At 69.5% G+C, this 55,381-nt stretch carries 58 protein-coding genes and 1 pseudogene (2 of these 59 running past the window's edge); 37 read left to right on the top strand and 22 right to left on the bottom strand.

The window, feature by feature from the left end; genetic code table 11:
• The 10 genes and pseudogenes from ABT061_RS12075 to ABT061_RS12030 all read left to right on the top strand — a co-directional run.
• Positions 1–615, top strand: the 3' end of a protein-coding gene (locus ABT061_RS12075; RefSeq protein ID WP_350915545.1) for an ABC transporter substrate-binding protein. It extends 699 nt beyond the left edge of the window; the window shows 615 of its 1,314 coding nt (coding positions 700–1,314); its start codon lies beyond the left edge, outside the window; the stop codon is at positions 613–615.
• A 41-nt stretch (positions 616–656) separates the two neighbouring features.
• Complete coding sequence (locus ABT061_RS12070; protein WP_350915543.1) at positions 657–1,604, top strand: carbohydrate ABC transporter permease; 948 nt, start codon at positions 657–659, stop codon at positions 1,602–1,604.
• Entirely contained in the window at positions 1,601–2,494 is an 894-nt protein-coding gene (locus ABT061_RS12065) for a carbohydrate ABC transporter permease (RefSeq protein WP_350915541.1), read from the top strand. Before ABT061_RS12070 ends, ABT061_RS12065 begins: the two co-directional genes overlap by 4 nt.
• A complete protein-coding gene (locus tag ABT061_RS12060) occupies positions 2,491–3,984 on the top strand; it encodes a DUF4127 family protein (protein ID WP_350915539.1) in 1,494 nt (497 codons plus the stop codon). The genes ABT061_RS12065 and ABT061_RS12060 overlap by 4 nt, the downstream gene beginning before the upstream one ends.
• A complete protein-coding gene (locus tag ABT061_RS12055) occupies positions 3,981–5,036 on the top strand; it encodes a LacI family DNA-binding transcriptional regulator (RefSeq protein WP_350915537.1) in 1,056 nt (351 codons plus the stop codon). Before ABT061_RS12060 ends, ABT061_RS12055 begins: the two co-directional genes overlap by 4 nt.
• A complete protein-coding gene (locus ABT061_RS12050; RefSeq protein WP_350915535.1) occupies positions 5,037–6,647 on the top strand; it encodes an FAD-dependent oxidoreductase in 1,611 nt (536 codons plus the stop codon).
• A 14-nt stretch (positions 6,648–6,661) separates the two neighbouring features.
• Complete coding sequence (locus ABT061_RS12045; protein ID WP_350915533.1) at positions 6,662–7,327, top strand: hypothetical protein; 666 nt, start codon at positions 6,662–6,664, stop codon at positions 7,325–7,327.
• 65 nt (positions 7,328–7,392) lie between these two features.
• A pseudogene (locus ABT061_RS12040) lies at positions 7,393–7,602 on the top strand (transposase); the annotation flags it as partial.
• Between the two features lie 250 nt (positions 7,603–7,852).
• A complete protein-coding gene (locus ABT061_RS12035; RefSeq protein WP_350915531.1) occupies positions 7,853–8,734 on the top strand; it encodes a transposase in 882 nt (293 codons plus the stop codon).
• Between the two features lie 172 nt (positions 8,735–8,906).
• A complete protein-coding gene (locus tag ABT061_RS12030; protein ID WP_350915529.1) occupies positions 8,907–9,323 on the top strand; it encodes a cellulose binding domain-containing protein in 417 nt (138 codons plus the stop codon).
• A 267-nt stretch (positions 9,324–9,590) separates the two neighbouring features.
• Here the strand turns inward: ABT061_RS12030 and ABT061_RS12025 are convergent, their stop codons facing one another.
• From ABT061_RS12025 to ABT061_RS12015, 3 genes are all read right to left on the bottom strand, one after another.
• Positions 9,591–10,340 carry a hypothetical protein gene (locus ABT061_RS12025; protein ID WP_350915528.1) on the bottom strand — a complete coding sequence of 250 codons (750 nt, stop codon included), beginning with the start codon at positions 10,338–10,340 and terminating at the stop codon, positions 9,591–9,593.
• Between the two features lie 139 nt (positions 10,341–10,479).
• On the bottom strand, positions 10,480–10,866 hold the full coding sequence (locus ABT061_RS12020; RefSeq protein ID WP_350915526.1) for a DUF5710 domain-containing protein: 387 nt from the start codon (positions 10,864–10,866) through the stop codon (positions 10,480–10,482).
• A gap of 267 nt (positions 10,867–11,133) precedes the next feature.
• Positions 11,134–11,283, bottom strand: a complete 150-nt coding sequence (locus ABT061_RS12015) for a hypothetical protein (RefSeq protein ID WP_350915524.1) — start codon at positions 11,281–11,283, stop codon at positions 11,134–11,136.
• Between the two features lie 112 nt (positions 11,284–11,395).
• On the opposite strand from ABT061_RS12015, the gene ABT061_RS12010 reads away from it, so the two are divergent.
• Together ABT061_RS12010 and ABT061_RS12005 are read left to right on the top strand one after the other, a co-directional pair.
• Positions 11,396–11,857 (top strand): hypothetical protein, encoded by a 462-nt coding sequence (locus ABT061_RS12010; RefSeq protein WP_350915522.1) that lies wholly within the window; start codon positions 11,396–11,398, stop codon positions 11,855–11,857.
• A complete protein-coding gene (locus ABT061_RS12005; RefSeq protein WP_350915520.1) occupies positions 11,854–12,210 on the top strand; it encodes a hypothetical protein in 357 nt (118 codons plus the stop codon). The genes ABT061_RS12010 and ABT061_RS12005 overlap by 4 nt, the downstream gene beginning before the upstream one ends.
• Positions 12,211–12,485: 275 nt before the next feature.
• Here ABT061_RS12005 and ABT061_RS12000 read toward each other — a convergent pair whose 3' ends face one another.
• The 3 genes from ABT061_RS12000 to ABT061_RS11990 all read right to left on the bottom strand — a co-directional run bounded on the left by ABT061_RS12000 (position 12,486) and on the right by ABT061_RS11990 (position 13,765).
• Positions 12,486–12,686, bottom strand: coding sequence for a DUF397 domain-containing protein (locus ABT061_RS12000; protein WP_350915518.1), 201 nt, complete (start codon positions 12,684–12,686; stop codon positions 12,486–12,488).
• 63 nt (positions 12,687–12,749) lie between these two features.
• Positions 12,750–12,947 (bottom strand): DUF397 domain-containing protein, encoded by a 198-nt coding sequence (locus ABT061_RS11995; RefSeq protein ID WP_350915516.1) that lies wholly within the window; start codon positions 12,945–12,947, stop codon positions 12,750–12,752.
• On the bottom strand, positions 12,938–13,765 hold the full coding sequence (locus ABT061_RS11990; protein ID WP_350915514.1) for a helix-turn-helix domain-containing protein: 828 nt from the start codon (positions 13,763–13,765) through the stop codon (positions 12,938–12,940). Before ABT061_RS11990 ends, ABT061_RS11995 begins: the two co-directional genes overlap by 10 nt.
• A 500-nt stretch (positions 13,766–14,265) precedes the next feature.
• Here ABT061_RS11990 and ABT061_RS11985 point away from each other — a divergent pair, with 500 nt between their 5' ends.
• Positions 14,266–14,742 (top strand): hypothetical protein, encoded by a 477-nt coding sequence (locus ABT061_RS11985; RefSeq protein ID WP_350915512.1) that lies wholly within the window; start codon positions 14,266–14,268, stop codon positions 14,740–14,742.
• Positions 14,743–14,752: 10 nt separating this feature from the next.
• On the opposite strand, the gene ABT061_RS11980 is transcribed toward ABT061_RS11985, so the two are convergent.
• The gene (locus ABT061_RS11980) at positions 14,753–16,744 is read right to left on the bottom strand and encodes a hypothetical protein (RefSeq protein ID WP_350915510.1); all 1,992 of its coding nucleotides are present in this window, start codon (positions 16,742–16,744) and stop codon (positions 14,753–14,755) included.
• 28 nt (positions 16,745–16,772) lie between these two features.
• Complete coding sequence (locus tag ABT061_RS11975) at positions 16,773–17,081, bottom strand: hypothetical protein (RefSeq protein WP_350915508.1); 309 nt, start codon at positions 17,079–17,081, stop codon at positions 16,773–16,775.
• 211 nt (positions 17,082–17,292) lie between these two features.
• On the opposite strand from ABT061_RS11975, the gene ABT061_RS11970 reads away from it, so the two are divergent.
• Complete coding sequence (locus ABT061_RS11970; RefSeq protein ID WP_350915506.1) at positions 17,293–17,604, top strand: hypothetical protein; 312 nt, start codon at positions 17,293–17,295, stop codon at positions 17,602–17,604.
• Between the two features lie 192 nt (positions 17,605–17,796).
• Here the strand turns inward: ABT061_RS11970 and ybiA are convergent, their stop codons facing one another.
• From ybiA to ABT061_RS11950, 4 genes are all read right to left on the bottom strand, one after another.
• Entirely contained in the window at positions 17,797–18,369 is a 573-nt protein-coding gene (gene ybiA, locus ABT061_RS11965; protein WP_350915504.1) for a riboflavin biosynthesis intermediates N-glycosidase, read from the bottom strand.
• Between the two features lie 22 nt (positions 18,370–18,391).
• The gene (locus ABT061_RS11960) at positions 18,392–19,210 is read right to left on the bottom strand and encodes a hypothetical protein (RefSeq protein WP_350915502.1); all 819 of its coding nucleotides are present in this window, start codon (positions 19,208–19,210) and stop codon (positions 18,392–18,394) included.
• Positions 19,211–19,345: 135 nt separating this feature from the next.
• The gene (locus ABT061_RS11955; protein ID WP_350915500.1) at positions 19,346–20,317 is read right to left on the bottom strand and encodes a hypothetical protein; all 972 of its coding nucleotides are present in this window, start codon (positions 20,315–20,317) and stop codon (positions 19,346–19,348) included.
• Positions 20,314–20,862, bottom strand: a complete 549-nt coding sequence (locus ABT061_RS11950) for an RNA polymerase sigma factor (RefSeq protein ID WP_350915498.1) — start codon at positions 20,860–20,862, stop codon at positions 20,314–20,316. Before ABT061_RS11950 ends, ABT061_RS11955 begins: the two co-directional genes overlap by 4 nt.
• Positions 20,863–21,012: 150 nt before the next feature.
• Here ABT061_RS11950 and ABT061_RS11945 point away from each other — a divergent pair, with 150 nt between their 5' ends.
• On the top strand, positions 21,013–21,762 hold the full coding sequence (locus tag ABT061_RS11945) for a DUF4184 family protein (RefSeq protein ID WP_350915496.1): 750 nt from the start codon (positions 21,013–21,015) through the stop codon (positions 21,760–21,762).
• On the opposite strand, the gene ABT061_RS11940 is transcribed toward ABT061_RS11945, so the two are convergent.
• Together ABT061_RS11940 and ABT061_RS11935 are read right to left on the bottom strand one after the other, a co-directional pair.
• Positions 21,753–22,106: a glutaredoxin domain-containing protein gene (locus ABT061_RS11940; RefSeq protein WP_350915494.1), complete on the bottom strand. Its 354-nt coding sequence runs from the start codon at positions 22,104–22,106 to the stop codon at positions 21,753–21,755. The two genes, ABT061_RS11945 and ABT061_RS11940, sit on opposite strands and share 10 nt — an antisense overlap.
• A gap of 60 nt (positions 22,107–22,166) precedes the next feature.
• On the bottom strand, positions 22,167–23,090 hold the full coding sequence (locus ABT061_RS11935) for a TIGR03620 family F420-dependent LLM class oxidoreductase (RefSeq protein ID WP_350915493.1): 924 nt from the start codon (positions 23,088–23,090) through the stop codon (positions 22,167–22,169).
• A gap of 465 nt (positions 23,091–23,555) precedes the next feature.
• Between ABT061_RS11935 and ABT061_RS11930 the strand changes: the two genes are divergently transcribed.
• From ABT061_RS11930 to ABT061_RS11900, 7 genes are all read left to right on the top strand, one after another.
• Positions 23,556–24,482, top strand: coding sequence for an ABC transporter ATP-binding protein (locus ABT061_RS11930; RefSeq protein WP_350915491.1), 927 nt, complete (start codon positions 23,556–23,558; stop codon positions 24,480–24,482).
• Between the two features lies 1 nt (position 24,483).
• Positions 24,484–25,224, top strand: coding sequence for an ABC transporter permease (locus tag ABT061_RS11925; protein WP_350915489.1), 741 nt, complete (start codon positions 24,484–24,486; stop codon positions 25,222–25,224).
• Positions 25,225–25,247: 23 nt separating this feature from the next.
• Positions 25,248–26,495 (top strand): sensor histidine kinase, encoded by a 1,248-nt coding sequence (locus ABT061_RS11920; RefSeq protein WP_350915487.1) that lies wholly within the window; start codon positions 25,248–25,250, stop codon positions 26,493–26,495.
• Positions 26,488–27,120, top strand: a complete 633-nt coding sequence (locus ABT061_RS11915) for a response regulator (RefSeq protein ID WP_350915485.1) — start codon at positions 26,488–26,490, stop codon at positions 27,118–27,120. Before ABT061_RS11920 ends, ABT061_RS11915 begins: the two co-directional genes overlap by 8 nt.
• A gap of 203 nt (positions 27,121–27,323) precedes the next feature.
• Complete coding sequence (locus ABT061_RS11910; protein WP_350915483.1) at positions 27,324–27,512, top strand: hypothetical protein; 189 nt, start codon at positions 27,324–27,326, stop codon at positions 27,510–27,512.
• Positions 27,513–27,742: 230 nt separating this feature from the next.
• Positions 27,743–28,114: a hypothetical protein gene (locus ABT061_RS11905; RefSeq protein ID WP_350915481.1), complete on the top strand. Its 372-nt coding sequence runs from the start codon at positions 27,743–27,745 to the stop codon at positions 28,112–28,114.
• Between the two features lie 176 nt (positions 28,115–28,290).
• Positions 28,291–28,833 (top strand): EF-hand domain-containing protein, encoded by a 543-nt coding sequence (locus ABT061_RS11900; RefSeq protein ID WP_350915479.1) that lies wholly within the window; start codon positions 28,291–28,293, stop codon positions 28,831–28,833.
• 85 nt (positions 28,834–28,918) lie between these two features.
• On the opposite strand, the gene ABT061_RS11895 is transcribed toward ABT061_RS11900, so the two are convergent.
• Positions 28,919–30,139, bottom strand: a complete 1,221-nt coding sequence (locus ABT061_RS11895) for a cytochrome P450 (RefSeq protein ID WP_350915477.1) — start codon at positions 30,137–30,139, stop codon at positions 28,919–28,921.
• Between the two features lie 472 nt (positions 30,140–30,611).
• Here ABT061_RS11895 and ABT061_RS11890 point away from each other — a divergent pair, with 472 nt between their 5' ends.
• The 7 genes from ABT061_RS11890 to ABT061_RS11860 are packed head-to-tail and all read left to right on the top strand — an operon-like array spanning position 30,612 to position 41,640.
• The gene (locus ABT061_RS11890) at positions 30,612–31,430 is read left to right on the top strand and encodes an SAM-dependent methyltransferase (protein WP_350915475.1); all 819 of its coding nucleotides are present in this window, start codon (positions 30,612–30,614) and stop codon (positions 31,428–31,430) included.
• Between the two features lies 1 nt (position 31,431).
• A complete protein-coding gene (locus tag ABT061_RS11885; protein WP_350915473.1) occupies positions 31,432–32,316 on the top strand; it encodes an NAD(P)-dependent oxidoreductase in 885 nt (294 codons plus the stop codon).
• An 8-nt stretch (positions 32,317–32,324) separates the two neighbouring features.
• On the top strand, positions 32,325–34,199 hold the full coding sequence (locus ABT061_RS11880) for a non-ribosomal peptide synthetase (protein ID WP_350915471.1): 1,875 nt from the start codon (positions 32,325–32,327) through the stop codon (positions 34,197–34,199).
• A complete protein-coding gene (locus tag ABT061_RS11875; protein WP_350915469.1) occupies positions 34,196–38,746 on the top strand; it encodes a type I polyketide synthase in 4,551 nt (1,516 codons plus the stop codon). Before ABT061_RS11880 ends, ABT061_RS11875 begins: the two co-directional genes overlap by 4 nt.
• Complete coding sequence (locus ABT061_RS11870) at positions 38,743–39,540, top strand: thioesterase II family protein (protein WP_350915467.1); 798 nt, start codon at positions 38,743–38,745, stop codon at positions 39,538–39,540. Before ABT061_RS11875 ends, ABT061_RS11870 begins: the two co-directional genes overlap by 4 nt.
• A 5-nt stretch (positions 39,541–39,545) precedes the next feature.
• On the top strand, positions 39,546–40,760 hold the full coding sequence (locus ABT061_RS11865; RefSeq protein ID WP_350915465.1) for a cytochrome P450: 1,215 nt from the start codon (positions 39,546–39,548) through the stop codon (positions 40,758–40,760).
• A 31-nt stretch (positions 40,761–40,791) separates the two neighbouring features.
• The gene (locus ABT061_RS11860) at positions 40,792–41,640 is read left to right on the top strand and encodes a methyltransferase domain-containing protein (protein WP_350915463.1); all 849 of its coding nucleotides are present in this window, start codon (positions 40,792–40,794) and stop codon (positions 41,638–41,640) included.
• Here the strand turns inward: ABT061_RS11860 and ABT061_RS11855 are convergent.
• From ABT061_RS11855 to ABT061_RS11845, 3 genes are all read right to left on the bottom strand, one after another.
• Complete coding sequence (locus ABT061_RS11855; protein ID WP_350915461.1) at positions 41,614–42,864, bottom strand: NAD(P)/FAD-dependent oxidoreductase; 1,251 nt, start codon at positions 42,862–42,864, stop codon at positions 41,614–41,616. The genes ABT061_RS11860 and ABT061_RS11855 overlap by 27 nt on opposite strands.
• A gap of 203 nt (positions 42,865–43,067) precedes the next feature.
• Positions 43,068–44,597 carry a PucR family transcriptional regulator gene (locus ABT061_RS11850; protein ID WP_350915459.1) on the bottom strand — a complete coding sequence of 510 codons (1,530 nt, stop codon included), beginning with the start codon at positions 44,595–44,597 and terminating at the stop codon, positions 43,068–43,070.
• A 220-nt stretch (positions 44,598–44,817) separates the two neighbouring features.
• Positions 44,818–45,342 carry a hypothetical protein gene (locus tag ABT061_RS11845; protein WP_350915458.1) on the bottom strand — a complete coding sequence of 175 codons (525 nt, stop codon included), beginning with the start codon at positions 45,340–45,342 and terminating at the stop codon, positions 44,818–44,820.
• A 228-nt stretch (positions 45,343–45,570) separates the two neighbouring features.
• Here ABT061_RS11845 and ABT061_RS11840 point away from each other — a divergent pair, with 228 nt between their 5' ends.
• Both ABT061_RS11840 and ABT061_RS11835 read left to right on the top strand, forming a co-directional pair.
• Positions 45,571–45,699: a hypothetical protein gene (locus ABT061_RS11840; protein ID WP_350915456.1), complete on the top strand. Its 129-nt coding sequence runs from the start codon at positions 45,571–45,573 to the stop codon at positions 45,697–45,699.
• Between the two features lie 2 nt (positions 45,700–45,701).
• Complete coding sequence (locus ABT061_RS11835; protein WP_350915455.1) at positions 45,702–46,655, top strand: tetratricopeptide repeat protein; 954 nt, start codon at positions 45,702–45,704, stop codon at positions 46,653–46,655.
• Between the two features lie 26 nt (positions 46,656–46,681).
• On the opposite strand, the gene ABT061_RS11830 is transcribed toward ABT061_RS11835, so the two are convergent.
• On the bottom strand, positions 46,682–47,182 hold the full coding sequence (locus ABT061_RS11830) for an ATP-binding protein (protein WP_350915453.1): 501 nt from the start codon (positions 47,180–47,182) through the stop codon (positions 46,682–46,684).
• Between the two features lie 238 nt (positions 47,183–47,420).
• Here ABT061_RS11830 and ABT061_RS11825 point away from each other — a divergent pair, with 238 nt between their 5' ends.
• The 5 genes from ABT061_RS11825 (at position 47,421) to ABT061_RS11805 (ending at position 53,218) form a co-directional block, all read left to right on the top strand.
• Positions 47,421–48,791 carry a helix-turn-helix domain-containing protein gene (locus tag ABT061_RS11825; protein ID WP_350915451.1) on the top strand — a complete coding sequence of 457 codons (1,371 nt, stop codon included), beginning with the start codon at positions 47,421–47,423 and terminating at the stop codon, positions 48,789–48,791.
• Positions 48,788–49,720, top strand: a complete 933-nt coding sequence (locus ABT061_RS11820) for a phosphotransferase enzyme family protein (protein ID WP_350915449.1) — start codon at positions 48,788–48,790, stop codon at positions 49,718–49,720. Before ABT061_RS11825 ends, ABT061_RS11820 begins: the two co-directional genes overlap by 4 nt.
• 112 nt (positions 49,721–49,832) lie before the next feature.
• The gene (gad, locus tag ABT061_RS11815; protein ID WP_350915447.1) at positions 49,833–51,257 is read left to right on the top strand and encodes a glutamate decarboxylase; all 1,425 of its coding nucleotides are present in this window, start codon (positions 49,833–49,835) and stop codon (positions 51,255–51,257) included.
• A 64-nt stretch (positions 51,258–51,321) separates the two neighbouring features.
• Positions 51,322–52,191: a class II glutamine amidotransferase gene (locus ABT061_RS11810; protein ID WP_350915445.1), complete on the top strand. Its 870-nt coding sequence runs from the start codon at positions 51,322–51,324 to the stop codon at positions 52,189–52,191.
• A gap of 373 nt (positions 52,192–52,564) precedes the next feature.
• Positions 52,565–53,218 (top strand): HD domain-containing protein, encoded by a 654-nt coding sequence (locus ABT061_RS11805; RefSeq protein ID WP_350915443.1) that lies wholly within the window; start codon positions 52,565–52,567, stop codon positions 53,216–53,218.
• Between the two features lie 4 nt (positions 53,219–53,222).
• On the opposite strand, the gene ABT061_RS11800 is transcribed toward ABT061_RS11805, so the two are convergent.
• Positions 53,223–54,233, bottom strand: coding sequence for a GlxA family transcriptional regulator (locus ABT061_RS11800; protein WP_350915441.1), 1,011 nt, complete (start codon positions 54,231–54,233; stop codon positions 53,223–53,225).
• Between the two features lie 3 nt (positions 54,234–54,236).
• On the opposite strand from ABT061_RS11800, the gene ABT061_RS11795 reads away from it, so the two are divergent.
• Entirely contained in the window at positions 54,237–54,419 is a 183-nt protein-coding gene (locus tag ABT061_RS11795; protein ID WP_350915439.1) for a catalase-related domain-containing protein, read from the top strand.
• Between the two features lie 50 nt (positions 54,420–54,469).
• On the opposite strand, the gene ABT061_RS11790 is transcribed toward ABT061_RS11795, so the two are convergent.
• Both ABT061_RS11790 and ABT061_RS11785 read right to left on the bottom strand, forming a co-directional pair.
• Positions 54,470–54,844 carry a hypothetical protein gene (locus ABT061_RS11790; RefSeq protein ID WP_350915437.1) on the bottom strand — a complete coding sequence of 125 codons (375 nt, stop codon included), beginning with the start codon at positions 54,842–54,844 and terminating at the stop codon, positions 54,470–54,472.
• Positions 54,845–54,932: 88 nt separating this feature from the next.
• Positions 54,933–55,381, bottom strand: the end of a protein-coding gene (locus ABT061_RS11785; protein WP_350915435.1) for a TIGR03621 family F420-dependent LLM class oxidoreductase. Its footprint extends 484 nt past the window's final position; the window shows 449 of its 933 coding nt (coding positions 485–933); the start codon falls outside the window, past its right edge — the gene reads right to left on this strand; the stop codon is at positions 54,933–54,935.

Below are 55,381 nucleotides of genomic sequence, written 5' to 3'. Positions count from 1 at the left end.
AAGATCACCTGGAACTCCGAGGCGGGCAAGCGCGCGCTCGGGTTCCTCGCCGACTTCTACAACGGCCCGAAGGCGGTGGCCACCGGCCTGGGCGAGGCGACGAGCGGGGCGGGGGCACAGCACCCGCTGGTCACCGGACGTGCGGCCATGGCCGTGATCGACGAGGCGACGCTCAAGAGCATCCACGAGCAGTCTCCCGACATCGCCGCGAAGATCAAGCTGGCCCCGCCGCTGAAGGACACCACCGCGGCGTCGTTCGGCGGAGCCGGCAACGGGCTGTTCATCAGCGCCGACTCCGGCCACAAGGACCAGGCGTGGGAGTTCATCGAGTTCCTGCTCAAGCCGGCGAACGCCAAGGCGTACGTCCAGGCCGTCGGCGGCATCCCGGCGCGCGCCTCCCTGGCCGCCGACCCCGAGCTCTCCGCCCAGCCGTACATCAAGCCCTACATGGACGCCGCCGCCCAGTTCCGCGGGAACCCCAACGTCGAGACGTGGACGCAACAGCGCGAGGTGCTGGCCAAGGAGATCGAGGCCGCGCTGCGCGGCAAGGCGTCCGCCGGTGAGGCGCTCGACCGCGCGGCGTCGAAGGCCGCGGGCCTGGCGAAGCAGAACTGATCGGCCGACTCGAACGGATCTCGAACGGATGAAGCTACATCATGGTGACTGAGACCCGGCCGCCGGGAACGTCCCCCAGGCCCGATCCCGTGGCGGTACGCCGGCCGAGGCGGAGCCCGCTCCACTCGGCCCAGCGCAGAGCGGGCTGGATCCTGGTCCTGCCCGCCGCCTTCGCGCTGTCGCTGGTCACGATCATCCCGATCGGGTACGGCTTCTACCTGAGCCTGACCTCGTACAACCCCGTCGAACGCGGCGGGCCCAGGTTCCACGGCCTGGACGGCTACCTCGCCGTGCTCCAGTCCGGCGAGTTCTGGCACGCCATCTGGATCACCGTCCAGTACTCCTTCGGCACGCTGATCCTGGCCGTGCCGGCGGCCCTCGCCCTGGCGCTCCTGGTCAACGGCCGGTTTCCGGGTGTGGCTCTGTTCCGTGCGGTGCTCTACCTGCCGCGGGTGGTGCCGCTGGTGGCGGTGAGCATGATCTGGCTGTGGCTGTACTCCCACGACGGGCTGTTCAACTACCTGCTGGATCTGGTCGGGCTGCCACCGGTGAAGTTCCTCACCGACGAGGACACCGCCCTGGTGTCGCTGATCGGGATGCGGGCCTGGAAGGCGCTCGGAGGCAGCATGATCATTTTCCTGGCGGGGCTCCAGGCGGTCCCGGTCTCGCTGCTGGAGGCCGCGTCCGTGGACGGCTGCGGGCGCTGGCGGACGCTGCGGCACGTGATCCTGCCGCTGCTCGTGCCGATCACGACGTACGTGGTCGTGGTCGACCTCATCTACCTCGCCCAGTCCTTCTCCGAGATCTACGTCCTGACCTCCGGAGGTCCGCTGTCCTCCACGACCGTCCTGAACATGCTGATCTACAACGAGGCCTTCGAGCACTACCGGCTCGGCAATGCGAGCGCCATGGCGTTCCTGCTGTTCTGCCTGATCTTCGGCCTCGCCTACCTCAGCATCCGCACGATGGCGAGAGGAGGCCGGCGGTGAACGTGCGAACGGCCCGGACGGCACGACCGGGTACCGGCGGGACCGGCCGGCGCAGGACGCTCCTCGCCGGGGTGGTCACCCTGCTGGTGGCGATGCCATTCGTCTGGATGGTGTCGCTGGCCTTCAAGCCGAAGACCGAGGTGTTCAGCTACCCGCCGAAGCTGCTGCCCGACCAGCCGACGCTGGACAACTTCGCGTACGTCTGGAACTCCACGAACATCCCCGGGGCGATGGCCAACAGCCTGATCGTGGCGACGCTCACGGTCGCGGGGAACTGCGTCGCGGCGACGGCGGCGGGCTACGCCCTGGCGCGGATCGACTTCCGCGGGTCGCGCCTGCTGTTCACCACGGTGCTGGGCAGCGCCATGGTGCCGTCCATCGTGCAGCTGATCCCGCTGTTCCTCATCGTCAAGGGCTTCCCGCTGGCCGGCGGCAACGACCTGTTCGGCCAGGGCGGCACCGGGCTGCTGGACTCGCACATCGGGCTCGTGCTGCCGATGCTGGTGCAGCCGCTGAACATCTACCTCGCCCGGCAGTACTTCCTCGACATGCCGGGCGAGCTGGCGGAGGCCGGTCGGCTGGACGGCGCCGGAGAACTGCGCATCTTCTGGCAGATCTACATGCCGCTGGCCCGGCCGATCGTCGCCACCATCGCCATCCTCTCCTTCACCGGCGCCTGGGAGGACTTCCTGTGGCCGCTGGTGGCGGTGTCGTCGCCGCAGATGCAGACGCTGCCGCTGGCGCTCAGCTCGTTCGCGGGCAGCGGCGTGACCCAGTACGGCCCGCTGATGGCCGGGACGTTCCTCGCGATCGTGCCCGTCCTGGTGATCTTCGTCGCGGGTCAGCGGCACTTCGTGCAGGGGCTGGGAGCGGGAGGGGTGAAGGGGTGAGTCACAGCAGACCGGTCGTGACGCTGCTCCCGCTCGACGACCGGCCGGTGAACACCGGCCACGTCGCCGGGCTGGCCGGCACCGCCGGAACCCGGCTGCGGCTCCCGCCGGCCGGGCTCCTGCCGGCACGTGGCGTACCCGCGGACATGGACGGCACGGCCCGGTGGCTGGAGGATGCCGCCGGCGACAGCGACGCCGTCGTGGTCAGCGTCAACCAGCTCGCCCATGGCGGATTCGTCGCCTCGCGGCGCACCACCGAGCCGCTGGCCCGGACGCTGGCCCGCCTGGACGTGCTGCGCCGGATCCGGGCGGGCCGGCCGGAACTTCCCGTCCATGCCTTCGTGACACTGATGCGGACCAGGAAGTCCGACGGCGCCGGGGCCGAGCCGGAGTACTGGGACCGGCACGGCCGGCGGTTCTTCGCCCTGTCCGAGGAGCTCTACCGGGCCGAACACGGACGCCCGGACGCGGCGGCGCACGCCAGGGCGGAGATCCCCGAGCCGTTCGTCGCGGACTTCTTCACCCGGCGGATGCGCCTGCACGCCATGCAACTGGCCTGCGTCGAGCTGGTGGCGGAGGGAGTCGTCGACACGCTGTCGATCCTGGTGGAGGACAGCACGGTCGAGAGCGTGTCCACGAGCGAGCGGGAGTGGCTGGAGGCCTGGATCGGCCGCCTCGGCCTGGGCGACCGGATCAGCTGCCTCCCGGGCGCCGACGAGGCCGGCGCCGTGCTGACCACGCGGGCCGCGCTGGAGCACGCCGGCCTGCGCCCGAGGGTGGCCGTCGCCTGCCTCGACCCGGACGCCCTCGGACGGATCGCGGCGTACGAGGACGTGGCCGTCCGCGACACGATCACCGACCAGGTCGCCGCCATCGGCGCGGTCCTGGTCGAGGACGCCGCCCAGGCCGACCTGGTGCTCGCGGTGCACCCTCCGGGCCTACCCCCGCGCGACTGGTGCTCCGGGCCGGACCAGCCAGAGCGGCCGGGCGACGATGCGGTGTGCCTCGCCGGCCGGGCGCGCGACCTGCTGGACGCAGGGCGCCCGGTCGCGGTGGCGGACGTCGCCGACGCGAACGGCGCCGACCCCGCGCTGGTCATGGCGTTGCGCGACGCCGGCTTGCTCCGGCGCCTCGCCGGGTACGCGGCGTGGAACACCGCGGGCAACACGATCGGCAGCGCGCTGGCCCAGGGGTGCAGCCGCCTGCTGGCCGCCGACGACCGGCAACTGGCCGAGCACGCCCGCACCCTCACCCATCGTCTGCTCGACGACTGGGGGTACCAGACCTCCGCGCGGCGCGGGGTTCTCGCCGCCGGGACGGCCGTCCGACCGGACCTGGTGGAGCGGGAACTGGGCGATCTGCTCGCGGATCTCGGCCCGCCGGCCGACAAGTTTCGCATTGTGCCCGGCAGCGTGTGCTTCCCGTGGGATCGTCCGTTCGAGATTTCCTTTGAGTTGGAGCATCTCGAGGAAGGGAACGATCGCCGGTGAAGGATGCACCCCGCCGCAGGCCGCGCCAGTCCGACATCGCCAAGCTGGCCGGTGTCTCGCAGACCACGGTCTCCATAGTGATCAACGGTAGGGAGTCGGACACCATACGGATCCCCCCGGAGACCAGGCAGCACGTCTTCGAAGTGGCCCGATCCCTGGGCTACGTCGTCGATCCGGTGGCGCGCAGCCTGGCCGGCGGGATGAACCGCCTGATCGGTGTCTACACGTTCGAGTCGCTGTTCCCGATGGACCATCACGACTTCTACTACCCGTTCCTGGTGGGGGTCGAGGCCGCGGCTGAGGCGCTCGGCTACGACATGCTGATGTTCACCAGCGCCACCGGCTCGGACGGCAGCAGGTCGATCTACCGCGACGGCGTCAACCGGCTGGGGCTCGCCGACGGGTGCGTGCTGCTCGGCAAGGAGACCAACCGGGACGACATCGTCCGGCTGCGGGACGAGGGGTTCAGGTTCGCGCTGATCGGCCGTCGTGACGTGCCCGGCCCCATCACCTACGTCACCGCGGACTACGCGACCGCGACCGGGGAGGTCGTCGACCACCTGGTGGGCCTCGGGCACGAGCGCATCGCCTACCTGACGGCGGCGGATCCGGGCGAACCGTCCGCCGACCGTGACACCGGGTTCTGGGCCGCCCAGAGCCGGCACGGGCTCGACACCGGCGGGCTCGTGCTGCCGGTCCGCAAGGAGGAGGGGCCGTCGGCCGAGGAGGTACGGCGGCTGCTGGAGGCCGGAGCCACCGCGTTCATCGCCCACGAGTCGGTGGTCGCGCTCCGGCTGCTCGACCTCCTCGGCGGGATGGGCGTCGACGTGCCCGGCGCGTGCTCGGTGGCCGCGCTCAGCGACCCGCCGGACGACGTACCAGGTCCGGAACTCACCTGCTTCCGGATACCGGGGCGGGAGATGGGGATACGCGCGGTCGAGCTGCTGGTCCAGCAGCTCGAGTCGGATGAAGAGGTCGAGCCGCAGGCCGTCGCGCTGTCATGCACCTTCGTCGCTGGACAGACCAGCGGCCCAAATCGAAAGGAATCATGAGTGACCGAGTTCCGCGCAGACGTACTGGTGGTCGGTGGGGGGTTGGGCGGCGTCGCGGCCGCGCTGGCCGCGGCCGGGAACGGCGCGCAGGTGGTGCTCACCGAGGAGACATCCTGGCTGGGCGGGCAGCTCACGACGCAGCTCGTCCCGCCCGACGAACATCCCTGGATCGAGGCCTTCGGAAGCACCGCGAGCTACCGGCGGCTACGCGACGGCATCCGTGAGTACTACCGGCGCGGGTACCCGCTGCGGTCCGCGTCGAGGTCGCTGGCGCACCTGAACCCCGGCGCGGGCCGGGTCGGCCCGCTGTGCCACGAGCCGCGGGTGGCCCTGGCGGTGATCGAGGCCATGCTCGCTCCGTGGCAGGCGGCCGGGCAGATCACCGTGCTGCGCCGGCACGTCCCGGCGACCGCCCAGGTCGACGGCGACCACGTGACGGCGATGGGGTTCCACGACCTGGAGACGGGCGGCGACGTCACCGTCACGGCCAGGTTCGTCCTGGACGCCACGGAGGCCGGGGACGTGCTGCCGATCACCGGCACCGAGTTCGCGACCGGCGCCGAGTCGCAGGCCGACACGGGCGAGCCGCACGCCGCAGCGACCGCGCGGCCGGACAACATGCAGGCGGTGTCGGTGTGCTTCGCGCTCTCGCACCACGCAGGGGAGAACCACACGATCGACAAGCCGGACGACTACGCCGCATGGCGGGCGCTGGCTCCCGAGTGGTGGCACGGCCCCCAGTTCGGCTGGGTCGCCCCGCACCCGCACACGCTGGAACCCCGGCGCTACGTCTTCACCCCGAACCCGGACGACGACCCGACGAGCATCATCGCCGACCAGAGCAAGGACCCGGGGTCGGACGAGCTGTGGACGTTCCGGCGGATCCTGGCCCGCAACCACTTCCGGCCGGGTGCGTTCAACAGCGACATCACCATCGTGAACTGGCCGATGATCGACTACCTGGGCGGGCCGGTCATCGGCGGCACCGCCGAGCAGAACGCGGCCCACACCGCCGCGGCGCGGGCGCAGAGCATGAGCTTCCTCTACTGGCTGCAGGCCGAGGCGCCCCGGCCCGACGGCGGCTCCGGCTGGCCCGGCCTGCGGCTGCGTCCCGACGTCACCGGCACCGCCGACGGCCTGGCGATGCGCCCGTACATCAGGGAGTCGCGGCGGATCCGCGGGCAGTACCGGATCGTGGAGCAGGACCTCGCGGTGGCCGTACGCCCCGAGGGGGCCGTCTCCTACCACGACAGCGTCGGGATCGGCTCGTACCGGATCGACCTGCACCCCTCGACCGGTGGGGACAACTACATCGACGTACCGGCCTGGCCGTTCCAGGTCCCGATGCGCGCGCTGGTTCCCGAGCGCGTGCGGAACGTGATCGCCGCGGGCAAGAACATCAGCACCACGCACATCACCAACGGGTGCTACCGGGTCCACACGGTCGAGTGGACCGTGGGCGAGGCGGCCGGTCACCTGGCGTCGTTCTGCGTGGCTCGAGACACCGAGCCGCACCAGGTCACCGCGACGCCGGGCTTGCTGGCCGAGGTCCAGGAATCGATGGCCGGTCAAGGCATGGAGCTGGGCTGGCCGAATGTCACCTACTACTGAGACGGGGTTCTCGAATGCGTTTGCCCGAATCGCGGCTGGCCGTCCTGGTCAGTCTGCCGCGCAATGAGACCGCTCTCGCGGAAGCGGCGTCGCGTGCGGGAGCCGACGGCCTGAAGGTGCACACGAACGTGCGGCACCGGGCCTCGGGGACGGCCTTCGGGCCGCTGGACACCGAGCGTGAGCGGCTGCGCGGCATTCTCGCGCTCGGCGTCCCAACGGGCCTCGTCGTCGGCGCGGCCGGATCAGTGTCGATCGCGGAGATGGTCGCGGCGCGGGAGATGGGGTTCGACTACTTCGACGTCTACGCCGCCGACGCGCCCGCGGGCTACGTCGAGGCGTGCGGGCCGGTGACGCCCATGGTGGCCCTGGGGCCGGGCGACGGCCCATCCCAGGCGCGGGCCCTGGCACGGCGGGGGAGCCGGGCGCTCGAACTCTCCACGCTCGAACCCGAGAGGTACGGCACGCCGCTGACGCTGGCGACCCTGGCGAGGCTGGAGGCGGTGGCGTCGGCGGTCGACATCCCCGTCATCGTGCCGAGCCAGCACGCGCTGCTCCCGGACGACCTCGCGCTCCTCCGGGAGGCGGGCGCGGCCGCGGTGCTGCTGGGGGCCGTGGTGACGGGCGCCGACACGGCGGAGTTCGGTGCGCGGATCGCGCCGTACGTCGCCGCCGCCCTCTAGTAGTGCTTTGTTAGATCAGCCTGTTGTGGCTGGTCGGGTTGGTCGTGTGGTGGTTCGATGCGGGCGTGACCCCCGAACAGCTCGCTCATATCCTTCGGCGGTTGGAGACGTTCGCCGCTGAGGTGTTCACCCCCTTGGCCCGCTCGGATCAGCGGGCCAAGGGGATCACCTACTTGCGGGGACTGCTCTTGGACGGTCGCCGTAAGTCGATGCAGCCGATGGCCGAGCGCCTAGGGGTGGATCACCAGGGGTTGCAGCAGTTCGTCACCTCAGCGGCGGATTCGGTGGTCTGGATGATCGTTGGATGGGTGGGTGGCGAGGGGTTTCCGATGGATTGATGCGAGAGTGGCTTCCCGATGATCACGTGGTGTGGGTGCTGCTCGAGGTAGCCGAGCAGTTGGACGTCACGGCGTTGGAGGCTCGGTATGCGCAGGCCGGGCCCGGTCGCCGCGCTTATGATCCTCGGATGCCGCTGTCGCTGCTGATCTACGCGTACTCGGCTGGGAGCAGGCCGATCTTTCACCGGTGCCGGGTGGCGGCAGGCACGGGCCACGTGGCATCACGACCAAGGATGAGCGTCCGGTTGCACGGCGCAACGTCACCGATCCCGACAGCCGTCTGATGCACGACCGCAACGGCGGCGCCATTCAGGGCTATAACGCCCAGCTTGCGGTGAGCGATGACGGACTGATTCTTAGCCCCGAGGTGGTTCAGGACGCCAACGACCGGCGGCAACTGCGACCGATGAGTCAAGTGGCGGTCACTGCGGCACTTCTGGTTCACCAGGAACGATGTCGTCGTCAATGCCCGGAAATGGGCGGATGCTGCATCGCGGTCTCAGCAGTGCGTGGCAGCCGCGATCACCCTCGAGGTTGCGGGGGTATGGACTGTCCTTGCCTGGCTGACTGGATCGGCACCCTGCTGTTCGATGCCGGCTACTGGACCCGGGGTAACCTCGCCGCTCCGGGCGCTGATCGGCTCATCGCCCCCGGCAAGAGTGGAGCTTTGCCTCAGCCTGGCCAGCACTATGATTCGCTACCCGAGGACGCCGACCCGGCCACCGTCATGGTCCACCGCCTGGCGACCGAAGAAGGCGCAGCTCTCTACAAACGCCGGGGCGCCACTGTCGAGCCCGTCAACGGTCACCTCAAGGACCGCACCGCTCTGCGGCGCTTCGCTCGCCGGGGCCTGGCCGCCTGCCAAGCCGAACTCACCTTCGCCGCCATGGTGCTCAACCGCCCGTGGACGTGGCGTACGAGCATCCAGAACCCGCACGCGGGGCGCCACGACGGAGGGTGGGCCGCTGTTGAAGGTGCGGTGCCGCGCATGGTGAGAAGCGCGGCGAGGGCGGGTGGAAGGTTCGAGGCCATGCTCATCGGGACCCGGCGGGTGCCAGGCGGAAGGTGATGGCCGGTGTCGAGGAGTGGGGTGCGGGTGATCCCACGCGATCAGGTGGCTCCAGAGTCAAGTGTCAGTAAAGAAGTCAAGAGTTGATATGGCCAGGTCAGCGCACTCCTTGACCGAAAGCATAAGGATTTAGTAGAAAATCCTAGTAAACCTGGATTGGAGGAGATCGGACATGCGAAGTCGACTGGCCGGCGCCCTGGGCGTGGTGGTTCTGGCGCCGGTGATCGTTGCGATCCTCGGGGTCGAGGCGGCCGGGGCCTCCACGTGTACGGCGACGTACCAGGAGGTCAACTCCTGGTCCTACCAGGAGAACGGGTCCTGGGTGACCGACAACATGGTCGAGATATCGATCAAGAACACCAGCACCTCGATCATCGACGAGTGGCAGCTGAACTGGACGTGGCCGGGCAAACAGAAGGTCGCAGTCTCTCTGGCCGGCCGGATGGACCAGTCGGGGGCCGACGTCACCGTCCACAGCAACGGGTCGTGGAATCCCATGAAGCCGAACGCCGCGGTCCAGCTGGCCTTCATCCAGCGGGGGGCTTCCGCCGCCCCCGCCCCGACCGTGACCTGCACTCCCGTCCAGTAGCACCGGGGACCCGATGCCTTGACCCTCCTCACCCGACCTCCATCCGCAGAGACGGACGGCATCACCCGTCGGGCCGCTCGCTCGCGTCGCCAAGCAGGAGGGCGGCATCCGCGTCTGGGTGCGCATGTGGGTCGAGATCGTCGCTGCCCACACCCCCTTCCCGGGCGTGAACCCGCGTACGCACAGGTCGACGGCAACCGCTGAACCTCGCCCGCCGGGTGGAACCACCCTGGCCATGGCTCGTCCCCCGAGACGAGCCGGCAGGGGTCAGGCGACCTTCGAGGCGGGAGCCTTCCAGGTGTTGCAGGCGCCCGGCTTCTTCGACGCGTAGCCCTGCTCGAACCAGTGGAGACGGTTGGCGGGCTTGCCGTACCAGTTGAACCTGGCGTACTCCTTCGGCGTCTCGGCGGTGAGGAGGGGCTTCCAGTTCTTCGCCGAGCGTCCCAGGCTCCTCATGGAGATCCCGCCCAGGCAGTCGGCCTGCAGGTAGTAGCGGTGCATCTGCTCGTCGCCGTCGTCCTGGTTCTCCCCGCCGGCCGGCAGTGCCCACCACGCCGCGCCGATGCCGGTCTGCCCCTGGATGAACACGGCGTAGGCCCGGGTGACCTCGACGAGGATGGCCTGATCGGACTTGGCTTTGATCCAGTCGGAACCCAGCTGTATCTGGATGGAGCGGTGGCAGTGGGCGGCGAAGGAGCCGGACACCTGCAGACCGGTGAGGCAGAGACCGTCCTCGACCTTGGCCTCGATGCTCACTCCGGCCGGGACGAAGTCCTTGATGGTCTTGCGCCAGGCGGAGTTCAGGCAGCCGACGACCTTGTTGAGGTACTTCGTGGTGGAGGCCTTGGTGGTGCCCTTGGTCGCCTTACAGGAGACCGAGGGGAGGCTGCCCTGCTTGTAGAGCGGGTTGTGGGTCAGCTCGGGGGCTCCGACGATGGGACCGGCGGATGCGGTGGCCGTACCGGTGAACAACAGGGCGAACACCCCGGCAGTGGCCGCCAATGTGCGAATCATCATGAAGCATGATCGTAGGGGCGGACAGCGCCTGAGAAGCGCCTAATTGTCTGACCTCCAGTAGATTCGCCTGAGGGTGAGTGAGGGAGCATCGGGGGCCTGAATAACTACACCAGCGAGCTGCTCAAGTGCTCCGGCACTGTCAGTTCCGGGTCGGAGGAAGCCAACACTGAACCAGGTGCCGTGGGACGGTGGCATCGACATGCCACAGCTTCCTCGCCCCGTGCCACTGGGGGCGTATCCCGGCGGCCTGTAGCGCGTGTTTGAATTCATCCTTCTTGTCGAAGGGGACCTGTATGTAAAGGCGTCCGTCCAGCACATCACCCGCTCTAATGTCGGGAGCCGAATTCGGCTCCGGCGACGTCTGCTTCCAGGTACGGGCAGGACGTTCCATCTGTGCGCGGTCGACGATGTGACGGACTTGTCTGCAGGAGGACGGGTCGGTGATCCGCATCATCAGGTCGGTGGCGCCGGTGTTGGCGAGGAGATTGAGCGAGCCGTGCAACGGTACGGTGTCGTCGACGATCATGACCTTCTCATGCATGCGCTCGCGTACCGCTACCAGGCAGCCGGCGGCCTCAAGGTCTCGGACGAGAGCGCGCCTGCGTGGATCGTCGGCCTGGTCCCGGGTGTGGGGAGATCGGCGTGCCGGTACAGATCAGAAACCTACCCTTGTGGAGCAGGGGCGGAAGCGTGTCGGCGTTACTCCGGTGGTGGATGGAAGAGATCTGTCGTGTCCTCGCTCTGCCTCCAAGAAACATGTTCGGGACCACCGTGGCGAACATCGCGACACCACTCATTCGAGATCGTCGGTGTACGGTTCCTCGCTGGGCTGGTCGGAGGGAGAAACCGCATCGTCGGGTATGAAGGCGCTGGGCGTGTCGAACCGACGTACCAGGTCGTCGGCCGCATCTTGCCTGCCGTGCTTGACGAGACAGTCGGCCACCTGCCGGGTCCCAGGGTGTCCTCGACCAGGAGGCGGAGCCCGGTGGACTTGCTGATCTGCTTGGAGGAACTGCGGCGTTTACTTCGGAACGTGTTCCGAAGTATGGTTGGGTATGGCTATGCCGACCGTGCCGTTCTCCGAGCTGTCGAAGCACTCCAAACGGGTCGCGGAGATCATCGACCGCTTCCATCGCGTGCGCGTCACACGCCGCGACGGAGAGGATCTGTTCATCTCAATAGCCCGGCATGACCACCAGCGAGAAGAGACCGCGGACGTCGCGGCCCGGATGATCGCCGCGCTGCTGGCCAACGATGAAGGCACCCGTGCCGTCCTGCACGCGCTGCCCCAGGTCTTCCCATGGGTCCGGCATCTCTCCGTGGCGGAGACGCAGGAGTTCGTCCGGGAACTCGTGGACGCCACCCGGGACTCGGTTGATCTAGACGTCCACTCCACGCTGCACCGGGTCATCGTCGAGTGGCGCGCCACCGCCCGCATCCTGGCCGATCCCGAACTGACCGCGCGGCTTACCCGCGCGCTGCCGGATGAGGATCACGGTGAGGTGGCCGCTCCGTGAGCCCCAAACGCGGTGACGCCGTGGCCCCACCACCGATCGGCGACGAGTGGCACCTACGGTTCGCCACTGGCGAGGCGGCCAAGGGATGGATCGATCTGTGCGCGGAGGCGGCTGGTAACACCCGGCGCTGCTTCGAGGCGTTGCGCGGTGATCCGCTGTCGCAGCGGGACCCGGACCGTCAGCACCGTCTGCGTGGCCGCCTCACCACCGGGACGCTGGGAGGCCGCGAGTACCCGCAGTGGGAGTACGAGGTCACCGCAGGTGGCCGGGTGCGCTACCTCGTCGACGAGCCCCGAAGAACCGTCCATCTCATCTACGCCTCATCCCGCCACCCCAAGGACACCGACACCTGACCCCATCCGCCGGGCGCCTATCGCCTCGATCCGGGCTGAGGATCCTCACCGGCGTGGTCGGCCCGGCTGCGTGGCCTCGGGGTAAGGGCGGATCCCAGCGCGTCGGCCACAAGCCGTACGCAAGGCTCAGATCGGGTGCCGCAGGAAGCCGACTCCTCCGGGGACGGCCTGTTCCCGCCGGACGGGGCTCTCTTCTGATCGGCCGATATCGGTGAAGAGGGCGGTTCTGTCCTGGTCTCGGTCCGGACCGGCCTTCCGGTCTGGACCGAGACCGGTCAACGGTCGAACTCGCCGGTTTTGATACCGCTGAGGAACGCTCCCCACTCGGCGGGGGTGAAGAGCAGTTTGGGGCCGTCTGGGTTCTTGCTGTCGCGGATCGCGACGACTCCGGGCAGGTTGGCAGCGACCTCGACACACTGGCCGCCGTTTCCGCCGGAGCGTGATGATTTTCGCCATACGGCGGCGCTCAGGTCCATTCCCGCTTCACTTCCTCGATCATCTTGAGAGATGTGTGCTGATGATCCCCGACCGAGACAGGATCAGCGGAAGTATCCAGTCTTGATGCCGTGGATGAAGGTGTCCCATTCGGCGGGGGTGAGGAGCAGTTTGGGGCCGTTGGGGTCCTTGCTGTCGCGGATCGCGACGACTCCGGGCAGGTTGGCGGCCACCTCGACACACTGGCCGCCGTTGTCCGAGGAACGTGATGATTTTCGCCAGATGGCAGCGCTCAGGTCCATTCCCGCTTCACTTCCTCGATTTTTTTGAGGGATATGTGCTCAGGATAAGCCCATAGCCGTATTGCCTCATAGCGCTTCCAAATGGAAGCCACAAGATCTTGATTGGTCGTGATGTGTCCCTGAGCGGGTGAGTCTGAATGGACAGCGTCTGGTTCCCCGTTCGGAAGCTCGGCGATCATGAAGGCTCCTGCCAGGCCCGCCACGCACTCCGAATCGACGACCTGGATGGAGATGGCGGACCGCTGTGCGGCCTTCAGCAGATGACCAAATTGCTCCCGCATCAACTCGGGGTTACCGATCCGACGACGCAGTACACCCTCATCGATAAGGGCGAGGAGCGTGGGTGCATCTTCCTGATCAAGGATCCGTTGCCGCTGCATGCGGGCTTCGACACGTTGCTCCAACTCCTCGGACGTGATTTGTGGTCCTCGGCTGAAGAGATACCTGGCATATGCCTCCGTCTGAAGCAGGCCGGGTACCAGGAGAGGATCCCAGGAGCGGATGACGGTGGCTCTGGGTTCGATCTCCTCGGCCCAGTTCCAGAACCAGGCCGGGCCGCCGGGCTGGGCGACGATGTGCTCACGTATCCCGGTGAAGGAGATGCCGTTGGCGGTCCCGTAGAGCAGATCCAGTCTTTCGGCGTCGGATTTGGACGGTGTCCGGCTCGCGCTCTCCAGGCGGCTGATCTGGGTCTGGGTGCAGCCGAGGCGTCTGGCCACGGCGGTCTGCGAGAGCTGTGCGGCCTCTCGCAGGCGGCGCATCTCGGCACCGAACCGCACGCGGGGGGATCCAGGGTCGAGAGATGGCGCACTGTCCATCGTATTTCCTCTCGAATTGGAAAAAAACGGACTTAATATCCAGCCGGTGATATCGAATCCAGTCCGGGTAGACCAACGGCTGTCATCATCCGCTCTAGCCTGGACTGCCGATCCGGTAGCAGGCTAACTACCGGTAAGGCAGTCTAGGCACAGAAATCCTCTTCGTGAAAGCACAAGAAAGAAATTGGTTAATCGCTTTCTTGATCAGAGAAAGGTTGGGCCGTACATGAATAAGGCGGCGCTATTTCAGGCCCCGGCCACGAACATTGGAAATCGCCCGAAAAGGAGGACCGCGACGGCAGGCGACCTTTCGGTTGGCCAGATCGCAGCTTTGGTCGGCGAGAACATCCCTCCGCCGGGGCCGGCGCCGGTGGCCGGAACCTGCGGATCGCCTCGAAGTCACCCTTTTCTGCCGGACGGGCATGTGAAGGGTGTGGCGAAGGCGGGCCGGGTGAGTGAAGATTGGTACGTCTCGACGTCAACCGCCTCGGAGGTACCGTATGCGCGTCGCCTGGTTGTTGACCGTCAGCCTGGCGCTGGTGATGCTTACCTCGGGATGCACTTCCGAGCCTTCCCTGGGAGAGGCGGTGGCGGAGCTACAAAAGGACACCCAACGCCTGGAGGGCAATAGTATCTTTAAGAATCCGCTCAAGAAACTGCGTATTGTGCAGCGCCCGGACAAGGACATCCGCTGTGGCAAGGATAAGTTCAAACGATCGCTGCGAGCCACGGCCGATTATGAGCGCGTCGATGAACCATTGGATGTTCACCTGGATCGAGCCCAAACGCTGATGGAGAACACCCTTGCCCAGGTTCTTGGCTATGAGTTGGAGTTCGACTTCAGTCAAATGGAGACGGAGGAAGGGCGGTTCATCTATGGCGTAAAAAAGGATCCTGATATAGCGGTGACCGTATATGTGGCCCCCGAGGCTCCCACCTGGCGACTGCATGCGGTGACCGCCTGTCTGTCCAGGTAAGGAAGTCGGCTCAGTCCCAGATGCTTATCTCCTCCTTGGATCGCTCGCTGGCCTGGTAGGTTGAGGCGTCCTCGGCCTTGTCGTCGAGTTTTCTGTTGCTGTCCATCCAGCGTTCATAAGGTTCCAGCTTCTCCTGTAACACCTGCTCCCATTTCTTGTCATCACTGGCTTCTTGTTTTGCCTCTGCCGTGAGTTCGTCGTAGGACTTGAGGTTTCCGGTGTTTTTGTTGATGAGTTCGGTAGGTGGGGTACTGGCTGGATAATCGGCATTATGAAGGAGGCTGGCCATGTTGTATTTCAGACGCAGGACGAAGTCTGCCCGAGCTCCGGTGGCTTGCTCTACTCGTGTCTCGATTCTGTCAGTCACGCCATCGAGGGCAGCGCCGGCGCCATATGCTTTGGCTAGTTCCCATCCCGCTGTGACGATCTCTCCCGCAATGGGAATCCCGTCGATTCCGAAGGAGACGGTGTTCTTGACGATGTCACGGATCAGGTCGTCAGTGGCGTCCATCTCGCCACGTACCTCTAGCGTTGCCTTGAACTGCACGCCGGCCAGATCGCCGAACATCTTCGCTGTGTCCTCAAAATATCGGGTCGCGCCTTGCGCATCCAGACGAGCTGCTGCCGTCAGTGTGTCATGACGGAACTGTGCTGCGGTCGCGTCGAAGTCGTCGGTAACCCCCTTGTCGCCAACAAAGGTCTTCAGGAAGCGATACGTGTCGCCCGGACTGAGGTAGAACGCGGGGGTCACAGGAGGAAGGTGAACCCAGTTCTCCGGGACCCCTATTCCGGAATCGCGGTAGACGGCCTTGTCGAATCGGGCTCCCGACGCCAGTTCGTGGATGTACGACTTCGCGATCACGCCCATGGAATCACTGGCGACCGTCGGCAGGTCGGCGCCGAAGGAGCCCGTGACCTTTATCGCGTCCAGGGCGAAGGCGGCGGCTTCAGGGCTGTGCTGTCCGGGTTTCTCGGTCGTGGCCTCGGAACCCGCCTCCAGCACCCGGCCAAAGGCGTCGGCCACCTGGTCCCCGGTGCCCGCCTCCTTGGCGTAGTCGAGGAACAGCTTCATCTTGTCGGTTCGGCTCAGCGTGACCTCGGCCCCGCCCATCTTGGCGAACGCGTCCCGTACGGCCGCGCCGTCCTCGGCGAGCACCTCCAGTCCCATGGCGACCAGGTCGGAAGGCAGGCCGTGTGCCTTCGTCTCGGCAGGCCCACCGGCACGCCAGTCCTGGCGGGGCTTCTTCGCGAAGTCGTCCAGGGCCAGCGCGCGGGCAGCGGCGCTGCGTACGTCCGAGGGGGCATTGGCGCCCTTGAGCAGCGCGAGCCGGTTCCACGCGGCGGCCTTGTTGTCGGCTGGCTTCACCAGGTCGGCTCTGACCTGGGCGAAGGCCGGGATGAGGGCAGGGGCGTTCAGGGCCGCGCCGAGAGCCTTGCTGAAGGCGGCCAGGTCCTGCTTGGCGGTCTTGCTGCCGGTGTTCGCGATGAGATTGGGCAGGCTGTCGCGGACCTTGGGGGACAGCAGGGCGAAGAAGGCGGCGGCGGCCTGGGGGTTCTCCGCGAGTTTGGCGACCTTGTCGATGTGCTCGTGGATGAGCTTGGCCTGCGACTCGCCGTGGAAGCTCACCAGGATGTCCTCGCCGTACATCCTGGCCAGGCCTTGGGCGATATCAAAGTCCTTCAGCTCGTCGGGGAGCCGGATGAGCCCTTGTCCGCCCGCCGACATCGAGGCCGCGCCCCCCGCCCCGCCCAGCTCCGGGGCGCCGTTACCCAGGGTTTTGATCAGGTCGATCCGGTCGTGGAGCATGGAGACCTGCCTCCCACCCCAGTCGGCGATGTCGGTGATCTCCCGGAGTGCGGGGGCCTCGACCCCGTTCTGGCGGAGCTTTCCCTCGAACTCCCTGCTGAACGCGGTCAGCCGGTCGGCGGAGCCGCGCAGGGAGGTGGCGAGCTGACCCAGCTGTTCGGGGTCGATTCCGCAGAACTCGGCGGTCGGTGCCATGGAACGTTCCCCCTCATCGTTATGACGGTCACGTGCGTCCGGCCATCTCCCGGCGCATGGCGTCCGCCTCTGCCTCGGTCACCAGCGGGGGAGAGCGGCGCAACTCCTCCTCGATCGCGTCCACCACGTTCTGGGCGAGCCGTCCGAGTCGTTGACGCCGGTCTTCCAGCTCGGCGGTCCAGGTGGTGGCCGTCGGCCCCGTCCACACCCGCCTCGACCGCATCGCCGAGGAGGCGTGCTGGTATGCCTGCCGCACCTCATGAGCCCTGTATTCGGCTTCGACGAGCAATTGCCTCAGCCGTTCGTGCCGGGGACTGGGCACCATCCGCTCGGCCACGCCACCCCCGTCCTTTTCATGACCCCGTGATGAAGGAAAAAAGTCGCATACCAGAGTAGGTATTGATCGTCTAAATCGGCAAGTCCGGTACCCGGTCGGCATCGCGCTTCCGCCGGTGGAGCCATGACCACCCGAACGGGCGAAATCGATATTTCGGTCATTCCCTCTCAGTCTGGAGCGACTACTCCCCCCAACACCATCGGAGTAAGGGATGACGCTGTTCGAAAAGCACATCGACGCGATAGAAATCGCTGTCAAGACCGCGTACTGGATGTGTTTCGTCGCCGGTTTCGCGCTGCTCTTAGCCGGTCACATGACCGTGCTCATGGCCATTGCGATCGGCATCATGTGGCTGTCCCGCGTCACCCTGCATCACATCCAGGCGACCCGGACGCGCTGGGACGACGCGACCGCCGAAGAACTGGAACTACGGCGTGAGCAGCAGCACGCGCACCGTGAACGAGAGCTGCGCCTCCAGATCCGGCGGCTACAGCGGCCGGAGGGCCGTAGCGGCGGCCCGTGAGTCATGCCGCTCGTCTTCCGGTGAGCGCCTGTGGAATGTCGTGATCTGCCCCTGCGGTGACCGGCATGGGCGGTGACACGGTGCTCGAACGTCCCGACGAGGCCCGGATCCGGCGCGAGCCGGAGGAGCCGGGTGAGGCGGCCGGATTTTACCGAACCACCAGCGACAGCGCCGCGAGTGTCAGGCACTGTTTCACGGCGTGCTCTCCAGGGCGTCGCGGGTGTCCATCAGGGCGAAGCCGAGCAGGTTCTGGCCTCGCCAGGTGGTGGCGGAGGTGGCGCGTTCGTCGTCGGCGGCCAGGCCGATGCCCCAGATCCGGTCGACGGGGCTGGCCTCGACCAGCACGCGGGCCCGGGTGCCGAGCAGGAAGTCCTTCAGTTCGGGATGCTCGCCGAACTTGGCGATGTTGCCGCGTACCACGATCCCGTAGCGGTGCTCGTTCCAGATCGCCTCGTCGAAGCCGCGGACCTCGCGGCCGAGTTTCTTCGCCTCACCGGGGTGCTCGGCGGCGAGGACCTGCATGGCGGTCTCGTCGTCGCCGAACAGCCACGCCTTGTGCGCCATCATGTAGTGCTCGGCGGACCGGAAGAGGTGCCCTTCCGAGGTGAAGCCGATCTCCCACCACTGGCTGAGGCATCCGGCGCCGACCTCGCCGCCGCGCGCCGGCCGGTGGCCCCAGAAGAACAGGTAACGCAATCGCTCACCGCCTCGTTCGGCGGCGATGGCCTCGGCGACCGAGCGGGGAAGTCTGTTGAGATCGGACATCGGTACACCGTGTCATGGTCGATCATTGTCCGGCCAGTCCGTTTTCCGCACCTGAGTGATTTTCAGAGGAGTTGGCGGATGGTGACTGGCCGGGCGCGACCGACAGGAGCCTTCGGACGGCGTCGGCGATCACGGTGTCGACGGCGAACCGCTCCTCCAGCCAGGCCAGGGTGACACCGGCGGCTTGCCTGTTGTGCTCGTATCCGGGAACCATCTCGGCCAGCGGCAACACGTCCGGCGAGTACGCCTGCTCCACGCGCCGGCTCGGTTCGAACGGGTCGCGGCGGTGGTGCGCCCGAGCGGAGGTGAGGTGCAGCAGGGCGATCACCCGATCGACGGCGAACGACTGGATGAAGCGGGCCGCGGCCAGCCGCTCGCCGCGCAGCTCGCGGTGCAGGCCGACGTAGAGGTTGGTCAGGGCCTCGTTCAGGTGGAACTCGACCGTGTCGTACCACGGGCCGGCGGGTGGCGTTCCGTAACCCGCCAGGTCGGTGGGTGCGTCGTCGCGCTGCCAGACGACCCGCGCGCCGCGGAAGGGGAGCAGGGCCAGCTCATCGAGCGTGAAGATCGCGTACTCGACGAAGATCCCGTCGGCGAACAGCGCCTTGCGCCCGTTGCGGTCGTTGCTGAAGCTGTACGCCACCGGGCAGGGCGCCTGCAACCAGTCGATGGACTCCAGGTAGCGGGGCTTGGCGGCGTCCTCGACGACGACGAAGAAGTCCAGGTCGGAGTGTTCGTCGAGCCGGTCGTGCTCGGCGCCGGCAGAGCCGAGGCCGAGCAGTGCGAGAGCGTCTTCGCGCGTGGCCAGGTGGGCGGCGAGGTCGTCCAGCCGTCGCAGCATGGGGTGCATCCACGTCGTCCCTTCGTGAGAGTCGACGTTTCAGCCCGTACGGCCCCTGTGGCCGCCGAGGTCGCGACACCTGCTCCTGTGAGCGTCGGCGAGGCGGCACATGGATGTCAAGTGACGGCGCACGACTCAGGAGGCGGGCGGTGGTGCGCTTCCGTTGTGGAACGGATTCTCGGGCAGACGCTCTGGCGTGACGAGCAGCCGGATCACGCCGGCCTTCACCTGCCACGCGTGCCAGACGACCCAGCCGCGCCCGACCCGGTCCGCGGGTAGCGGCTCGAAGGACAGGCCGCCGGTCTCCTCGTCCGTCCGAATGAGGCTGAACACCGCGCTCAGCTCGCGCTTGCGCGCCTCGGCCAGCATGTCGTGCACGGAGCGGCCGTCTCTCAGCCGGACCCCGGCGAACATCTCACCCGGATCCAGGGCCGCGTCGAAATTCGCATACTCCTCTCCCGGCTTCGCCTGGCGCCCCAGCCTGACATTCACTCCGCCGGCGAAACCGGCGGGGATCCGCATCACCATGACGCAGTGGCTGCTCCGTCCCGGATGGCATCCCCTGGGCGCCGTCTCCACCGAGAGGGCGACACCCCCGAATCGGGGGCCGGAGGGGTCTGGTGTGCCCTGCGGGTCGGGGGCGAGAGAGTCCTTGCCGGTGATGACCATCCCCAGGGTCTTTCCCACCGCGCCTGGCGAGACGGGCACCGGGCGCAGATCGACGTTCAGGCCGACCGCGTGGAACGCCTCGGTGTACCTGCCGTAGTCGGCGAACGGATCCTTGATGCGGGCGACGTACTGGTCACCTTCCCGGTGGATCTCCACCGCGGAGTTGGCGTAGGAGGTAGCCGCGCCACCTCCGTCCTCCAGCAGGCTCGGCCCCACGACGATGCCTGTCGCGAGCACGACCGCGGCGGCCAGGATCGGTACGAGACGGCGGGGGCCGCGCGGAAGGAGACCGGGTCGACGGGCACGTCCCGGCTCCCGGGCCGTGATCGAGGTCAGCAGCGCCCGTGCCCCCGCACCGGACGCGTGGCCGTCCGGCTGCCCGGGTTCGATCCGGGACAGCGGCCTCAGCAGCTCACTGATCTCATCGGCGTTCCTCACAGCGACCTCCCCGCCGGAACCATCCGGCTTTCCGTGGTGGACCGGACACCGGCTTCGTCGAGCGCGCGGGAGAAACGCCTGCGGGCACGGTGCAGCCTGATGCGTACGGCGTTGCGTGACAGACCCAGCATCGTGGCGATCTCCTCGCGTCCCAGCCCCTCCCAGGCGACCAGCGAGAGGAGCTCACGGTCGTCATCGGACAGGCTCCCGAACACCTGGGCGATCACGCTCAGTTCGACGCCGCTGTCGGGTGAACTCCCGTAGAGGTCGGCCATCTCGGTGTCGAGCTCGACGCTGCGCTGCCGGCGCCGGGCCGCGCTCCTGCGATGGCCGGCCAGCACCTTGCGCGCCACGCCGTACAGCCAGAGCCTGGCCTCCGGTCCCGGTGGCAGCTCGCTCATCCGGCGCCAGGCGATGGTGAAGGTCTCCGCCACGACGTCGGCCGCGTCCTGCGGCGAGTCACAGCGGCGTACGGCGTAGGCCGTGATCTGGTGGTATGTCTCCCGGTAGACGGCCTCGAACCTGGCCAGCCAGTCGTCATCCATGGGCGCTTCCCAAGGCAGGTCTCCTTCGCGGGTACGAAAAGTGGACACTCCCTACATGGCGCGGGTGCCCCCATCATTTCGCGCGGATTCCGGAAATCTTCGGCGTGTCTTCCTGCCGTGGCTCACCGTCGCCGACGTCGACAATGGGGCATGCCTTTCACACTGAGCCATACCGTTGCGATCCTGCCGCTGCGGCGCCGGCTGCCCCCCTCGGCATTGGCGGTAGGTGCGATGGTGCCCGATCTGCCGTACTACCTGCCGTTGCCCTTCTCCTCGAACACCACCCACGGCTGGCCGGGCGGGTTGCTGGTGGCCCTGCCGGTGGGAGTCGCGGTGCTCGTCGTGTTCCACCTGCTGCTCCGCGCGCCGTTGACGGCGCTGGCCCCGCGAGGGTTACGTGACCGGCTACCTGATCGGGCGCCCTCCGGGATCGGGATCGCGGTGCCGGCCGCGCTGCTGACCGGTATCGCCACGCACCTGGTGTGGGACGGGTTCACCCAGGTGGGCGGCTTCGCCGTGGTGCACTGGCCGGCGATGCGCGTCTCGGTCGTCGGAGCGCACCGGGTGTTCAACGTGGTGATGTACGTCAGCTCGCTGGGCGGCCTGGTGGTCCTGGCCGGTTGGTTCGCGCTGTGGTACCGGCGCGCCGCCGTACGGCCGGGACGATGGCCCGGCGTGACGGGGCGGGTGCGCGGGTGGGTCCTGGCTGTCGGCGTGGGCGCCGCCGTCCTCGGTGCGGCCGTGCTGGGGAGCGGCGACCGTGCCGCGGTGAGCCTGTACGACCTGGTGCGCTGTGTGATTCTGGGCGGGATCGGTGGGTTCGGCGCGGTGATGGCCGGTTACACGGCCGCGTGGCACGTGTGGTCGGTAGTGCGCTCCAAACAGTGGGGTCAGGCCTGAGGGTCCAGGTGCGTCCTGACCGCTTCGAGCACCTGGCTCTTCGACGGGTTCACCATCGCCCTTCCGGCCACGGTCACGGTTGGTACCGTCTCGTTCCCGTCCGCGACCGAGCGGACGAACGCCGCCGCCTCGGGATCTCCCCAGATGTTGACCTCGCTGTAGCGCAGCCGCGTGAAACGCAGGCGGGTGCGCAGCCTCATGCAGTACGTGCAGCCGGGCCGCCAGTAGACGACCACGCCCTGGTGGTCGGCGTCCTGGTACGACGTGGCCCGGCCTCGGCGAGGCAGGTTCGTGATGACCAGCACCACGAACGCGATGATGAGGATGAAGGTTGTGGGGGACATGGGACAAGTATCTCAAGTCCGCCCATCCGGGCACCCTCACCTCCCGCGGACGGGTAGTGCTCAGCCGATGAGGAGAGGGGCCAGCAGTCGCAACTGTTCCAGTTGCTGATCGAGTGTCCGGGCAAGGGGTTGCACGGCGACGTGGTCGGCGCCGGCCGTGTGGTGGGCGCGGACACGTTCGGCGATGGTCTCCGCGTCCCCCGTGGGCACGATCGCGTCGACGAGCGCGTCGCTGCCGCCTTCCTCGAAGTCCGCGTCGGAGAAGCCCAGGTCACGCAGGTTGTTCAGATAGTTGGGCAGGGCCAGGTACAGGGCCATGTAGTGGCGTGCGGTGGCACGGGCGCGCTCGGGGTCGGTGTCGACCACCACCGCCTGCTCGGGAGCGAGGACGGGGTCGGGGCCGAGGATCCTTCTGGCCTGGGCGGTGTGTTCGGGGGTGACGAAGTAGGGATGCGCTCCCTGGGCGTGGGTCGCGGCCAGTTCCAGCATCTTCGGGCGCAGCGCGGCCAGCAACCTCGGTGCCTCCTCCATCAGGGGCGCGCTGAAGACGGTGGTGTCCATGGCGTCCAGGTAGGCGCGCATGGCGGACACCGGTCTGCTGTAGTCGTGCCCGCGACTCGTGACCAGCGGGGCGTGGCTCACGCCCAGGCCCAGGACGAAGCGCTCCGGCCACGCGTCGGCCAGGGTTCTGGCCCCGTTGGCGGCGGCGGTCGCGTCTCGTCCGTAGATGTTGGCGATGCCGGTGGCCAGGATCAGGCGCTCGGTGGCGCACAGCAGGACCGCGGCGTTGGCCAGGGCCTCCTTGCTGTTCGGGGTCTCACCGAACCACAGCGTGGAGTAGCCGAGCCGCTCGATCGTGCTGGCCGCGCGCCGCGCCTCGGCCGCGGGCACCGCTGAGATCGACCCCAGCCACACACCTGTGCTGCCGAGGCGCCGCTTGAGCGCGGGCAGATCCACCGGGGGCGGCACCGTACGTTCGGCCATCTTCGCGCACCTTCTTTCCGGGCCCCTGCCAAGATCGGCGGAGGATCCCCACGTTCGCCGGGCGCCGCGGAGCGGAGAGCTCCAGGCCACCTGGCTCGGCGGCCCGGCCTCCGTCACCGGGCGCAGCAGGTTCTGTACCCGGTCGCGGGTCGGGGAATCGGCCGCCGACCTGCCATGAGCAGGGAAAACCGTCCTCTCGGCGATCTCCATGCCGGAGTGGTGCGTGGTCTCGCACGATCTCTCCGCTCACGTCGCGAGGGCCAGGAGACGCCGGCGGAACCCCCGTACGTCGCTCATGTCGGTGAGAACGCGGTCGAGTCATGCGACACGGGCACGGAGTGGACACCTCTGGCCATCGACCTTCGGCGCATGAGAGGTCGTACCCGAGTGTCAACCGATCGGTTGAGGTGATTTCGAGCGTGATGGGCGATGTGCCGGACCGCTGCCCACCGGGATTCTCAAGGTATGACGATCATCGAAGTCAGCGGGCTGCGCAAGGCGTACGGGGGCAGACCCGTCGTGGACGGGGTGTCCTTCGCCGTGCAGGAGGGGGAGATCTTCGGAATCCTCGGCCCGAACGGCGCGGGCAAGACGACGACCGTGGAATGCGTCGAGGGACTGCGGGTGCCCGACGCCGGCACGGTCCGGGTCGCCGGTCTCGACCCGGTCTCCGACCACGCACAGGTGACCCGGTTTCTCGGCGCGCAGTTGCAGGAGAGTGAGCTGCAGGCGAAGCTCACCGTGCGAGAGGCGCTGGAGCTCTACAGCGCCTTCTACCCGAGACCGGCCGACTGGCGCTCGCTCGCCGACCGGCTCGGTCTCGCCGACCGGCTGGCCACCCGCTTCGGCAAGCTCTCGGGCGGTCAGAAGCAGCGGCTGTTCATCGCCCTGGCCCTCATCGGCAACCCCAGGGTCGTCGTGCTCGACGAGCTCACCACGGGCCTGGACCCGCGCGCTCGCCGCGACACCTGGAAGCTCATCCAGGAGGTCCGGGACGGAGGGGTGACCGTCCTGCTGGTCACCCACTTCATGGAGGAGGCCCAGCAGTTGTGCGACCGCGTCGCCGTGATCAACGCGGGCAGGGTCGCCGCCCTGGACACCCCGGCGGGACTCATCGGCCGCACCGCGAACTCGACGGTCATCTCGTTCACGCCCTCGCGGCCGCTGGACGACGGCGAACTGGCCATGCTGCCCGCGGTCACCTCGGTGGAGCGGAAGGGCGACCGGCTGGTCATCAACGGGACCGACGAGACGGTCAACGCGGTGATCTCACTGCTCGCCCGGCAGCAGATCACCGCCCGGCAACTGCGCGTCGCCGACGCCACGCTGGACGACGCGTTCCTCGACCTCACGACAGACCTCACGACAGACCTCACGGAACAGGAGGACTGACATGTCCGCATCCACGGCCGTGCTGAAGTCCGAGATCAGGCTCTTCGGCCGCGAGCTCGGCAGCCTGTTCTGGATAATCGGCTTCCCGACCCTGCTGCTGACGATCCTCGGCCTGATCCCGTCCTTCCGGGAGGCCGACCCGGCGCTCGGTGGCCTGCGGGTCATCGATCTGTACGTCCCCGTGGTCGTGCTCCTTGCCATGATCATGGCCGGGCTGCAGGCCATGCCGCCCGTCCTCACCGGCTACCGGGAGCGTGGCATCCTGCGTCGCATGTCGACCACCCCGGTGCGGCCCGTCTCGCTGCTGGGGGTGCAGATCGTGCTGCACGGCGCGGCCGCCCTGTGCGCGGCGGTCGTCGCGATGGCCGTGGGCCGCCTCGCCTTCGACGTGGCGCTCCCCGGGCAGCTCTTCGGTTACGCGCTGGCACTGGTCCTCACCACGCTCGGCGCGCTCGCGATGGGCGCGACGATCGCCGCGTTCTCCCGCACCACGAAGATCTCCGCCGCCCTCGGCTCGGCGGTCTTCTTCCCGGCCATGTTCACCGCGGGCGTCTGGTTTCCGGTCCAGGCGATGCCGGATATCCTGCGGCGCATCGTCGAGTTCACCCCGTTCGGGGCGGCCTCGCAGGCGCTGAACCAGGCGGCGGCGGGTGACTGGCCCGGTTGGTCGCACCTCGGTGTCACGGCACTGTGGACTGTGATCCTGCTCGGTGTCGCGTCACGCTGGTTCCGTTGGGAGTAGCGCAGATAAGGAGGGCCGCGCGGATGGCGGGCGACACGACTGCCGAGAAGTGGGGGAACCAGTTCTTCCGCTGGGGGCCGTACGCTCTGCTCGGTCTCGCCGGCCTGGTCTCGATCGCCTCGGGCGACATGCTGATGACCCGTGACGAGAGGCACGCGGCCTCGGTGCTCGCCGTGGCCGCGCTGGCCCTGCAGCTGTGGTGGAGCGGCATCGGTTCCGGCCTGCCCGAGTACGACATGGTGGGCCGGGTCTACTACGTCGCACGCCTCGCGCTCGGCTCCGTGCTCACCTGGCTGAACCCGTTCTTCGCCATCTATGTGGTGATCGGCTACTTCGACGCCGACCGGCTGCTGCCACGCCGCCAGATGTATGCCGGACTGCTCGCCACCGCCGTGACCATGGCCGGTTCGCAGTCCGGCGGTATGCCGCCCGCCGATGGAACGCAGTGGGTCGCCTTCGGCGTGCTCTTCGCGCTCAACGCCTCGCTCACCCTCGTCTTCGGCAGCATCGGGGTCAAGGAGGCCGAGCACGCCAGGGCGAGGGCCGCCACCATCGCGGAGCTGGAGAGTGCCAACATCCGTCTTGAGCAGGCAATGCGGGAGAACGCGGGGCTGCAGGCCCAACTCCTCGTGCAAGCCCGCGAGGCAGGTGTCAACGACGAACGCAGGCGCCTGGCCGCCGAGATCCACGACACCATCGCCCAGGGCCTGGCCGGTATCGTCACCCAGCTCCAGGCGGCCGCCGACAGCGCCGACCCCGTGGTCGCCGGCGACCACGTCGAGCGCGCCGCGGCCCTCGCCCGCCACAGCCTGGGAGAGGCCCGCCGCTCGGTCCAGAACCTCGGTCCCGGAGCGCTGGAGCACGACACGCTGCCCGAGGCGCTGAAGAGCATCGTCGAGACGTGGTCCGTCTCGACGGGCGTGCGGGCCGAGTTCACCGTCACCGGTACCGTCGAGGCGCTGCACGGTGAGATCGAGGCCACCGTGCTCCGCATCGCCCAGGAGACACTTGCCAACGCCGGTCGGCACGCCCGTGCCACGCGGGTCGGCGTCACCCTTTCGTACATGGAGGACGAGGTGAGGCTGGATGTCCGCGACAACGGCTGCGGCTTCGACCCGCACACGCTGCCCCGGCGCGAAACCACACGCGGCTTCGGCCTCGGCGGCATGCGCGCCCGTGCCGAACGCATCGCGGGGACGGTCGAGATCGAGTCCGAGCCGGGATACGGCACAGCCGTCTCGGCGCGCGTACCGTTGCTGAGCCATGGCTGAGCGGATCATCACCCTGCTGATCGTCGACGACCATCCCGTGGTACGCGACGGGCTGCACGGCATGTTCGCCGCGTCCGCTGACTTCGAGGTTCTCGGCGAGGCCTCCGACGGAGCCGAAGCGGTCGCGCTCACCGCCCGCCTCGACCCCGACGTGGTCCTGATGGACCTGCGGATGCCCGGCGGCGGCGGAGTCGAGGCGATCGCCGAGCTGACCCGCCGCGGGCTGCGTAGCAGGGTGCTCGTCCTCACCACCTATGACACCGACTCCGACACCCTGCCGGCGATCGAGGCCGGCGCCACCGGCTACCTGCTCAAGGACGCGCCGCGCGACGAGCTCTTCACCGCCGTACGAGCGGCGGCCGAGGGCCGGACGGTGCTGTCACCCGCGGTGGCCTCGCGCCTGGTCTCGCGGATGAGGGCGCCGGGCAACGAAACGCTCAGCGCCAGGGAGCGTGAGGTGCTCGTACTCGTCGCCAAGGGCACCTCGAACCGCGAGATCGCCGCCGTGCTGTTCATCAGCGAGGCGACCGCCAAGACCCATCTCACCCATATCTACGGCAAGCTGGGGGTCAAGGACCGGGCCGCGGCCGTCGCGGTCGCGTACGAACGCGGCATCCTCGGCTGACCGATCGCTCCTTTCCGGGCCGTCGTGCACGCGCACCTGGTGTTCTCCAGGGCGGGGCCGGGTGATCCGGGTACCGCCCTCCCCGGAGTCACAGTGGCATGACAGGCTGAACGCATGGATGAGTCGACGCTCCGGCTGAGCGCTCTCGCAGTGGGCCGGGTCAAGGACGGGCACGGGATCTCGTGGGCAGCGGTGTGCCGCGGATGAGCGAGCCGACGATCTGCTCGGCGAAGGGTTGCCAGGAGGCGGCGGTGTACGCCGTGATCTGGAACAACCCGAAGATTCACCCGCCCGGGCGAGAGAAGGTCTGGACGGCCTGTGAGGAGCACCGCCGGTCGCTCGCCGACTTCCTGGACGTGCGCGGATTCCTGCGCAGGGTGGACAGGCTGTAGGCATCGGCTCCGGACGGAGGGTGGAGAAGCTCGAAACAGCCGTTGCGGAGTCGCTGAGGAACCACCCGCGGCATCCCTCGAATCGCCGGGCCCGCCCCTGCCGGACAAGTCGTTCGACGTCGGAGCGGCGATCCTCACGGTTCATCACCGGACCGATCCGCGTGCCGGGCCATCCGGCCGGGTCCCGCGTGGGTGCTCACGGGTGACCGGGGCCGGTTACGGTGGGAGGGGTGGATGAGAATCGGGCCAGGCGGGTGGTCGACGCGTTGCGTGACCGTGGCATCAACGCTCAACTGGCGAGAGGCGGCTACCAGTTCGGGGTCCGGGTCCTGCTGCCCGGTGGGCGTGAGGCGGACTGGGACACCGACGGTACGGCGGGGCTCGAAGCACTGGTGATGCGGAACGGGATGCTGGTCGGTTTCGTGCCGGTGATCGAGGGGTCCGAGGACTTCGACGAGGCCCAGATCGTCGACGCCATCGCGCGGACCGACTACGATCAGCCCATCGCCAGGCAGCGCGCGGTGGCACCGCCGCCGGCCGAGCCCCTGCCCCGGGTGGGCGGTGTCTTCCGCCGGTTCCTCGACGGCTTCCGCTACCGGTGACGCCGGTTCCTCCCCCAACGGCTCTCGTTCGAGTGTGAATATCTCTGATTTTTCGTGAATAGTCCGGATGGGCTTTTCCTGAAAGCTGTCAGAATTTCTCGTTCTTTGGTTTTTTTGTTGCTCCGCTACGGGTATTTCGGTCACAGAAGTAGGCCGTCATATGAATGGAGCAAATAATGGCTATAGACGCTATTGCCCGCAAATCGGACCACTGGTTCAAGCTGGTCGACGTCAACGGCGACGGCAGGATCCAGCACAGCGACCTGCAGGCTCTGGCGGACAGGACCCTCAAGCACTTCGGCTACGAGAAGGGATCCGCCAAGGGGCGCCGCCTCACGGAGGCGTACGACCGGGCCTGGATGGCCATGGCCGAGGCCATGGACGCCGACAGGAACGAGGAGATCTCCAAGGAGGAGTTCCGCTCCTACATGGAGAACAACGCCAAGAAGGAGAACGCCGAGAAGCTCCTTCGCCCGGTGACCGATGCCGAGTTCGCGGCGGCCGACATCGACGACGACGGACTCCTGTCCCCATCCGAGTACGCGAAGCTGCTGCAGGCCTGGGGGCTGTCCAGCAGCGAGGCGGAGAAGGGGGCGGGCAATATCGACACCAACCGCGACGGCCAGATCAGCAGCGAGGAATACTTCAGGGCCTGCCGCGACTTCTTCGTCGGCGAGCTCACCTCACGTACCGGCCAGGTCTTCGGTCAGGTGAAATAGCCAGGATGATGAGGGTGGCGGTCGTGCGGTCGGCGACCGCCACCTTTTTCACGCGGTCCTTCTCCGGCGAGTGCCGGGCGCGGCGTCACCGGGTGACGGGCAGTGTCTCCACGCGGCGGATCAGCAGATCCGAGCGCCACGGCAGTTCGTCATCCGAGACGGCGAGGCGCATCGGCGGGCACTCCGACAGCGAGGAGATCGCGACCCCAATCAGCATGCGCACCAGGGGCGCCCCCATGCAGTGGTGCGTTCCGTACCCGAAGGACAGGTGCGGGTTGGAACCGCGGTGGAAGTCGAGCTCGCCGGGGTTGGCGAACACCGACGGATCGTGGTTGCCCGAGGGGAGGGCGGGTAGCACCTGCTCTCCCGCGCGCACCAGCGTTCCACCCACCTCCACGTCCTCGGTGGCGTAACGGGCGAAGGTGACGTGCGAGGGGAACGGCGCGTAGCGTATGAGTTCGTCGACGGCCGCCGGGATGAGCCCGGGATCCGCGCGCAGCTCCGCCAGCTTCCCGGGTGAGGTGAGCAGGAGATAGAAGGCGTTCGTCAGCTGTGTCGAGACGTTGTCGATCGCCAGCAGGATGTCGTTGACCAGTTCCTTGATCTCCGCCTCGGCGAGCCCCCCGTCCTCGGCGGGAGCGCCGTCGGGACCCTCCTCGTCCAGGGCGTGGGCGAGGACGCTGACGAGGTCGTCCCTCGGCTCCGCGCGCCGGGCGGCGATGAGCCGGTCGGTGTAGCGGGAGATCTCCTCGACCCTGGCCTCCACGACGTCGGCGGCCAGTGTGGTGCTGGCGAACCCCTCGAACCAGTTAAGGAAGATCGCGAGGTCCTGCTTGGGGATCCCGATCAGGGGACACAGCACCTCCACGACCAGTGGCTTGATGTAGTCGCCGACCAGATCGTACGGGGGAGGCGTGTCGGCGAACCCGGCCATGAGCGTAAGGGAACGCTGCTCGGCGATCGATCGGAGCAGGTGGATCCGCTCGGTGTTGAATCTGAGCCCGCTCGCCAGCACCCGGCGCAGCCGGGTCTGCTGCGGCGGGTCGGTGTTGAGGATGCTGTCCTGGAGCGGCAGGACGGTGAGGCGCGCCTCGTCGCCGCCGGTGGGGGGCGTCCGGACGAAACGGCGGTCGCGCAGCACCGAACGCATGTCGTGGTAGCGGGTCACCAGCCAGGCGTCGTCACCGTAGGGCGGGCGGACCCTGGTCAGCCCCGGCCGCTCGCGGCACCGCGTGTATTCGGAGTCGACGTCGAGACGGATGGGCTTACCGAAAGGGTAGTCGACGGGCTCGGGAATGATGTCCACGGTCTCTCCGGTGAATGACTCGGTTCGCTGGCCTGGGTTCAAGTCCGGAATCGGCCACCGCGCCGGACCTCGGCGTCGCCGTTGACGCCCATCAGCCTGAGTCGGTTATCCGTTTTGTGGGCAATGGTGCCGACAGTCGTTTGGTTCACCATCCGCGGAGGCGGTCCGGCTTCCGTAGCGGGATTACCCGTGAAGTGGGAAAGACAAAACCAAGAAAGACAGATCCGATTTTCGGTGCCCTTTGTCGATAAATGGTTTTATGGCGAAAGGGTGGTGTACCGGTACCGACGTTCGTGGAAGTGTTGACCCGAATGGGTGGGAAACCGATATTCGAGGTCGTCGACTGTGTCGGCCCCCGCTGCTACTGTTTCGCTCGGCCGGGGAATTAATTCGATCGGCAATTTAAGATTATTGGTGCCGGTTCGGGAGGTTTCTCATTTCTGGTCTGGATGGTGAGGACTCCGAACTCCGGGTGGACGCGGGAAACGTCAGAACGGCTCCCTCGGAGATCGAGTCAACCTACAACGAGCTCGCCGCACTGGTGGGCGAGACGGCGGGACCCGACCGGCACTACGGCTTCTGGGCGGGGCCCGACGACGACACCACGATCTCCGAGGCCACGGAGCGGATGACCGACTTCGTGCTGGCCCGGCTGGACGTGGGCCCCGGCTCGCAGGTGCTGGACGTGGGCTGCGGCAACGGCCGTCCGGCGGTGCGCCTGGCCCGGACGTTCGGGGCGCGGGTCGTCGCGATCGACATCGACCGACAGGCACTGCGCAACGGGGCGGAGCACGCCGCGGCGCACGGGGTGGCGGAGATGGTGGACTTCCGGCGCGTCGACGCGCTGGACCTGCCGTTCGCCACCGCCTCGTTCGACGCGGTGCTGGCCTTCGAGGTCACCCCGCACTTCGACATCGCCGATCTCTACCGGAACATCGCCAGGGTCCTGCGCCCGCAGGGGCGCCTGGTGGTCGAGACGCCCTACCTGCGGGTTCCGATGACGGAGGAGATTCGCGGGCGCATCGGCCCCTATCTGGCCATGCTGAACGCCGTGTCGCTCGACGCGCCCGAGGACCACCTGTCGGCGGCGCGGGAGGCGGGGATGGCGATCACCGAACTCGTCGACATCACGGAGAACGTGCGCGGTTCCTTCCCCCGGCTCGTATGGGCGCTCCGGGAGCGGCTTGAGGCCAGGGCCGGCACCGAGCGGCTGCTCGACACCTTCGCGGCCTGGGCGGACGCCACCGAGGTCGGTGGAGTGGTCATGACCTTCAACAGGATGGAGCACTGACATGGCGGACATGACAGTCATCGGAACCGGCGTGATCGGTTCCGCGGTGGTGCGGGCCTGCGCCGACTCCGGCCTTGAGGTCTCGGTCTGGAACCGCACGCCCGAACGGTCGGAGAGGCTCGCGGGAAGGAACGTCCGCATCCACGAGAAGGCGGCCGCCGCGATCGAGGACTCCCCGATCGTGCTGTTCTGCCTGCTCAACTACGAGGTCACCCACCGGGTCCTGGACGGGGCCGCGGCCGATCTCTCCGGCAGGCTCGTCGTGCAGAACGCCAGCGGCGTCCCCGACGACGTCACCCCGCTGCGAGCGCGGGTCGAGGCCGCGGGAGGCAGATACCTGGAGGCGGCGATCCTCAACTACCCGGACGCCATCGGCACCGAGGACTGCTTCACCGTCTACGGCGGGGCGGCCGAGGACTTCAAGGAACTGGCGGGCGTGACCGAGGCGCTCTCCGGCAAGCAGGTGCGTCTGGGCTCCGATCCCGGTTACGCGAAGGCCTACCACGTCGTGTCCAGCGCCTTCTACTACGCGTTCGTCAACGGCTTCCTGGAATGCTCGGCCATCGCGGAGAGCCTGGGCGTCCCCCTCAACGACTTCGCCGAATCCGTGCCGCTCTACGACCCCGGTTTCCAGAACACGATCGGCGTCGGTCTCGGTCTCATCGCGCGCCGTGACTACACCTTCGAGCAGGCTCCGCTGACCTCGCACCTGGACGTCCTCGACAACCTGACCGGCATCGCGGAGCGGGCCGGGATCGACCAGTCCTACCTGGGCGTGATGCGTGAGCGCGTGCAGAGGGCGATGGACCAGGGCTACCGGCGCGAGCACGTGGCGGTGCTCACCGAACAGTTCCGCAGCCGCCGAGCGGCCGTCCATAACCGCTGAGGGGAAGCATGCACGGGTTTGAACCGGCCGGCGGCGCGGCCGGTGCCGACCATCTCTTCGAGAGATGGGCCGAGGTCGCGCCCGAGCGTGACGCTCTCGTCCACCCGGGCGGGCGGATGACGTACGCGGAGCTGCGCGAGCACGCCACGGTCCTGGCCGGTGAGCTCGTGGCGGCGGGGGTGCGGGCGGGCGACACGGTGGGGGTGCTGATGGAGCGCTCCTTCCTGCTGCCCGCTGCGGTCCTGGCCATCTGGAAGGCCGGTGGCGCCTACGTGCCCCTGCCGCCGTCGCACCCGGTGGGACGGAACGAGCTGGTGCTGTCCGACACGGGCGCCCGGATCGTCGTCGCCGACCGGGACCCGGAGGAACTGCTGCCGGGACACGGCCTGCGCTCGGTACGGCCGGACCTCGGAAGGCCGGATCCCGCCACGGGATCGGCGAAGGGAGGCGCCGCACCGGCGACCCGGGCCGACAGCCTCGCCTACGTGCTCTACACCTCCGGATCGACCGGTACCCCCAAGGGCGTGCTGGTGGACCACGGCGGCGTGACCAACCTGGCGGAGGGGCTGCGGCTGCTCTTCGGCGACCTCGAAGGGGCCCGCGTCCTGCAGTTCGCGCCGTTCACGTTCGACGCCTGGGTCTGGGAGTTCGCGATGAGCCTGCTCAACGGCGCGACCCTGTGCGTCCCAGAGGCCGGGGTGCCGCTGTACGGCCGCGAGCTGAGCCGCGTCCTGTGCGAGCTGGACATCACCCACCTGTCCGGCGCTCCGTCGCTGCTGGCCACCCTGCCCGAGGACGTCCCGGTACCGGTCACCACCCTCACCTCGGGTGGCGAGGCGCTGCCGGAGTTCCTGGTGGGGCGGTGGGCGTCCAGGGTGCGCCTGTTCAACGCCTACGGTCCGACGGAGGCCACCGTGTCCGCGACGGCGGGGCGCTGCCGGCCGGGGGCGGGCAGGCCGTCCGTCGGACGCCCGCTGGCCGGGGTCGAGGTCCACATCCTCGACGCGGCGGGTGACCCGGTCGCGGAGGGGGAGACCGGCGAACTGTGCGTCGGAGGGCGCGGTGTGGCGCGGGGATACCTGAAGCGGCCCGACCTGACCCGCGAGAGGTTCGTCCCCGACAGGTTCGCGAGGCGCCCGGGCGCGCGCCTGTACCGTACCGGCGACCTCGCCCGGCGGCTGGCAGGGGGAGAGATCGACTTCGTGGGGCGGATCGACGAGCAGCTCAACGTCCGGGGATACCGGATCGAACCCGGCGAGGTCGAGGCGGCCCTGATGCGCCACCCGCGCGTCACCGGAGCGGCGGTGACCACCACCGGTGAGGAGACCGGAACCGCCAGGCTCACCGCGTACGCGCAGCTTTCGCGGGGGCCGGGGGTTCCCGCCGGCGAGTTGCGCGAGCTGCTCGCCGGTCAGCTTCCCCCGTACATGATCCCGTCGCTCTTCGTGACGCTGGACCGGCTCCCGCTGACCTCCCACGGCAAGGTCGACCGCGCGGCGCTGCCGAGCCCGGCGGGCGGCCGGCCGCGGCACGGCCACGCGGTGTCCTCGCGCCCGGGAGAGCGGGAGGTGGCCGAGATGGTGGGGCTGCTCCTGGGACTCGACGAGGTCGGCGCGGAGGAGAACTTCTTCGAGCTGGGCGGGACCTCGGTCGACCTCATCACCCTCCAGGCCGACATCCACGAACGCCGGGGGGTCCTGCTCCCCGTCGCCGACCTCATCGCGGCCCCCGACGTGCGGTCGCTCGCGGCACTTCTCGACACGCGCACCGGGGATCGTGACCGGTCCGGGCGAGACCTCGCGACGGCCGCGGCGAGCAGGAGGAACCTGCTCGCCGGAAGCCGGTCACTGGAGGAACGCCGCTGGAAAGGACGACAGAGTTGAAACCGACGAACGCGGACGGCGCCGACATCGCGGGTGTCGGCGTCTCGGGCGCCGACATCGCGGTCGTCGGCATCGCCTGCCGCTTTCCCGGCGCGCGCGACGTCGCCGAATACTGGCGCCTCATCGCCGAGGGCCGCCGGGGCATCTCCGAGCTCACCCCGGACGAGCTGCGGGAAGGCGGGGCGAGCGAGGCGCGCCTCGCCGATCCCGAGCTCGTTCCCGCCGGTGGCATCCTCTGGGACGCCGACCGGTTCGACGCCTCCTTCTTCGGTTACTCGGCGCGTGAGGCGGCCCTCATGGACCCGCAGCAACGCATGTTCCTCGAAGCCGCCTGGCATGCCCTGGACGACACCGGCCACGCGCCCGACCACTTCCCCGGCACCATCGGCGTCTACGCGGGGCAGACCCTCGGCACGCACCGGGACAGGGACCGCGGGGCCTTTCTCGGCACCTCCGCGGACCTCCTGGCGGCCGCCGACGACAAGGACTTCCTCTCCACCCGGGCCTCCTACAAGCTCGGCCTGACCGGGCCGAGCATCACCGTGCAGGCCGCCTGCTCCACCTCGCTCGTCGCGATCCACCTCGCCTGCCGGGCGCTCATCACCCACGACTGTGACATGGCCCTGGCCGGCGGGGTCTCCTGGACGCCGCTGCGCAGGCAGGGCTACCTGCACCAGGAGGGCGGCGTCTGGTCCGCCGACGGCCATGTCCGGTCCTTCGACCGGGACGCGTCGGGGTTCGTCCCCGCGGACGGCCTCGGGATCGTGGTGCTGCGCAGGCTCGGGGACGCCCTGGCCGACGGCGACCGCGTCTACGCGGTGGTCACCGGAAGCGCGGTCACCAACGACGGTTCGGACAAGCTCAGCTACGCGGCACCCGGCGTCCGCGGCCAGCAGGCCGCGGTGGAGGCCGCGCTCGCGGTCTCCGGCGTCGATCCGGACACCGTCGCCTACGTCGAGGCCCACGGAACGGCCACGGCGCTCGGAGACGCGGTGGAGGTCACCGCGCTGACCCGGGCCTACCGGGCGGCGGGGGCGACCGGGCGTGGATACTGCCGGCTGGGCTCGGTGAAATCGAACATCGGGCACACCGACGCGGCAGCCGGAGTGGCCGGTTTCATCAAGGCCGCGCTGATGGTCCGGCACGGCCTGATCCCGCCCAGCCCCGTCGTCTCACCGCACCCCAACCCTGAGATCGACTTCGAGACGAGCCCGTTCCGCCTCGCGGCGGCGGAGGAGGACTGGCCGCTCACGGAGGTCCCCCGCCGGGCGGCCGTCAGCTCCTTCGGCATCGGCGGCACCAACGCCCACGTGATCCTTGAGGAGCCGCCGCCGCGCCCGCCCACCGCCCCGGCCCCTCCGTGGCAGCTCGTCGCGCTGTCCGCGCGTGACGAGACGGCCCTCGCCGAGATGGCCGGAGCCTGCGCGGACGCCCTCTGTGACGTCTCCGATCCCGAGTTCGCCGACCTCGCCCGTACCCTCGCGGTCGGCCGCCGCCATCTCCCCTTCCGCCATGCCGGAGTCTTCCGCGACCGCTCCCACGCCGTGGCGGAGCTGCGCGGGCGCGCGACCGGCGGAACCGCCCCCGCCGTCCGGGCGGGCAACGCCGACGTGGTGTTCATGTTCCCCGGTGGCGGAACGCGGTATCCCGGGATGGGGCGCGAGCTCTACCACGAGGAGCCGGTCTTCCGCGCGGCCGTGGACGAGTGCCTGGACCTGCTGCCGGACCGCTCCGCCGCCGGGCGGTTGGGTGCCCTGTGGGCGGACGGGCCCGGCGCGATGCCGGTCGCCGTCCCGGACGGGGAGAGCGACCCCTCCCTGGAGCTACCTGCCGTGTTCGTCATGGAGATCGCGCTCGCCCGGCTCCTCATGTCCCAAGGGGTGATCCCCTCCCTGCTGATGGGGCACAGCCTCGGTGAGTACGCGGCGGCCTGCGTCGCGGGCGTCATGTCGCTGCGCGACGCCCTCGCCGTCGTGTCCAAACGCGGCGAGCTGCTGGCCTCGCTGCACGACGGGGCGATGCTGGCGGTTCCGGCCTCCGAGCGGGAGGTCGAGCCCTTCCTCGGAGAGGGAGTGTGCCTGTCGGTGGTCAACGGTCCGGCGTCCTGCGTGCTCGCCGGCCCCGCCGCCTACATCGCCGAGGTCAGGGAGCTGCTGGACCGGCGCGGGATCACCGGCCGCCTCCTGCCGCTCGGCACCGCCGCGCATTCGGCCCTGGTCGACCCCGTACTCGGGGAGTTTCGCGGCTTCCTCGCCGGGATCGCGCTGCGTGCCCCCTCGATGCGCCTGATCTCAGCTGTGACGGGGACCGACGACGCCGACTTCGCCGACCCTGAGTACTGGGTGACCCATCTGCGGGCGACGGTCAGGTTCGACGCCGCACTCGACCACGTCCTGGCCGACGGGCCGAAGATCCTCGTCGAGGTGGGGCCCGGCACGACGCTGAGCACGCCGGCCCGGGTACGGGCGGGCACGGACTCCGTGGTCGTCAACGTCACCCGTCACCCGATGGAGGAGCGGGCCGACAGGGAGGGCCTGCTCCGCGCGCTGGGCCGGTTGTGGGAGGCGGGCGTCGAGGTCGGCCTGCCCTCGCTCTGGCCGGAACGGCGGCTCCGGCTGCCCGCGGTGCCCTATCCCTTCGCGCCCACCGTCACCCGTCCGCCGGACCCGGTGCGCGCCACAGAGCCCGTCGCCTTTTCCGGCGCGGAACGCTCACCCGACGGCCTGTACGGGGTCACTTGGAGGAGGGCCGTGGAGGTGCCGGCGGATCCGGGGCCGGCGGTGCGGGAGCACCGCTGGATCCTGCTCTCCGACTCCTCCCCCCTCGCCGAGGCGATCATCGTGAAGCTGGCGGAGTACGGGGCCACCACGGTCGTCGTCACCCCGGGACGCGCGTTCCAGCGCGCGGCCCCGGACCGGATCACGATCGACCCCGGGTGCGGGGAGGACTACGAAAGGCTCCTGAAGACGGTGGAGGCCGACGCGGCCGGACCGCTGCGGATCATCTGCCTCTGGGGAGCGCCGCCGCTCTCGCGGACCTGCCCGCCGCTGGGCCACGTCGTCGGCCTGGCCCGTGCCCTGAGCGGCCGGCCGCGGGCCGATCTCTCCCTGGTCACCAGGGGCGCCCTGGAGATCACCGGAGGCGAGCGGCTCGACCCGCGCGCGGCCCTCACGATCGGAGCCGCGGGGCCGCTCCGCCACGAGCTGGCCGACGCGCGCATCCGGCTCGTGGACCTGGATCCCGGTGACGGAAAGGAGCACGGAATCCGAGCCACGGAGCTCCTCGCCGAGCTCTGCCGCCCTTCCCGCGAGGATCCGGGCGGGGATCCGGGCGAGGACCCGATCGGCCTGCGGGCAGGACACCGCTGGCTGCGCCACTTCGAGCCGCTGCGGGTGACACCGGGGACGGGCCCCCGGATACGCCGGGGCGGGACCTATGTGATCACCGGGGGGACGAGCGGGATCGGGCTGCGGCTGGCCGGGCACCTCGCGGACACGTACTCGGCACGGCTCGTCCTGATCGGGCGCGGAGCATCCGGGGAGTTCCCGCCGCACGGGCCCGGAAGCCGGGAGGGCGAGGCGGTGACGGCTCTCCTCGCGGGCCGGGGAGACGAGGTCCTGGTGCGCGGCGCGGACGTCGCCGACGCCCGGCGCCTCGGGGAGGTTCTCGACGAGACACGGTCGCGGTTCGGCGAGATCCACGGAGTGATCCACGCCGCCGGTGTGCCGGGGGGCGGCATGGCGGAGTTCCTGACCGAGGACGACGTCGCCACCGCGTTGCGGGCCAAGACCGAGGGGACCTCCACCCTGGTCTCCGTCCTGCGGGAGGTCGGCGCGCTTCCCGACTTCGTCGCGCTGTTCTCCTCGCTGGCCTCGTTCTCCGGGGTTCCCGGGCTCACCTGCTACGGGGCGGCCAACGCCTTCCTCGACACGTTCGCCCTCTGCGCGCGGCGTGACGGCCTGCCGGTGCTGTCGATCAACTGGGACCGCTGGAACGGGGTGGGAATGGCCCGTGACATGGAACGGCGCCACCGTGAGCTCACCGGTGAGGGGCTGAGCGGCGGGTTGAGCCCCGAGGAGGGAGTCGAGGCCTTCGAGAGGTGCCTGGCGGCCCTTCCCCTGGGACAGGTGGTCGTCTCCGCCCAGCCGCCGGGGAGCGCGGGGCAGGCCGCGCGGCGCCCCGGCGTGCCCGCCGCCCGGTCACGACCTCCTCGCCCGCGCCACCCCGCCGCGCCACCCGCCGGCGGCACCGACGAGTGGAGCCCTCGCGAGCTGGAGCTGCTGGCCGTCTGGCAGGACGTGCTCGGCGTCGACACGATCGGGAGGCGCGACGACTTCTTCCTCCTGGGCGGGCACTCGCTGAGCGCGCTGCAGGTGGTTCAGCGCTGCAAGGAGCGATTCGGGGTTCAGCTTCCGGTCAAGGCACTGTTCGTCGCTCCGACGATCGAGGGCCTGGCGAAGGCACTCGCCGTGACGTGGGCGGACGGCGAGGGAGAGACCGGGGCGGGCGGTCCGCGCCCGGTTCTCGAAAGGAGTGATCTTTCATGACCGAGACGATCCCGGCCGATCAGTGCATGTGGCTGCGCCGGCGGCAGGTGCTCGCCGAGCCTCGGCTGCGCCTGGTCTGCTTTCCCCACGCCGGGGGGTCGCCGAGTTTCTACCGGGGATGGCAGGACCACCTGCCCGAGGACGTCGAGCTGTCCGCCGTGTGCTACCCGGGCAGGCAGAACCGCATCAACGAGCGGCCGATCGACCGGATGGAGCCCCTCGTCGACCATGTCTGCCGGGTGCTCCTCCCCCTGGCCGACCGCCCGCTCGCCCTGTTCGGGCACAGCATGGGCGCCGTGGTCGCGTACGAGGTCGCGGTCAGGCTCGCCGGGGAGCACGGGATCTCCCCGGCGTCGCTGCTGGTGTCCGCGCACGCGGCGCCGCACCTGTGCGCGAGCGGCGCGCGGCGGATTCCCATCGGTGACGAGCAACTCGCCGAGCAGGCCGCGGCCGCGGATCCGGCGCTGCTGCGCTTCCCCGAGCTGATGGACCTGGCGATGATCGCGTTGCGGGCGGACCACGACCTGCTGCACGCCTACCGGCCCGCCGCCATCCCGAGGATCGCCGCTCCGATCACCGCCTACCTGGGGACGGACGACCGGCGCGTGAGCCACGACGAGATGCGCGCCTGGAACCGCGTCGCGGCCGCGGGGTTCGAGCTGCTGACCTTTCCCGGGGGCCACTTCTATCCGGTGGACGCGGAGGCGGCACTCGTCACCGACATCGTGACCCGCCTCGGCGACATCGGTGTGCGGCACCGCGACGACCCGCTCTCCCCCTCCCCGCACGGGTGACCGCCGTGATCGACGACGGCCCGCCGGTGCCGCTCTTCGTCCGCCGCTCCAGCGTCTGCCCCCTCGACCCGGCCGAGGAGTTCGCCCGGTTGCGGGCCGAGGAGCCGGTGGTCCGGGTCACCCTCTCGACCGGGGCGAGCGCGTGGATGGTCACCCGCTACGCCGACGCCCGCCGCGTGGTCGCGGACCAGTGGCGATTCAGCTCCAGGGCGGCGGTCGACGGCCCGATCCCGCCGCCGGAGCCTCCGGGAGGGTTCCCGCCGCCGCGCCCCGGCTTCTTCTCGACGTACGCCCCCCGCGAGCACGCGCGCCTCCGGCGGATGCTCAACGCGGAGTTCGGGGCCCGCCGGCTGCGGGCGCTGCGCCCGCGCGTCGAGGCCGTGGCCGACGAGCGGATGGCGGCGATGTGCCGTTCCGGGCCTGGCGCCGACCTGATCGCGGACTTCGCGCTCCCGGTCCCGGCACGGATCTTCCTCGAACTCCTCGGGATCCCCGAGCCCGACCGGGAGGGGCTGCGGCGCAATGCCGACGTCCTCCTCGACTTCACCCCGAGGCCGCTGGAGCAGGCGGTCGCCTTCGCCGAGCTGGACACCTACCTGAGCGCGTTCGTCTCCCGGTGCCGCCGCGATCCCGGCGACGGCGACGGCCTTGTCGGCAGGCTGATCTCGTCGTACGGCGCGGATCTCTCCGACGCCGAGCTGGCCGGGATCGCCGCCCAGTTGCTGCTCGCGGGGTACGCGACGACGGCCGGCACGATCGGGCTGGGAGCCCTGCTCCTGCTGCGCCACCCCGGCCAGGCCGCGGCGCTGCGCGCCGGTTCGGCCGACGTGGACCGCGCGGTCGAGGAGATGCTCCGCCATCTGTCGGTGGTCTCCTTCGGCAAGGTCTTCACCGCCGAGGAGGACGTCACGGTCGGCGGCCAGGAGATCCGGGCGGGGGAGTACGTCCTGTGCTCCCTGCCGTCGGCCAACCGTGACGCCGTCCTGGGGCCCGACGCCGACCGGTTCGACATCACCCGCGAGCCGCTGCCCCACCTCGCCTTCGGGCACGGCGCTCGTTACTGCCTGGGCGCCGAGCTGGCCAGGCTGGAACTACGGGTCTGCGTTCCCCGCCTGCTGAACCGCTTCCCCGGCCTGCGGCTGGACGTCCCGTTCGAGGAGCTCCGGTTCACCCCGATGAACGCGGCCTACAGCCTCGAATCACTGCCGGTGTCCTGGTAGCCGGTGAGCCGGATCAGCATATGGAGGAAAGATGCCCAGCACGCCGTATCCCACGACGGGTTCCTACGACTACCTGGCCTCATTGACGGAGAAGGTCGGCGGGCTCGACCTGCACTACGGCTACTGGTCGGGACCCGACGACGACACGCCGATCGAGGAGGCCACCGACCGGCTGACCGGGGTCGTGGTCGACCGCCTGGACGCGCGGGCCGGTGAGCTGGTGCTGGACGTGGGCTGTGGGAACGGGCGTCCCGCGGTGACGGTGGCGGAGCGCACCGGGGCGCGGGTGACGGCGATCGACGTCGACGAGCGGGCGCTGGAACGGGGGAGGGCGTGGGCTCGCGAGCGGGGCGTGGAGCCGCTGGTCTCCTTCGAGCGGTGCGACGCGCTGGCCATGCCCTACCCCGACGGTGCGTTCGACGCGGTACTGGTCTTCGAGTCGACGCCGCACTTCGCGCCGGAGCCGCTCTTCGCCGAGCTCGTCCGGGTGCTGCGGCCCGGTGGCCGGCTGGTGGTGGAGGCCCCGTGCCTGCACGTTCCCGTCACCGACGACCTGCGGCCTCGGCTGGCGACGTACTTCGAGATGTTCCAGGTCCACTCCATCGAGCAGGCCGGGACGTACCTGGAGATCCTGCGCGCGGCCGGTCTCGGCGTCGACGCCGTCGAGGACCTCACCGAGCACACCGAGCCGTTCTACCGGCGGATTCTGGAGCGGCTCGACGCCCATCGCGCGGAGCTGGCGGCCGAGTACGGCGCGGGGACCGTGGCCTGGATCCGCGACGGCATCGCCGACTGGGCCACGATCCCCGCGGGCAGCGTCCTGATCACCGCCCGCGGGCCGAACCGTCCCGCCTCAGCGGACGGGGTCGAAGTCCCGTAGGGCCGCGGGCTGCTTTCCGGTGGTGATCTGCTCGGCCAGCATGCGACCGGTGACCGGCCCGTGGGTGAATCCCCACATGCCGTGGCCGCCGGCGACGTACCTGCCGGGGGCGCGGGTGGCGCCGATCAGCGGCCTGCCGTCGGGGGTGACGGGGCGCGGGCCGACCCAGGTGTCGGTGCGCTCCTCCCAGGAGACGCCGCTGAGCAGCGGCCGGGCGGACGCGATGATCGCGTCGACGCGCCTCTGGTACAGGGGGGCGTCGGCGTCCCGGAACTCCATCGTGCCGGCGACGCGCAGCTTGCCCTGGTAGGGCGTGCAGGCCACCCGCACGGCGGGCAGGTAGATCGGCCCGGGCACGGGCTCGTCCGTCGGCACGGTGAACGAGTAACCGCGTCCGGCACGTACCGGCACCCGGACGCCCCAGGAGGCGCCGAGCTGGTTCAGCCAGGCGCCGGTGGCCAGCACGACGACGTCGGCGCTGACGGAGTCCCCGTCACTCGACCGGACGGCGGTCCCGCCGGAGTGGGAGTAGACGTCGATCACCCGGAAGCCGGACCGGATCGTGGCGCCCCGGGCGACGACGGAGCGGGCGAGTGACCGGGTGAACTCTCCGGGGTCGACGTAGCGCTGCCCGTCCAGCCGGATCCCGGCCCGCGCGCGCGAGGAGAGCTGCGGCGCCTGCCTGCCGAGATCGTCACCCTCGAACGCGCTGTACTTGATCTCCAGGCCGGACTCGTTGATGCGCTGGAGCTCGTGCAGGAGCGCCACGGCCTGCCGCGGGGTCTCGAAGGCGGCCATGATCGGGGCCTCGACCGTGGGGGCCTCGACGCCGTTCGCGGTGAGCACGTCGAACGCCTCCAGGCACTCCTCGTTGAACGGGAGGTTGGCCCGTACGGCACGGCCCCAGGACTTCCAGCTGCAGTTCATGGCGAACCGGGTGAGGAACGACAGCAGCGCCGGGTCGGGGGTGGCCGGTATGTGCAGCGGCGCGCTCGGGTCGAGCAGGGAGCGCAGGCCGTAGCGGAGGACGCCGGGCTCGTTCAGCGGGATGGCCAGCCCAGGGGAGAGCCAGCCCGCGTTGCCCCATGACGCGCCCGCGGCCACGTCGTCCCGGTCGACGACCGTGACCTCCACGCCGCGCTCCTGCAGGAACCAGGCGGTGGACAACCCCACCACGCCGGCGCCGATCACCACCGCCGTACGCGGCCCACCGTCGATGCCCATGACCATTTTCTCCGCTCTGATATTCATTGCCTGTTTCGAGCATCGCTGGCATGGACAGAGAACGGTGTGTGCGTTTCGGACAAGCACAATGATGTGTTTTGTCGTGCGGCGACAAGCGCCGGGAGCTGGGCCCCGGATCTGGCGCCCACCGCGGCTTTCTCCTCCGCCCCGCGAGGACCGGCCGGCCGGTCCTCGCCGCGGGGCTAGGCTCGCCCGACGGCCAGCGCGATGATCATCGCCAGCCGCTTCTCCGGCAGTTCGAGCTGGAGGTTCGTGATCTCGGCCATCTTCCGCAGCCGGTAACGGACGGTGTTCGGATGGACACTGAGACGGCCGGCGGCGACGGCCAGATCGCCCTGCGCCTCCAGCCATGCGCGCAACGTCGCGATGTACTGGGTGCCGTGCTCGGAGTCATGCCGGGTCAGCTCGGCGACCGGCCCGCGGGCGGGGGTACGCCCCGCCGAGGCGGCGGACCGGAGGCGTTGCAGCAGGATCTCGTCCCACGCCTCGTCGTAGACGACCGCCGGGGCGCCGGCGGGCCGCACCGCCCGGAGGGCGAGGCTCTCGTCGGCCTCCTGCCTGCTCGCGGCCAGCTGGGTGGGCCCCGCCGGGCCGCCGACACCGGCGAGCACGGTGACCCGCCGCGGCAGCACGTTCGCGATCGCGGCGAGCCAGTCCAGGGCGGGCGTGGCATCGTTGTCGCAGGGCAGCACCGTGTACAGGGTGTTGCCGAACAGTGCGCTCCGCCCCGGCCGCGACCAGCCGAAACCGGTGGTCGCGCGTTCGAAGGCCAGCAGGATCGCGGCATGCCGCTCCTCGGCGATGTGCGCCTGGAGCGCGATCACCCGGAACCGCTCCCGGGGCAGGCCGAGCCTGCTGATCACCGCGGCCGCGTCGGCGGTTCCCTCCAGCAGCTGGATGACGAGATCGGACTCCACCTGACGCTCCAGGTCCGCGCTGACCCGGGAACGCAGCAGGTGCAGCGCGACCGCCCGTGCCCCGTCCTCCAGGATGGTCCGGCGGGTGTCGGACAGCGGGCTCTCGCACTCGACCCAGATCGATCCCAGCAACTCGCGCCCCGCCCGCACCGCGACCACCATGCGGCCTCTGAGGCCGTGTGCCGGTGAGGGGTCGACGAACAGCGGCTCGTCGGAGGTCGCCAGATGGGCGAAGACGCCCTCCCGCTCGAACAGCCGGCGCATGGCGTCCGGCACCCGCCTGCCCAGGATCGTCTCCAGCCGTGCCGGATCGGCGGTCTGCTGCGAGCCGGAGTAGGCCAGGACCCGCGACATCTGGTCCTCGATCGTCACCGCGTAGCCGAGTTCGGTCGCGAGCGTGTCCGCGAAGGCCAGTAGATCGTTCGGTCCCCGCCCGGCCTGGCTGCCTTCGAGCACCAGGCCGTACACCACGCCGAGGAGCTGGCTCCAGGACACCGCCGGTTCGACGAGCAGCACGGCGATCCCACCGGCACGAGCCTGTTCCAGCGCGCTCTCGTCGAGGGGAGGGTTCCCGTGCACCAGTACCGTGACGGCCCGTGCCGCCTGTGCCAGGCGTACGGCGTCGGACGCCGACTCCACGCCCACCGCCAGGAACACGTCACCGGTCGCGGGGCGGGTGTCGGTCGGATCATGCACCACCACGCTGCGCAGCTCGACGTCCCGTGACGCCGGAGCGCAGCACAGCCGAGCCCCGTAGCCACCGAGAACGTTCACCAACCGGTCCAGCTTCAACATCTACGCGACCTCTGTGTGCCCTCTGCCGTGCTCGCCTGTCGGCGGGCTTGTGGCATGAACACCGTTCTAGCAGTTCAACGGTACGGCGATTCGCCAGGATGCGGCGGCGTTTCGTCTTCACCCAGAATCGCAGTGCGGAGGCTCCATCGTTCACGGCGGGGCGGAAACGCGGGAAAACGGCGGATCCACGCAGCCGAATGCGTGGATCCGCCGGTCCCGGTCACTTCCCGGTGGTCGCCTCGATCCTTACCGCCACCCCGCCCTGGAGCGTCACCTTGGCGTTCAGGGGCTTTCGCGCGTTGAGTGCCCTCTCCAGTTGTGCCGCGGTGCACCTGTGCGGGACCTTGCCCGTGTCGCAGATCGTTCCCCGCGCGTCGAGCACCACCGCGTCCGGGCTGAGCATGACCGGCTGCACATCGCCGTCGCCGGTCCGCACGGTGATCCAGCCCGGCTGTCCCGCACTCGTGCCGAGTGGTCCGAGCAGGTAGACGGCGGGTCCGGTGTCCCCGGCGCCGTCGCCCGGCTCGTCCACCGCGGGTTCGGCGGGGGAGTCGGTCGAGCCGGCCGGAGACGAGGGCTCCGCGGTGACGGTGACGGTGACGGCGGGAGCAGGGGTGGGGGTGCTATCAGGGCCGGAGGGAGAGGCGGAGACGGCCGGGGCGGTGGAGGAGGCGGACGAGCCGTCCTCCGCCGAACAGGCGGAAAGGCCGGCGGCGAACGCGGCCACCAGCAGGATGTGTGTCATCTTCAACGACCTACTCATAAGCCGCAACACTCCCACGGAGTCCGGCACAACAACGAACCCGCCGCGACGGTCCGCGGGAAAACCGGTGCGATGCGCTCGAACGGGCGAAAAAGGGAGGCGGGCAGGACGGTTCCTCCGGCGCCGGGTGCGCCAGTCGCTTCCAAGCGGGCCACAAGCGTCCGGGATCACGATGAGGGCGTCCTGATTCTCCGGAAAGAAGGAGTGGTTATGCGAAAGATCGCACGCCTGTACACGCTGATCCTCACGGCGGCGGTACCCGTCCTCCTGGCACTGCAGACCGGCACCGCCACCGCGGAGGCCATCCGCATCGCCAACCACTGTGAGCCGTCTGCCTGACGGTGTTCGAACGAGTCGTCCGCCGTCATCGGATCAAGGTGATCCGCCGGTGCCTGCTGCGCGGTGCGTACTGCCGAAGGCGCGGCTGGTACGCCGAGGGTGAGCGGTGGGCGCGGCGGGCGGGTGAGGTGGCGGGCCAGGTGGATCTCACCGGACATGCCGCGCTTCTGGTGGATCTGGCGTCGCTCTGGCACGGGCTCACCCGCTACCCGCAGGCACACGAGTGGGCCCGGCGGGCCGTGGAGTCGCTGGCCTCGGCGCCCGCCGGGGGCGGACGCGACGCATCACTCGCCGACGCGCTGATCCGGATGGGTGACATCGAGCGCAGGCAGGCCCGGCACACCACCGCGGAGGCGCACCTGCGCCGGGCGTTCGAGCTGGTGGACGAGGCGGACCGGCCGCGGGGCGCGGCGGTGCGGCTGGCCCTGGGGGTGCTCTGCAAGGAACTCGGCCGCTACGGCGAGGCCGAGACCCACTACCGCGGAGCGCTGGCCTGCCTGGAGCGGCACGAGGTGGACGACCCCCTGGCACGCGCCGACGTTCTGCACAATCTCGCGGGGCTCGCGCATGCCCGAGGTGACGACGATCCCGCGGGAGAGCACCACGCGCGAGCCGCGATCGAGATCCGGCGCGGAGTGCTCGGTCCCCGTCACGACCAGGTCGCGGCGGACCTGGCGGTGCTCGGCGCGGTACTCGCGAACCAGGGCAGGCTCGCGGCGGCGGAGGAGGCGCTGAGCCGGGCCCTGGACATCTTCGTCGAGCGCCTGGGCGCCGATCACTACGAGGTGGCGGTGTGCCAGGTGAATCTGGCACACCTGGACGATCTTCAGGGCCGTCCGGAGGAGGCGGGGCGACGCTACCGGGACGCGCTGCGCGTCAAGCACCTCGCCCTCGGGCCCGATCACCCTGAGGTGGAGCGCCTGTCCGCGCTGCTGAGGGCGAGGTCCGGGCGGTGAACCGGTCTCATGCCTCGTCGGGTGGTTCACATCCGGGGGCGGTGCGCCGGAAGGTCGAACCAGACGCCGGTTCCGATCTGCCCGGTGCCGCACAGCCGGGTCCAGCGCGCCCCGCAGCGCCCGGAGGTGAACTCCTCGACGATCCGCAGGCCCCGTCCGCCGAGTGACAGCTCGTCCAGGTGGCCGGGGAGCGTGAACGGGCGACGCAGCAGACGTTCGATCAGCGGGACCCCGCCGCCGGCGTCGGCCACCTCGGCCCTGATCGGCAGGTCGCGGTCGTGCAGGACGCGCAGCTCGTAGGGGCCGGGGGCGTAACTGCCGGCGTTCGTGGCGAGCTCGGTCACCACGACCTCCAGGTCGGCGACGTCGTCGGGGGCGAAGGGCGGCCGGGAGAGCAGGTCGTGCAGCAGCCTGCGGGCCCGGCGGGCGGCGTTGCCCGGTGGGAGACACCAGGCGGTCACTCGAAAGCGTCCGCGGTGCCTGCCGCGCACGCCGACCTCCAGAGCTGGAGCGTGCTCGGTGAGCATCGTTGCTCCTATCGAGTAGGACACCAGGGCCGCGGGATCGCGCTCGCTGGTCTGAATCCCCCATCCTGAGGGACAAGGCCGATATACGGAGAGTCGCAGGACCAATACTGTCCGCAGATCGGTCGGGTGATAGGCCGAGCCGATCACCTTGGGTGATCGGTCGCACCGATACGGCTCCGGCGACGCCGCATCGCTGGTTACCTTGGCGGCAAGGGAACTCCGCCGTGGGAAGATCGGGATGAACGTCAGCAACGCGAACGCGCGGGAAGTCGATCCCGCACTCTGGGAACGCCCGCAGATGCGACAGGCTCTGGCCGCCCGCGACATGGCCACCGTATACCGGTTACTGCAGCGGATCGGCGTCTCACAGCGTCACATCGCCGCCCTCACCGCGCAGTCCCAGTCGGAGATATCCGAGATCCTCAAGGGCCGCCAGGTGATGGCGTACGACGTGCTGGGCCGGATCGCCGACGGTCTGGGGATTCCCCGTGGCTACATGGGTCTGGCCTACGACGCCTCCTGCACGACACTGGCCCCGGCGGCGGCGGCCGACCAGCGCGACGACTCCAATGAGGACGAGCAGGTGCGCCGCCTGCTCGCGCACGCCGCGCAGGTGACCATCGGCGCGGCATCCGGGGACGCGGAAGAGTGGACCGAGCCGGTCACGCCCACGGAGACCCCCGTCCCGCACCGCATCGGCATGGCCGACGTCGAGCAGATCGAGACGGTGACCCGCACGCTGCGCGCCCTGGACTACCGGCACGGGGGCGGGGTCTGCCGCGACGCGGTGGTGGCACAGCTGGCCTGGTCACAGCGGCTGCTGCGGGCCTCATGCCCGGAGTCGGTCACCCTCCGCCTGCACCAGGCGCTGGCCGACCAGCACAACCTCGCGGGCTGGACCTCCTTCGACGTCGGCCTGTACGGCTCGGCCAGAAGCCACCTGGCCCGCGCGCTCGAACAGGCCAAACACGCGAGGAACTCCTCGCTGGCGGCCAACGTCCTGTACCGGATGGGCCGCGTCCACCTGCACTGCGACCGAATCCTGGACGCGCTGCGGTTCTTCCAGCTCGGACAGATCTGCGCGCAGGACGCCAGCTGCGAGCGGACCGTGGCGATGCTCTTCGCCAACGAGGCGTGGGCCTACGCCCTGCTGGGCGACAGCGATCTCGCGCTCAAGTCGATCAACCGGGCGGCCGACGAGCTGGCTCGCGCCCGTGACCGCGAGTCCCCGGCCTGGGTGAGCTTCTTCGGCACCGCCGACCTCGACGCCACGAGCGGCATGGTGCACTCCGACCTCGCCGAGACCCACCTCGACAGCCACCTCGGCATCGCCGAGCGCTTCCTCGCCGACGCGCTCGGGCAGCGCGATCTGAGCATGGCCAGGAGCAGGGCCTTCGAGCTGACCGCGCTGGCGACGGTGCAGCTCAGAGCCGGTGACATGACCGCCGGGATCGCCAACGGCAACGAGGCGGTCACCCTGGCGACCGAGATCCGCTCGATGCGGATCATCGACCGTCTCGCGCCGCTGCAGGCGGTCGCCATGATGCGGGCGCACGCCGGTGACGCCCAGGACCTCGCCCGGCGCATCTCGGTGGTGCGTGCGGCATGACGATGACCACCGACCACGCCGCAGACCATGCCGCCGGTCAGGCCGGCGGCCTCACCCGCGACCGGCTCCACTCGCTGCTGGCATCGGTCTGTGACCGGGCCGGGCTCGCGCCCGGTGACGCCGAGCTGATCAAGTTCACGAACAACGCGGTCTTCCGCCTGCGCCGGGCGCCCGTCGTGGTGCGCATCGCCGGATCCTCGGCCGCCCGCTCGCGGGTGCCGACCGTGGTGCGGGTCGCCCGCTGGCTGGCCGACCACGACTTCCCCGCAGTGCGGCTCTGGCCGGGCTGCGAGCAGCCGCTCCAGGTGGAGGGCCACCTGGTCACGCTGTGGAAGTACACCCCCGAGGTGGGCCCGCGCCCCGGCGGAGGCGAGCTGGCCACCCTGCTCAGACACCTGCACAGGCTGCCGGACCCGCCGGTGGACCTGCCGGAGTGGGCCCCGATGACCGAGGTCCGTCAGCGGCTCGCCGAACCGGAGGACCTGTCCGCGGGCGACCACGCCTTCCTGCTGGACGAGTGCGACGAGGTCGAGGAGCGGCTCGCCGCGCTCGACTACGCGCTCCCCGCCGGGGTCATCCACGGTGACGTGTTCATGGGCAACGTCATCGCCGGACCCAAGGGGCCGGTGCTGTGCGACTTCGACAGCACCGGGATAGGTCCGCGTGAGTGGGACCTCGCCCCGGTGGCGGTCGGCCGCCTGCGGATGGACTACCCCGCCGACGAGCACACGTCGCTCGCCGAGGGCTACGGCTTCGACGTCACCCGCTGGCGCGGTTTTCCGGTGCTGCGCCGCCTCCGCGAGCTGAAGCTGGTCACCAGCGTCCTGCCCGTGCTGCGCAGCAACCCGGGTATCCGGTCGCAGTGGGAACACCGGATGCGCAGTTTCAAGGCCCGCGACCAGACGGTCAGGTGGCAGCCGTACCGGTGACGGAGCCGGGCGGATCACCGGCGGTTGGTGTCGTACCGCGGCGGCACGGGTACCCAGCCTAGGGGGAAAGCCCAGGTGAGGGCGTTGGTCGGCTGGGGAAGGGGGTGGGACGATGCCGCTGAGGCGGCCCGGTCACACCGGGCGGGGAAGCCGCGATCTGGAGGTCAACCCGATCTTCAGCCGGGAGCCGGTCCGGGTCCCGCGCTACGCCATGCCCGCCGGGGAGATGGAGCCGGAGACGGCCTACCAGCTGGTGCACGACGAGCTGATGCTGGACGGCAACGCGCGGCTGAACCTGGCGACGTTCGTCACCACCTGGGCGGAGCCGCAGGCGCGGCGGCTGATGGCCGAGTGCGCCGAGAAGAACATGATCGACAAGGATGAGTATCCGCAGACCGCGGAGCTGGAGATCCGGTGCGTGGACATGCTCGCCCGGCTCTGGCACGCCGAGGAGCCCCATCGCGCGGTGGGCTGCTCGACGACCGGTTCGAGTGAGGCGGCGATGCTGGGCGGTCTGGCGCTCAAGCGGCGCTGGCGGCACCGGCGCCAGGCCGAGGGACGGCCGGCCGGGCGGCCCAACCTGGTGATGGGCGTCAACGTGCAGATCTGCTGGGAGAAGTTCGCCGACTACTTCGACGTGGAACCCCGGTACGTGCCGATGGAGGGCGACCGGTACCACCTGAGCCCGGAGACGGCCGTCGAGCTGTGCGACGAGAACACCATCGGGGTCGTGGCCATCCTGGGCTCCACCTACGACGGCAGCTACGAGCCCGTCGCCGACATCGCCGCGGCCCTGGACGACCTGCAGGCCCGTACCGGACTCGACGTGCCGATCCACGTGGACGGCGCCTCCGGCGCGATGATCGCGCCCTTCCTCGACCCCGACCTGCACTGGGATTTCCGGGTGCCGAGGGTGGCGTCGATCAACACCTCCGGGCACAAGTTCGGGCTGGTGATGCCGGGAGTGGGCTGGGCGCTGTGGCGCGACTCCGAGGCACTCCCCGACGACCTGGTCTTTCACGTCAACTACCTCGGCGGGGACATGCCGACCTTCGCGCTGAACTTCTCCCGCCCCGGCGCCCAGGTGGTCGCGCAGTACTACAACTTCCTGAGGCTGGGCTTCGACGGCTACCGCAGGGTCCAGCAGACCTGCCGGGACGTGGCGACCCGGCTGTCCGGGGAGATCGCCAGGCTGGACCGGTTCGAGCTGATCACCGACGGCGGCCAGGCTCCGGTGTTCGCCTTCCGGGTACGGGAGGGGATCGACAACTTCACGGTCTTCGACGTCTCCGCCGCGCTGCGCGAGCGCGGCTGGCTGGTGCCCGCCTACACCTTTCCGAGGAACCGCACGGACCTGGCGGTGCTGCGCGTCGTCGTCCGTAACGGTTTCAGCAACGACCTGGCCGACCTGTTGCTGCAGGACCTGTGCCGGGTCCTGCCCCGCCTTTCCGACCAGGATCGGCCGCGTCACACCGCCGAGGACGCCGGCGGGTTCGCGCACGGCACCGGGGCCAGGAGGCTCCGGCGCCACGGCTGACGGCGCCAGGTCGGGTACGGGCCGGTGCGGCCGGAGCAGAAGTGACGGAGAAGGAGACCCTGAGATGTGCCGTCTGTTCGGCCTGAGCAGCATCCCTGAACGTACGCGTGCCACCTTCTGGCTGCTGGACGCCCCGGACAGCCTGAGTCACCAGAGCCACCGCGACCCCGACGGGACCGGGCTGGGCTACTTCGACGCCGACGGCACCCCGCACATGCACAAGGCTCCCATCGCCGCCTACGAGGACCGGTGCTTCGCCGAGGAGGCCAAGGAGGTGGAGTCCACCACCTTTCTGGCGCACGTCCGGTTCGCCTCCACCGGCGACCTGGAGGTGCGCAACACGCATCCCTTCCTGCAGGACGGGCGGCTCTTCGCGCACAACGGGGTGATCGAGGGCCTGGACGACCTCGACGCGGAACTGGGGAGGGACCGGGAACTGGTCCAGGGGGACACCGACTCGGAGCGCTTCTTCGCGCTGATCACCCGTGAGACCAGGGCGCACGGCGGCGACGTCGCCGCCGGCATCGAGAGCGCCGCACGCTGGGTCGCCAGGAACCTGCCCGTCTACGCGCTCAACCTGGTCCTCACCACGCCGCGGGATTTGTGGGCGCTGCGCTATCCCGACACCCACCGGCTTTACCTACTCCGGCGGGCCGCCGGCGGGCAGCACGGTGTCCGGCACCTCGACCACAGCGGCAGCAACGACCGGATGCGGGTCCGTTCCCGGGACCTGGCGGGCACCTCCGCGTCCGTGGTCGCCAGCGAGCGCATGGACGACCATCCCCAGTGGCATCTGATGGAGCCCGGCGAGCTGTTCCACATCGGACCGGACCTCAGCCCCACCCGCCGGGTCGTGCTGCCGGAGGAGCCGGCGCACCGGCTGAGCCTCGCCGACCTGCGCCCGGAGGCCGCCGCCTCACAGCAGGCGACCTGAGGGGGCGGCTGAAAGCGAAGTTCATGATTGATCGCCGGTCATGTAGCTGGGTTTCGCCGGTGATGTGTCGGGTGAGGTTGTCGGCGGGCATCGGACAGGTCCGAGGGGTAGGGGCGGCGGGGACACTTCGGACAGGGTTCAAACGGTGCGAAAACCCATCAGGTCATTCTCAGAGAGCAGAGACGGCCAAGAGTGATCGGCCGTGTTCAAGCCGTTCTGCCATCCAGCGGAGACGTCGCAGTAGGCAGGCCGCGCTCCGCACGGATCGCCTTGTCGCGGATCGAGCGATTCCTGTCCGGTGCCGTGGGATGCGAAACGCCTTTGCGCCGCGACGCTGGAGGAGTCCCTGACGCTCAACTGACCAGGAGGTCCCGTGACCGAGATCATCGCAGGAATCCAGATTCCCGATACCGCCCTTGTCCGCGAGGCAACCGAGGTGGTGCGGAGTGCCACAGACGATGCCGTCGTGGGCGACACACTGTTCCATCATTCGCGACGCGTCTTCTTGTGGGGGATGCTCAAGTCGAAAGCGCGCGGCGTCGAGGTCGACCCGGAGTTGGCCTACGTCGGCGGAATGTTCCACGACCTGGGCCTCACCCAGACGTTCCGCAAGTGCCACCAGCGCTTCGAGATCGACGGCGCGGACGCCGCGTTCGACTTCCTCCGCGACCACGGCCGTTCCGAGGAGGAGGCACGCAACGTGTGGCTCGCCATTGCCCTCCACACCACCCCCGAGGTGCCGCTCCATCTCGCTCCCGAAGTCGGAGTCGTCACGCTCGGGGTGGAGACTGATGTACTGGGCATGGATCTCGGCCAGATCAGCGACGCCGATATACAGGCGGTGGTTGAGGCTCACCCCCGTCCGGACTTCAAGCGTCAGATCCTGCACGCGTTCTACGAGGGGATGGCGGATCGCCCGGACACCACCTTCGGCACGATGAACGACGACGTACTCGCCCACTTCGACCGGCGGTTCAAGCGCGCGAACTTCGTCGACATCATCCAGAACAACGCCTGGCCGGAGTAACCGGTCAGTTCGTGCCCGCCGGGGTCCGAGATGACCCCACGGCCGGGCCGGGCCCTGAGCCCGGCCCGGCCTGGGGGCGCCGGGTGGTCGTCTTGAAACGGGCCCGGTACTGGCTGGGCGAGATTCCGAATCGGGTCACGAATAGCCGGCGCAGGGTCTCGGCGCTGCCGAATCCGACCAGTCTCGCCGTTTCCGCGACGCCGTGTCCGGAGTCCAGGAGCGCCTGAGCGTGGTCGAGCCGTGTGCGTTCGACGAACTTGGCCGGCGAGATGTCGAGCTCGTTGGCGAAGAGGCGCGCGAGATGGCGCGGACTGACCCCGGCGTGCGCGGCCAGCGAGCTTGTGCTGTGCGCGAGCGCCGGCTGCGCGGAGACCAAGTCCACCACGGCGCGCAGTGTGGGCGTCCGTGGTGCCCGAATCTGGAGTGGAACTGCGAACTGTGACTGTCCTCCAGGCCGCTGCATGAACATCACGAGGCTGCGCGCCACGTCACGGGCCAGGTCGGGGCCGTGATCCTGCTCGACGAGAGACAGTGCCAGGTCGATGCCGGCGGAGACACCGGCAGAGGTGTAGATGCCGCGGTCATGAACGAAGAGCGCATCCGGTGACACCGAGACCTTTGGGAACGCTCGAGCGAGCAAACTGGCATACCTCCAGTGCGTGGTGGCCCGCCGCCCGTCGAGCAGCCCCGAGGATGCCAGCACGAACGACCCGGTGCAGATGGACACCATCCGAGTACAGCGGGCCTGTAGCGCGGCCGCGGCGGCGACCAGGTCAGGCGGGATCGGTTTCGTGGGGAGGTCGTCGCCGCCCGAGACCACGACGGTGTCGGCCCGTTCGACCTGGCTGACCGCCTGATCGACAGCGAATGTCGTTCCGATCGACGTCGCCACAGCCCGCCCGGAAGTCGACGCATAGGTGAGTTGGTAGTGCGCTCCGAAATGGTTCGCCTCGGAGAAGACCTCGGCGGGACCACAGATGTCGAGCATCTTCATGCCGTCGAACACCAGGAACACGATGTGCCGCGTCCTAGGCATGGCGTCGCCTCCTTCAGCTTCACCGGCACCGGCCGCGAACGCATGATCGCCACGCTCGTCGGTCAAGGACTCCGGATTCGTGACGACGACATCCGCGATCGGTTCGTGCGGTACTGGACCAACGTGGACACGGACCTCGGTGCCGACATCGCCGCCAAGCTGTAGCCCAAGGGCGATTTGCGCAGTGGTGGATCGTGCTGGGATCGCGGGTGGTCTCAGGGGTCGGATCGCTGGTTGACCGTCATGTCCCGGCCGGCCGCGTAGGCGTCCCTGCCCGCGCGGACGTTCTGCACGAGGGACGCCGGAGCCGGATGGTCGCGCGCCCACCCCTCCAGCTCGCTGGCGAACTCCTCGTCCCGCCGCGCGTACCAGGACAGTGCCTCGGCCAGCGACCTGATCCGGCTCTCGTCGCCGGGCTCCTCGATCGCCTGGTCCAGCGTCTCCGCCGAGCGCTCGTCGGAGCCGAAGATCGCGCGTATCCTCTCGCGGATCCGCTCGACCAGGTCCAGGGCCACCTGCTCGCCCATGGTCGTGGCCGCGCCGCCGGCGACCATGAGAGCCACCGCGGACGACACCGCAGCTATGTCCATCTGAAACCGCCCCTACGCCGACGACTCTGGGACCACAGTAGGGCGAAGGCGGCCGGAACAGAATCCCCGAAGTTTACATCCGCCTCGGTTATCCCAGCCTGGAGACGACCCCGGCGAACGCCTCATAGGCATCGGCCGTAATTACAAAATAGGAAATGCCGTATATTTCGCGATATTCCTGGAGGGAGTCCACCAGCCGCTCGGTGTCGCCCAGCAGCAGATGGGGCGAGCGCAGTGCTTCGGCGACCGGTAACCCGGTGAGCGGGCCGAGTTCCGCGGCCGCCGCTTCCGCGTCCTGGGTCACCGCCGTGTAGTAGACCCGGACGCTGAGTTCCAGCGCGTCGAACCGGGATCCGGCCGCGGCCCGGATCCACTCCACCTTGGCGGCGGTGGCCGCCCCGGTCATGGTCGCCGCGCTGGAGGCGTCCGAACGGCTCGACGCCAGGTTGGCGTTCAGGCCGACGATGTCGGCCTCGCGCGCGGCCAGCGACAGGATCGCCCGCCCGCCGCCGCCCACCATCAGCGGCGGCCTCGGCC

The organism is Streptosporangium sp. NPDC002544, from assembly GCF_040295965.1.
Classification (GTDB): Bacteria; Actinomycetota; Actinomycetes; order Streptosporangiales; family Streptosporangiaceae; genus Streptosporangium.
The sequence above is the reverse complement of the archived record's forward strand: the minus strand, read 5'-3'. Positions and strand labels throughout refer to the sequence as shown.

Excerpts from the sequence above, each read along its gene's own strand:
- ABT061_RS12070 (WP_350915543.1), top strand. The coding sequence starts at position 657 with ATGGTGACTGAGACCCGGCCGCCGGGAACGTCCCCCAGGCCCGATCCC.
- ABT061_RS12045 (WP_350915533.1), top strand. The coding sequence starts at position 6,662 with ATGCGTTTGCCCGAATCGCGGCTGGCCGTCCTGGTCAGTCTGCCGCGC.
- ABT061_RS12030 (WP_350915529.1), top strand. The coding sequence starts at position 8,907 with ATGCGAAGTCGACTGGCCGGCGCCCTGGGCGTGGTGGTTCTGGCGCCG.
- ABT061_RS12025 (WP_350915528.1), bottom strand. The coding sequence starts at position 10,340 with ATGATGATTCGCACATTGGCGGCCACTGCCGGGGTGTTCGCCCTGTTG.
- ABT061_RS12020 (WP_350915526.1), bottom strand. The coding sequence starts at position 10,866 with ATGATCGTCGACGACACCGTACCGTTGCACGGCTCGCTCAATCTCCTC.
- ABT061_RS12010 (WP_350915522.1), top strand. The coding sequence starts at position 11,396 with ATGGCTATGCCGACCGTGCCGTTCTCCGAGCTGTCGAAGCACTCCAAA.
- ABT061_RS12000 (WP_350915518.1), bottom strand. The coding sequence starts at position 12,686 with ATGGACCTGAGCGCCGCCGTATGGCGAAAATCATCACGCTCCGGCGGA.
- ABT061_RS11995 (WP_350915516.1), bottom strand. The coding sequence starts at position 12,947 with ATGGACCTGAGCGCTGCCATCTGGCGAAAATCATCACGTTCCTCGGAC.
- ABT061_RS11990 (WP_350915514.1), bottom strand. The coding sequence starts at position 13,765 with ATGGACAGTGCGCCATCTCTCGACCCTGGATCCCCCCGCGTGCGGTTC.
- ABT061_RS11985 (WP_350915512.1), top strand. The coding sequence starts at position 14,266 with ATGCGCGTCGCCTGGTTGTTGACCGTCAGCCTGGCGCTGGTGATGCTT.
- ABT061_RS11980 (WP_350915510.1), bottom strand. The coding sequence starts at position 16,744 with ATGGCACCGACCGCCGAGTTCTGCGGAATCGACCCCGAACAGCTGGGT.
- ABT061_RS11970 (WP_350915506.1), top strand. The coding sequence starts at position 17,293 with ATGACGCTGTTCGAAAAGCACATCGACGCGATAGAAATCGCTGTCAAG.
- ybiA (WP_350915504.1), bottom strand. The coding sequence starts at position 18,369 with ATGTCCGATCTCAACAGACTTCCCCGCTCGGTCGCCGAGGCCATCGCC.
- ABT061_RS11960 (WP_350915502.1), bottom strand. The coding sequence starts at position 19,210 with ATGCTGCGACGGCTGGACGACCTCGCCGCCCACCTGGCCACGCGCGAA.
- ABT061_RS11950 (WP_350915498.1), bottom strand. The coding sequence starts at position 20,862 with ATGGATGACGACTGGCTGGCCAGGTTCGAGGCCGTCTACCGGGAGACA.
- ABT061_RS11945 (WP_350915496.1), top strand. The coding sequence starts at position 21,013 with ATGCCTTTCACACTGAGCCATACCGTTGCGATCCTGCCGCTGCGGCGC.
- ABT061_RS11940 (WP_350915494.1), bottom strand. The coding sequence starts at position 22,106 with ATGTCCCCCACAACCTTCATCCTCATCATCGCGTTCGTGGTGCTGGTC.
- ABT061_RS11935 (WP_350915493.1), bottom strand. The coding sequence starts at position 23,090 with ATGGCCGAACGTACGGTGCCGCCCCCGGTGGATCTGCCCGCGCTCAAG.
- ABT061_RS11930 (WP_350915491.1), top strand. The coding sequence starts at position 23,556 with ATGACGATCATCGAAGTCAGCGGGCTGCGCAAGGCGTACGGGGGCAGA.
- ABT061_RS11925 (WP_350915489.1), top strand. The coding sequence starts at position 24,484 with ATGTCCGCATCCACGGCCGTGCTGAAGTCCGAGATCAGGCTCTTCGGC.
- ABT061_RS11920 (WP_350915487.1), top strand. The coding sequence starts at position 25,248 with ATGGCGGGCGACACGACTGCCGAGAAGTGGGGGAACCAGTTCTTCCGC.
- ABT061_RS11915 (WP_350915485.1), top strand. The coding sequence starts at position 26,488 with ATGGCTGAGCGGATCATCACCCTGCTGATCGTCGACGACCATCCCGTG.
- ABT061_RS11910 (WP_350915483.1), top strand. The coding sequence starts at position 27,324 with ATGAGCGAGCCGACGATCTGCTCGGCGAAGGGTTGCCAGGAGGCGGCG.
- ABT061_RS11900 (WP_350915479.1), top strand. The coding sequence starts at position 28,291 with ATGGCTATAGACGCTATTGCCCGCAAATCGGACCACTGGTTCAAGCTG.
- ABT061_RS11885 (WP_350915473.1), top strand. The coding sequence starts at position 31,432 with ATGGCGGACATGACAGTCATCGGAACCGGCGTGATCGGTTCCGCGGTG.
- ABT061_RS11880 (WP_350915471.1), top strand. The coding sequence starts at position 32,325 with ATGCACGGGTTTGAACCGGCCGGCGGCGCGGCCGGTGCCGACCATCTC.
- ABT061_RS11870 (WP_350915467.1), top strand. The coding sequence starts at position 38,743 with ATGACCGAGACGATCCCGGCCGATCAGTGCATGTGGCTGCGCCGGCGG.
- ABT061_RS11860 (WP_350915463.1), top strand. The coding sequence starts at position 40,792 with ATGCCCAGCACGCCGTATCCCACGACGGGTTCCTACGACTACCTGGCC.
- ABT061_RS11855 (WP_350915461.1), bottom strand. The coding sequence starts at position 42,864 with ATGGGCATCGACGGTGGGCCGCGTACGGCGGTGGTGATCGGCGCCGGC.
- ABT061_RS11850 (WP_350915459.1), bottom strand. The coding sequence starts at position 44,597 with ATGTTGAAGCTGGACCGGTTGGTGAACGTTCTCGGTGGCTACGGGGCT.
- ABT061_RS11845 (WP_350915458.1), bottom strand. The coding sequence starts at position 45,342 with ATGACACACATCCTGCTGGTGGCCGCGTTCGCCGCCGGCCTTTCCGCC.
- ABT061_RS11840 (WP_350915456.1), top strand. The coding sequence starts at position 45,571 with ATGCGAAAGATCGCACGCCTGTACACGCTGATCCTCACGGCGGCGGTA.
- ABT061_RS11830 (WP_350915453.1), bottom strand. The coding sequence starts at position 47,182 with ATGCTCACCGAGCACGCTCCAGCTCTGGAGGTCGGCGTGCGCGGCAGG.
- ABT061_RS11825 (WP_350915451.1), top strand. The coding sequence starts at position 47,421 with ATGAACGTCAGCAACGCGAACGCGCGGGAAGTCGATCCCGCACTCTGG.
- ABT061_RS11820 (WP_350915449.1), top strand. The coding sequence starts at position 48,788 with ATGACGATGACCACCGACCACGCCGCAGACCATGCCGCCGGTCAGGCC.
- gad (WP_350915447.1), top strand. The coding sequence starts at position 49,833 with ATGCCGCTGAGGCGGCCCGGTCACACCGGGCGGGGAAGCCGCGATCTG.
- ABT061_RS11810 (WP_350915445.1), top strand. The coding sequence starts at position 51,322 with ATGTGCCGTCTGTTCGGCCTGAGCAGCATCCCTGAACGTACGCGTGCC.
- ABT061_RS11790 (WP_350915437.1), bottom strand. The coding sequence starts at position 54,844 with ATGGACATAGCTGCGGTGTCGTCCGCGGTGGCTCTCATGGTCGCCGGC.